The sequence below is a fragment of the Rhizobium sp. 05L429 genome, from assembly GCF_056397645.1.
Map to the genome: position 1 here is coordinate 1 of NZ_JBFTNV010000022.1, position 57,671 is coordinate 57,671.

Sequence of the window (57,671 nt, forward strand, 5' to 3'; positions counted from 1 at the left end):
ATCGAGGATCTGCTCGGCCGCGAGGCCGTCAATCGAGGATCTGCTCGGCCGCGAGGCCGTCACGCCGCGCCAGGAGCTTCTCGATAAGGCCTCCCTCGGCAAGGTGGTGATGGTGACGGGCGCCGGCGGCTCGATCGGCAGCGAGCTCTGCCGCCAGATCCTGCGCAGCGGGCCGACGCATCTCATCCTGGTCGAGCAGAACGAATACGCCCTTTATGCGATCCACGGCGAGTTGCAGAAGCTTTCGGAACTTTACGAACAGCAGAAGGTGCAGATCGTACCGATCCTCTGTTCGGTGCGTGACCGTGACCGCATGGAACATATCATCATGAGCTGGCGGCCGCAGGCGCTCTATCATGCCGCCGCCTACAAACATGTGCCGCTCGTCGAGCAGAATGCCGTCGAAGGCATCAAGAACAATGTCATGGGCACGCTGATTACCGCACAGGCGGCCGAAAAATACGGCGTCTCGAACTTCGTGTTGATCAGCACCGACAAGGCGGTCCGCCCGACCAATGTGATGGGCGCGAGCAAGCGGCTTGCCGAAATGCTGCTGCAGGCATTGTCAGCCGAGCAGCCGACCGGCCGCGCGCGCACCAATTTCTCCATGGTCCGCTTCGGCAATGTGCTCGGATCCTCCGGTTCGGTCGTGCCGCTGTTTCGCCAGCAGATCAGGGATGGCGGCCCGGTGACGCTGACGCATCCGGACATCACCCGCTACTTCATGACGATCTCGGAGGCGTCTCAGCTCGTCATCCAGGCKGGCGCCATGGCTGATGGCGGCGACGTCTTCCTGCTCGACATGGGCGAACCGGTGCGCATTGCCGATCTCGCCCGCCGGATGATCGATCTCTCGGGCCTGACGGTCCTCAGTGAAGACAATCCAGAAGGCGATATCGAGCTTTCGGTCACGGGTCTCAGGCCCGGCGAAAAGCTCTACGAGGAATTGCTGATCGGCTACAATCCCGAGACGACACAGCATCCGCGCATCATGAAAGCGCGCGAGGATTTCCTTTTCTGGCCGGAGCTTTCCAAACGCCTGAAGGTTCTCAATGCCGMGCTCGACCGCAACGACATACCGGCCGCCCGCCTGATGCTTGCCGAACTCGTCTCCGGCTATGCCTCGACCGGCGAGGTAACCGATCTCGCGCTGAGCGCTGCCGAGGCTAATACGGCAGCGTGATAAAACCCGGTTTTCGCCGGGCTTCTTCTCCTTATTCAGCCCCTTTAGGCATACGCCCCATTGTCGACCGTCCAGGCCGCACCGGTGACCGAGCGGGCGGCCGGCGAGGCGAGATACGCGACGATGTCGGCAATCTCGCCGGAATCGGCAAAGCCTGCCGGATTGGACATCAGCCCTTCCGCTCCTCGGCAGGCGGCCTCCCAGCGGGTTCATGCCTGACCCGGACGATGGGCTTGCGCCTCCGAGCCTCTATGCCGCCTTCGGCTCCAAGGAGGCGCTCTTTATCGAAGAGCTTGATCTCTCTATCAGGCGACTGTCAACACCGAGATCTGGAATGCGCTCGACGAGGGGGAAACGATTGCCGCGGCGATCGAAGGTTCCCTCGTCAATACCGCCCGCGACTATAGTCGCCCGGATGTGCCTGCCGGCTGCATGATCGTGCTTGGCGCAAACCCGGCTGCCAGCGAAGTCGAAGCAGTCGGCGAAGATATCAGGCCGCGCCGCGCCGAGAATATTAGCCAGCTCAGGAAAAAGTTCGAACGGGCCGTCAGCGAAGGCGAACTTGCCGGCACTTTCGGCTGCAAGGCTGCTGCGGTCTTTTTTTGCCACGCCGCAGAAAGGCATGTCGCTGCTTGCCCGTCACGGCGGCGGAGACGATGTGCTGATGGCGGTTGCCCGGAGCGGGGGCCCCGCGCTTGAGGCATGACCCGCGGCCATCGCCGCGGATGAACCGGCACTCAGCAATAAAAGGCATCCCTATGATCTGCAGGCTCAACCATTGAATGAACACTAGTATCCCAGGATTACCTATAACTGCTGATTGCAACTAGGATGGTTTAAGCTCATATCAGGGCATCCCGTTTTCGCGCCTCGCTATGCCTTCTCCCGGTCACAGTCATGACTTCGAGGAGCCTGCGATGACGGAGTTCATTTCATGGATCGCCGAAAACTTCAGGAGGACATGATGAGAGCCAGCGCAGTTGTAAACAGGGCATTGGTCGCAACCAACAAAGGAACGCGCTACGGGCTGGGTGCCGGGGGAATGAACCCCGGCAAGCCGTCACCGGCAGCGAACGGGAAATGTGACTGTTCCGGGTTCGTGGCCTGTGTCTCGGCATGTCGCGAAAGACGCGAGAGGCCTTCTATGTCGAGGAGAACGGCGGATGGATCGAGACGACAGCGGTTTCGAAAGACGTCCTTGCCTCGACAGGGATCTTCGCGCCGCTGGATAAACCCTTGCCGGGCTGCGTCGTCGTCTATGGCGATTACAAGGACAGCAACGGCCGCCATCATGAAGGCCATATGGCTGTCGTTACCGAGGTGAACAACCGCAGCGGCATCGCGGGTATCGACAAGATCGTCCATTGCTCGGTGAGCAACGACAATTCCGGAGACGCGATACAGGAGACCGATGCGCGGATCTTTGCCAACAACAGGAATAGCGTGATCGGCTGGTGCATCCTGGTACACGAAGGCTGATCAGCGCAGTCCACATCGTCGCAGGGCCGATGACCGGCAAATAGGAGGAGGATCATGCCAATAATAGGAATTATCGAAGGCTGCGAAATCCATCAAGATGCCGACGGCCGCGTCCATTTTACCGCCGATGCCGCCATCGATGCCGATGGCGCCAATGGCCAGCATGGCGCAGCGCCAGCCTACAAGGAAGACGACAGCGGGAGCGAAGCGTTGGCCAATGGCGGCATGAGGATCAACGCCCACGAAAAAGTCATCTGCGCTTACGACTGGGCGCGCAGTGTCGTTATTCTGAATACCGATAACGAGCCGAAGATCTTTCCGGGTGGCATCATCGCATCCCGGACCTGGTATCGCCACCGCGATCGGCCTGCCGGCGATCCCGCCGCTTACGTCGATGCGCAGACAGTGCCCTATATCGTCGTGCCGCCCCTCATCGTCCAACGCGTCACGCCTGTCGTCCGGGGCTCGAGGGCGAGGGTGACATGGCGCGACAGGTCGGTCGAATGCGTCGTGGCGGATCTCGGACCCGGCAACAAAATCGGCGAGCTCAGCATCGCAGCCGCCGATGCGCTCGGCATGCCTTCGAGCCCCCGCCACGGCGGGGTCAACCACAAGGAAGTTTTCTACGAGCTGTGGCCGGGGGTGGCAATGAACGGTTACGAACTGCAGCCCGCCTGAAGCGGTCCCACCTCTCGCGGGCGTGACCCGCGGCCATCGAAGTGGGGAGGCCTGTCCTTTCGCGGGTGAGCGAAAAGAGATGGAAATGCTCGCACGTCAATTCGTCCGTAAGCCCTCGGTTCGGTTTCCCGACCGAGGGCGTTCATGTCGGCCGGCAGCCGTTATCGGAGCGCCGGGCAGCCGCGGACGTTGGCAAAGCTGATCTCGTCGGGACCTCGCCGCGTCCAGCCCTGAACAATCACACGCCGCGGCGTGACGTCCACGACGCGAGCGCGACGGAAGCCAAAATCGCGCGCCTTGTCCGCTGCCCATCKGGGATCGCAGCCACCGCGCTGCGGACGACCCCAGCCAGGCGGCGGCGGCGGAGGCCGGCCCCAATCCCTGTCAGGTTCAAAACGGGGCGGCGGTCCCCTGTCGTAACCTTCGTAATACTGCGCAGACGCGATGCTCGACGTGGAGACTACAGTGCCAAGGGCAAGCAGAATGCCGATGGCAGATTTCGTGAAGTTGATCATCAATCCAATTCTCGTTGGGGGCATACGCCTGCGAGGGTAGGGCACATCGTGGCAAACTGATGGCCAAGTGTATTGTCGCCGTCCGGCGAGACAATTCGCTATCAAGCCCAATGGGTTAATGTCGCAGCCAGCTTCAGCACAACGGCGCGCACTGCTGTCGGGCACCCGCAAATGGCCGGCACGATCGCGCCATTGCGTCAGCGCCGTCCGGATAGCCTAGAGCAGGTCGCAGTGATCGCAGACCCCGCCCGAGGCCAGACGGGATCGCATTTTCTGATCTCAGCCAAGCGTTTCTGCAAAAAGTTCGAGCAAGCGCTTCCAGTGCCGCTCAGAACCCTTTTCGCTGTAGATCTCGCCGCGGTCGGGAACCGTCCAGCCATGCGACATGCCGATATAATTCTCGATGATGTGGTCGACGCCACCGGTGCGGAGCGCCTCGGCAAGGCGAGCGGACTGCTCGGGCGGGAAACTGCCATCGACGCCAGCGACGCCGACATAGATGCGCGCCTTGATGTCGCCGGCGAGGCGATGCGGACTGTCGGGCGCCTCGCTCGCCAGATTGCCGCCATGGAAGCTTGCGGCCGCCGCGATCCTGTCGGCATAAACGGCCGCTGCCGTCAGGGCGCGACCGCCGCCCATGCAATAACCGACGGCGCCGACCGGACCGGAAACGCCCTCGGCTTCGAGCGCGTCGAGGAAGGCTGCGCTGTCGCGCTTCGTCATCTCCTGCGTCGTCTCGCGGATCATCTTCATGATCTCGGCACGCGAGGTCTCGTTGCCGAAGGAGGAGCCGTCGAAGGGGCCGTACGAGCCGAAACGGTAGAAGAGATCGGGTATCAGCACGACGTAACTGGCATTGGCGAGACGCTCGCCCATGATATCGGTTGCCTCGCGCGGCCCGAGCGCATCCATATAGTAGAGAATACCGGGAAGGACCTTGCCCTCACTGCCTTCGGGGCGGAAAAGTGACGCCTTGGCAACGCCGTCGGCCGTCGTGATTTCAATATCGCGTTTCATGCGCCAATCCCTTTGATTTTATTGAAGCAGCCCCAAAGCCACTGCAGCAATCTGGCAAAGAACAGCAACAGTCTCAAGACACGAATATCTGGGGAGGGGTGCCGTTCAAGGACGACCAGCAGGTCGCCGCGCGACAAAAGCAGTGCCGTGTTGAATTTCACAGCGGCCGGCACCAAGCCGGTTACAGGGACTGTCGCGCCACTCGTCAAAATCACCGGCCCCCGCAATGCCCATGCAATCCTCCATCCACAAGTTGGCCCCATCGTTCCACCAGGTGATGGGCGCAAGCGATTGCCGATCGTCGTGATCGATGGCATGACTGACGGGAACACCGGGCCGAGGGCGATCMGGGCAAGATTGGGCGACGGGCTCGAAACGCGGCGAGCTCTTGAGGGAACATGACATTGATGCCGAAAGCAGCCGCAGCCGCAAGATACATGCTTGCCTACCTGGCCTGGCCACTGGTGTTTTTCTCCGGCCTGACGGGCGCCTATTTTGGCTTTGCGAGTGGGCATCCGATGGTCGCATTTGCAGCCACTTACGCAGGTGCGGTCCTGCTCCTCTTCCTGCTCGAACGTATCATTCCCTATGAAGAAGGCTGGCTGCAGCCTGATGGTGAAACGGCCAACGATATTGCCCACACGGTGTTGACCAAGGGGCTCGTCGAACTGGCGGCGCTCGCCGGAGTCATCTTTCCGATGCTTGCCGCGGCCCTGCTGCAACCACTTGCCGCCATGCAGTTCAGTCTCTGGCCGTCATCCTGGCCGATGTTCTTCCAGGCGGGCCTCGCCGTCGTCATCGCCGAGTTCGGCCTCTACTGGGCTCATCGCATCGCCCATGAGCGGCTGTTTTTCTGGCGCTTCCACGCCCTGCACCACAGCGTCACCCGTCTCTGGGTCGTCAATACCGGGCGCTTCCATGTCGTCGATTCGCTGTTCAAGATCGCGCTGAGCCAGATCCCGCTCTACCTTCTCGGCGCACCGCTGCAGGTCTTCTGGTGGCTCGGCGCCGTCACCGCCTTCATCGGCATCCTGACCCATTGCAACGTCGACATGCGAACAGGCCCTTTCGACCTCGTCTTCTCGACGCCCAGACTTCACCGCTGGCACCATTCGAAGGATCTTCGCGAGGGCAATACGAATTACGGCGAGAATGTCGTGCTGTTCGACCAGCTGTTCGGCACCTATTTCAATCCCGACCGGCCGTCCTCGACGGATATCGGCATCAAGGGTCAGATCGCTCCCGGCTTCGTCAGGCAATTGGCGCAGCCTTTCACCAAGGACGGCGTGCGCCAGATACTCGGCCGCCATCCCAAGCGCGGCTGAAGCTAGGGCCCGTCCCGGACCGTCATCTTTTTATGACATGCTGCCTGTAATAGCCGGCGAAGTTCGACGGAAACGCACGGGGGAAGCCGATGACGACGTTGAAACAGGTTGCGCTGAGGGCCGGGTGTTCCATGGCGACGGCGAGCCGGGTGCTGAACCTCAGTGGCCCGGTCAGCCGGGCGGCAGCACTTCGCGTGCGCCGCGCTGCGGCCGAAGTCGGCTATCGTGCGGCCGCACCGTCGGCCCGCAGCGGCCGCCGGCCTGTTATCGGCGTGCTGGTGCCGAGCGTCACCAATCCGGTTTTCGCCTCGTCGCTGTCCGGCATCCAGAACCGCATGCTGGTCGCCGGCCACAGCGTTCTCATCGCCCAGTCGAATTACGATCCCGATCAGGAGGCCGATGCCGTCGCCGGGCTTCTCGGCGAGCGGCCGACCGGGCTCATCCTCACCGTCTGCGATGCCGGCACCAGCCCGGCGCTCGCCCAGGACCTGCCGCCGACCGTGCTGCTCGGCAATCCGCCGACCGCCCGATATCCTGCCGCCGTCACCGTCAACAATTATGCGGCAGGCTGCAGGCTGACCGAACACCTGCTCTCCATGGGACATCGTCGCATTCTCTACGTCTCCGGCAGCTTCAAGGCTTCGGACCGCGCGCTGTTGCGTTATCAGGGCTATCTGAGGACCATGGCGGCGGCGGGCGTCGCGCCACTCGACGCCGTAGAGGTGTCCTTCGTCAGCGGCTACGACCAGATGGATCTCGGCCAGGCGTTGCGGACATTTGCACCGACCGCCATCATCGGCTCGAACGATCTCATCGCGCTCGGCGTCGTCGGAGCCATCCATCGCGAGGGCCTGCGTGTTCCCGACGATGTCTCCGTTGCCGGCTTCGACGGCATCGCCATCGGCAAGCTCATAAATCCGACGCTGACCTCGATCGAAATGCCCGATCTCAGCATGGGGGCGACGGCGGCATCGCTGCTGCTCGATATCGTCGAAAACGACGCGCCGCTGCGGCATCTGGAACTATCGCATGCCTTGCGTGCCGGCGGCACTGTTCGAAACCTCCAGAAAGACGAAACCGCCGCACCGATGGGATGCGGCGGTTCGGGATCGAAGCCAAGAGCGGCTTAATGCAATTCCGGCAAGTGTGAAGCGGATCTTGCGTCCGGAACTGCGTGATAACRAGAAGCTTAGCTGCGCGGCAGCATGCCTTCGACGTCGGAGGCTGCGTCGTCGAGCGCTTCCTTCGGCTCGGCCGAGCCGTCGACGATGCGCGACAGGTTGTCGACGATCGTCTGGGTAACCTTGACGCCATTGGTGCCTGGGAAAGCATACCACGGGATCATGCGCGGCATCTGGCTGAGGCCAGCCTGGAAGAGCGGGTTCTTCTTGTAGAAATCACCGAGATATTCGGCGGACTTGGCGGCAAGCTCGTTGTTCGGCACATAGCCGGTGCCGGGCACGACGACCGAGGCGCCATAGGGGCCGGCCGCGAACTTGGCAAACTTCCAGGCGGCGTCCTGCTTGGCGGCATCCTTGGCGAGGATGACGACGGCGTTGCCACCGGTCGGCAGATGGCCCTTTTCCGGGTCGAGAAGCGGGATCTGGGCGGTGCGCAGATCGAACTTGGCGCCGACGTTCTTGATCGTGTTGACGAGCGCGCCCGTCGTCTGGAATTCAAAGCCGACCTTGCCGGCGGCGAATGCCTGTTCGCCTGCTGCCTTGGTGAAAACAGGCATGCCGCCTTCCTTGACGAAGCGGCTGATGAGTTCGACGGCCTTCTGTCCCTCGGGACCGTTGAAGGCGACCTTCTGCTCGTCGTCGCTCAGCATCTTGCCGCCGGCACCGAAGAGCAGGGCGGAGAACATCCAGTCGTCGCCCTGCCAGCGGAAATCCATGCCGTCGACGCCGTTGCCGAGCGCCTTGATCTTGCTGGCAAGCGCGATGACCTCGTCCCAGGTCTTCGGCGGGGTGTCCGGATTGCCGCCGGCTGCCTTCACGAGATCGGCATTGTAATACATGATCGGGTTGGAGGTGGCGAAGGCAAGGCCCACCTGCTTGCCGTTGACCTGGGCGAGCTTCAGGATCGTGTCCGAGAAGCCCTTCTCGGCCATGTTGCCTTCCTTCTGGACGAGCGGCGTCATGTCGACGGCGACATTGCGCTCGTTCAGCATGCGCAGGCGGTTCAGGCCGATGAAGGTGATGTCGGGCATTTCAGACGTGCCGGCCTGGCGCAGGATCAGCTGGATACCGTCTTCATAGGTCGCCGAAGGAGCGGCGAACTGGATCTTGATGTCGGGGTTTTCTTCCATGAACTTCTTCGAGATCGTGTCCATCACGTCCTTGAAGAAACCCGGCATCGGGTAGTGGATCGTCAGCGTCGTTTCGGCGTGGGCCGGCAGTGCCGCCGCCACGGACAGAGCCGCTGCTGCGAGGAACTGGGTGAAATGCTTCATCGCTCGTTCTCCTGGGTTTAACCGGTCAGCCTTTGAGACCGGTCATGGTGATGCCCTCGACGAAGCGTTTCTGCGCCAGCAGAAAAGCCGCAACGAGGGGAATGGTGATGATGATGGTCGCCGCCATCAGCGCGCCGTAGTCGTCGCCGGCTTCCGCGGCGCGGAAACTCATCAGGCCGAGCGGCGGAGTGGCGTAGCCCGGCTTCGAGATGACGATCAGCGGCCAGTAGAGGTCGTTCCAATGGGCGACGACCGAAAAGATCGCGAAGGCCGTGACGGCCGGCCAGGCATTCGGCACGACGACGCGCGAGACGATGCCGAGTTCGGACATGCCGTCGAGACGGGCGGCATGGATCAGGTCGTCAGGCATGGCGCGGAAGAACTGCAGGAACAGGAAGATCGCAAAGACCGAGATGGTGAAGGGGGCGACCAGCGCCGTGTAGCTGCTGAGCAGCGACAGTCGGTCGAAGGCGACATAGAGCGGCAGGGCGGTGGCATGGATCGGCACCAGCAGTCCGAGCAGTACGAGCACCATCATCAGGCGGGCGGCGCGGAACTTCAGCTTCGCCATCGCATAGGCGCAGGGGATGGCGACCAGCACCTGGAAGAAAAAGATCAGCGCGCAGACCACCGCGCCGTTCCACAAGAGCGTGCCCATCGCCACCTTGTCGAGCGCCTTGGTAAAATTCTGCAGGTAAAAGAAATGCGTCGGGATCAGCGAAAGTGCTGCCGTGAAGATATCGTCCTGCGACTTGCCGGCCGCCGATATCATGAAGATGTAGGGCGCGAGGAAAATGACCGCGCCGAGAACAAGCAGCGCCAGGCGGATCAGCCGGCCGGGGGTGAAACGGGAGCGCGTCTTCATGAATAGTGCACCCGCCGGTCGAGGAAGCGGTACTGCAGGAACATCATGACGACGAGGATGGCGAGGAAGACCACGGTCATGGCCGAGGCATAGCCGACCTTCATGTAGACGAAGCCCTCCTGGTAAATGGTGAAGAGCAGGACTTCGGAAGCATGATTGGGTCCGCCATCGGTCAGCGTCTTCACCGTCTCGAAGGTCTTGACTGCATTGATGACGCTTATCGTGGTGACGAAAAGCGCCGTCGGCCCGAGCATCGGCCAGGTGACKAGGAAGAAGCGGTCCAGCGAGGATTTGGCGCCGTCGATCTCGGCTGCGGCATAAAGCTCGCGCGGGATCGCCGTCAGCCCGGCAAGGAACAGCACCATGTTGAAGCCGACCGTCTGCCACACACCGATGATGGAGAGGCTGTAGAGGGCGGTCGATGAGGCCCCGAGCCAGTTCGGCTTCGGCAGGCCGGCGGCACCGAGCAGCGCATTGAGCGGGCCAATGGTCGGATGGAAGAGATATTGCCAGACGGTCGCCATGGCGACGATCAGCGAAACCACCGGCAGGAAATAGGCGGTGCGAAAGACGCTCTTCCCCCAGCCCTCGCTTTCGATCAGCATGGCCACACCAAGGCCGAGCAGGATCGAGACGGGCGCGACGATTGCCGTATAGACCGTGGTGTTCCACAGCGACTTGCGGAAGGTGCGGTCGGTGAAAAGCTCGGCGTAATTCTCCAAGCCGACAAAACGGATCTTGCCGACGCCGAGCTCGAAATCGGTAAAGCCGAGAACGACGACAGCGACGATCGGCAGCAGCACGAAGAGGACAATGAGGATTATCGCCGGCAGCGCCAGCAGCCAGGCGGTCTGCGCCTCGCGGCGCTCGTGCCGGATAGCCGATGCGGCCGGCCGGCCAACCTCGCCTGTGGCAATGCTAACCATGCGCCTTCTCCCGTGCAGCGTCGGCCGGAAGCGCTGCCGCACGCAGCCGGCGGCCGTCGGGGTCAAAGACCATGGCCTTGTCGGGCTGAAAAGACAGCGCGACGGCCATGCCGGCGGCAAGTCCCGCAGCTTCGGCTGGTGCAAGCTTGGCAAGCACGGTCTCGCCGATTGCATTCAGCCGGCAGAACAGGATCACCTCGGAGCCAAGGAATTCCATGCGCTCGATACGGGCGGGCAGGGCCGTCTGGCCGTCCATGGCAAGCCGCACGAATTCCGGGCGGATGCCGATCGTCACGTCTGCGCCGGAAAGATCAGATTCTTCCAGCGCCAGCCTGATATCGCCGAAGGCGATCGTTCCGCCATCGGCGCGCGCGGTTAAGAGATTGATGCGCGGCTGACCGACGAAGCGGGCAACCTCGATATGGGCGGGGTCGTCATAGATGACCTGGGGTGCTGCCAGCTGCAGCAGTTGGCCGCCGATCATCACGGCGACGCGGTCTGCCATGGAGAGCGCCTCGGCCTGGTCGTGGGTGACATAGACGGTCGGCACACCGGCGCGCCGATGCAATTCGACGATTTCGCCGCGGGCATGAACACGCAGGTTGGCGTCGAGGTTCGACAGCGGTTCGTCCATCAGAAAGACGCTCGGATGGCGCACCATGGCGCGGGCAAGCGCCACGCGCTGCCGCTGGCCGCCCGACATCTGGCCGGGCTTGCGCTCCAGGAGATGGTCGATCTTCAAAGCTTTGGCCGTCTCCTGCACGTCGCGAGAAATACTCATGCTGATAGCGCGGTAGCCGGGCATGACCGGACCGAGGAAGGGAAGGCGCTGAACACGGCTCAGCCGGCGCATAGCCAACGGCACGGCAATATTCTGGCCGGCCGACAGATGCGGATAGAGCGCGTAGGACTGGAAGACCATCGCGATATTACGGTCGGCTGGCGCCACATCAGACATTTCCCGCCCGCCGATGACGATCTCGCCACTATCGGCATGATCGAGGCCAGCAAGAATACGCAGGAGCGTACTCTTGCCGCAGCCCGAAGGGCCGACCAGCGCGATGAATTCGCCCGGCTGAACGTCGAGGCTGATATTCTTGAGGATGGCGCTGTCGCCATAGGATTTGGAAATGGCCGAAAGCGTCAGCGCGCTCATTGCGCCGGCTCCTTCTGCACTTTGTGGGCCTCGTGCGGATAGACTTCGGCGACCACATCGTCGAGCACATGCGCCACCATGCCCGGTATGGCGACGATCTCGCTCGAGACGTCATCACCGAGATCGTGAAGCACGGCTCCAACAAGCTTCTCGCCTGGCATCTCTCGCTCCATCGTGCCGATGATGAAGGCGGCGGATGGTCCCCAGACGAGCGAAGTATCCTTGAAGGCGCCCTTCCAGGCCCAGTGGAGGTGACCGCTGGCATAAAGCGCGACATCATGGGCCGACATCAGGTCGTAAAGTCGGCGGCGCTGGGCCGGGCGGATGCTCCAATAGCCGGTGTCGCCTTCATCTGACGCATCGACGAAAAGCGGCTTATGGGCAAACATCGCGATCCGCCGGCCGGCGCGCTCGGCAAGCGCCTTTTCCAGCCATGCAAACTGCGCTTCCTGCTCCTCATCCTCCATGCCCATCAGCAGACTGTCGAGGCCGATCAGCCGCCAGTTGCCGGCATCCTCGAGCCAGTAATCGGGGCCAACGAGGCTGCGCCAGCGGTTGAGCCTTGTCTCATCGACCGGTTGGAGCGAGCCTGGCAGATGGCCGACATCGTGATTGCCGGGAACGATCAGCATCGGGATGTTCACCTGCCGCATCAGCTCCATGCAGAAGGTGAGATCTTCGTCCTTGTCGGCGCCATCGACGGCGAGATCGCCGGTATGGACGACGAGATCGGCACCGCTGCGATTGATCCAGTCCGCAAGCGGCTGCCAGTTGCCGTTGAAATGCGGTATCGACGGGCTGAAATGCGTGTCGGTGATCTGGACGATTTTCATGCCGGCGGTCTCCAATAAGGCCCGCGGCAGGTTTGCGGCGGCAGGCAATGCTGATGCCGCCTCTTTAGAGCGCCCCAATGTCAGGCGGGTTACAAGCGTTTCCACCCTTGTTCCAATTGTGTCGTGCAATTGTCATGGAGCCGATCGAAACGGAGTTGGCCGCGGCCAATTCTTCTCTTCTGCCTTATCGGCAGGTGGACCTCCGCCCTTTCGGTAGGCGGCCGCCACATCGGAAGTCACCGCCCTGCAGCCGATTGACCTGTCGTTGATATGGCAGCACGACCGAGCCGCATTTTGTCGATTGGCGTCTCGCGTCCTTAAGCGCCGTCTGGCAAGTTCCTCCGGACGATGGAGAGACCATGACCCGCAAAAGCTTCGCGATATATAGCAGCGTGTTCACCGCCCTGTGGATTGCCATCATCGTCGGTTTTCCACTTCTCCTCCTTGCTGCCATGAAGACGATCGCCTGCGCGGCCGACACTTGCGGCGCCGTCGCTCTGGTGTTCGCCCTATTTGGCCGCATCATCCTGGTATTGGTCTACGCCATGGCGATGCTGACGTTCATTGCGAGGCGATGCGCGCGTGCGGGCCTGGGCGTCTTGTGGACGCTTGCCGGTGTGCTGTGGCTGCTCGCAGCGCGTGATGTTCTTCTTGCCGGGTTCAATTTCTGGGCTGTCGGTTTTTCGCTCGGCATATTTTCCTTTGGATTTCCCGTAACGCTGCTCTTCTTCTTCGCCTTCGTCATCTTCCTTTCCTTCTGGAAAGGAGAGGATGAAAACCGCGCCGGCGCGCTCACGATCTCCTGGCAATTTGCCGGCATCAGCGCATTTGTCTCGGCGATGATCTCCGCGGTTGTCTGCATCCCGATGGTCGCACCGTTAGCCGGGATCGTGGGCTTGCCGGCGGTGTCCTCCATGGACCTGATGTTTCTGATGGACCGCGTTCTGAGCCTCAGGCTCGGGGAATATTGGATCACATATGTCACGGAGCTATGGGTGCTCCTGTTCATCTTCGTCTGTGCGCTGGGGTATCTCGTCATTAGCCAAAGACGGGTTGATGGACGATCAGTGCCGTCGGATCCGAAGCCTCTATGACCGTATTCCAACGATCAGTTGGCAAGAGACAGGAGCTGCCCACGATGGCGGGCGATAAAGGCTTTGACTGCCGGAGCGCCTTCTCCCTTGCGGTAGGCGATCGCCACGTCCGACGTCACCGTGACACTCGGAAGCGGCCGGTAGTGGATATCGGGGAGTTCCACGCGGCTCATGGATTGCGGCACGAGCGCGATGCCGGTGCCTATGCCGACGAGAGCGGCGATTTCCGTGAAGTCGTGTGCGATGGCTTTGACGGACGGTTCGAAGCCCGCMTCCCGGCAGGCCTGCAGTGTGTTGCGGTAAAAGCCGACTTCCGGCGGTTGGCGTGGCGTGATGAAGGTATTGTCGGCCAGCCGTGAGAGCGTATCGATGGCGCGCTCTGAGAATTCGTGATCTGCGGGGACCATGGCAACCAGCGGCTCGCGCAGCACGACCTGCACAAAAACGCCTGATGGGATCGGCGCCGGCGCGCGGATATAGCCGAAATCGAGCAGGCCGTCGGCAATGCGCTGCAGCTGCTGGCGCAGCTCCATTTCCTGCAGCTCGACCTCGACATAGGGATAATCGCGTTTGAACTCCCTGATGGAGCCGACGACGGCGCCGGAATAGGCGGCCGATGCCACATAGCCGATCGAGATGCGTCCGCTTTCGCCGCGGCCTGCGCGGTGGACGGCCGCCACGGTTGCCTCGGTCTGCACCAGTACCTTGCGCGCCTCCTGGAACAGGATCTCGCCGGAATGAGTGAGTTGCACGCCCCGGCGGGTCCGGTCGAGCAGCGGCGTTCCGACGATCTTTTCAAGGCTCCTGATCTRCTGGCTGAGGCCTGGCTGGGCGATGCCGAGACGGGCCGCAGCGCGCTCGAAGTTCCGCTCCTCGACGAGGGTGACAAGATACCTCAAATGCCGGAGTTCAAAGCCGGGGTTGGACAGGGCCAATTCTCTCTCCTGGAAGAATTCAAATCTATGGCATTGGGCGCGTTTCATAAATCAGACTTATGAAAAATTCGAGCCTCGTTTATTGGACCTTGGAAAAATAACATGATTAGAAAAATCCAGTTTTCCAATATAACGGGCTTTCGATGACTGGTTCTCCTCACCTGCTCAAATTCGTTTCGACGACGGCGCTGGCAAGCGCGCTTCTGGCGCCGCTGTTTCCGGCTACTGCGCAGGAAGTCAATCCGACGACACTCGCCCCGATCGTCATCAGCGGCTCCAAGGATGAGGACCCGACGGCGCCGGTTAGGGGTTTTGTCGCAAGGACGAGTGCGACTGCCACCAAGACCGGTACGCCGCTCCTCGAAACCCAGCAATCCATCTCGGTGCTGACGGCTGACCAGCTGAAGTCGCAGGGTGCCGAAACCGTCGGCCAGGCGCTCGATTATGTGCCCGGGGTCGTCGGCGAGCCCTATGGCGCCGATCCGCGCTTTGATTCCCCGCGTATCCGCGGCTTCGACAGCCGTCAGGCGCAATTCCTGAACGGACTGCGAATGATGCGCACCGCAGGTGCCCCAGCGGTCGATCCCTATCAGCTCGAGCGTATCGAAGTGCTGCGTGGCCCGGCGTCGGTCATATACGGCCAGGGCAATCCGGGCGGCATGATCAATCTCATCAGCAAGCGGCCGGTCTTCGAACGTTTCGGCGAGGTCGGCGTACAGGCTGGCAGCTATGACACCTATGGCACCTATTTCGATTTCGGCGACATCATGCCCGGCAATTCCGATTTCGCCTATCGTCTGACGGGTCTGGCAAGGACGGCCTCGGCGCAGGTCGGCGAACTCGACAATGACCGCTACTTCATCGCTCCGGCGCTCACCTGGCAGCCGGACGACGATACCAAGCTGACGATCCTCACCAGCATCCAGCACGATAATCCGAGCACGCCATCCGGCCTGCCGCCGCAGCTCACGCTCAATGCGACGGGCGCAAACCGCCTGTCGCGGGATTTCTTCGTTGGCGACAAGAGCTTCGACACGTCCGACCGGACGCTCACCAATCTTGGCTATGAGCTGGAACACCGCTTCAACGATACCTGGACTTTCCGCCAGAACCTCCGCTACCAGAATTTCGACTGGAACTATAAGGCGCTCGGAATGGCGACATCAGGCCTTACGGGCGGGCGGACCATCAACCGCAACGCCACCATCCAGGATGAGCTGCTCAACACCTTCAACGTCGACAATAACCTGCTTGCGGAATTCGATACCGGCGAGATCCAGCACAAGATGCTGTTCGGACTGGATTACCGCTACTACGACAACAATGTCGGCACCCAGTTCTGGCGCGCCACGCCGCTCGATGCCTTCAATCCGGTCTATGGCTCGGTCAAGCTGATTGCGCCGACGGTCAGCACCAAAGTCGACTCGCAGATGACCCAGGTCGGCCTCTACGTGCAGGACGAGCTTGCCTATGAAAACTGGCGCGCGACGGCCGCCCTTCGCCAGGACTGGGCAAGCACTGAGGGCACCTCGACGAACCGGCTGACCGGCGTATCGCGCCCCCTTAATAAGGACGACCAGAAGCTGACCGGACGCGCCGGCCTCAGCTATGTCTTCGACAATGGAATTGCGCCCTATATCAGCTATGCCACCTCCTTCGAGCCAGTGCCTGTGCCGGCGACCGGCGGGCCGCTGCAGCCGACGACGGGCGAACAGGTGGAAGTCGGCGTCAAATATCAGCCGGAGGGCTGGAACGGTTTCTTCACTGTCGCCGCCTATGACCTGAAGCAGAAGAATGTTCTGACGACAATCGCGCTGCCGTCCGGTGGCACGACGACGGGGCAGATCGGCGAGGTCGACGTCAAGGGTATCGAGCTCGAAGGAGTCACCAGCCTGACCGACGGCCTCGATCTGCGCGCTGCCTACACTTACATGCAGGCTGAAATCGTCGGCGGCATCGACGACGGAAATCGTCCGGACAATGTGCCTGAACATGCCGCCAGCCTCTGGCTCGACTACACCTTCCCCGAGGATACGGCGCTTGAAGGCTTCGGTCTCGGCGGTGGCGTGCGCTATGTCGGCCAGCGCTACGGCGATACCAAGAACTCGCTCGATCTTGACGCCATCACCCTCTTCGATGCAGCAGTGCATTACAAGAAGGACAATGTGACCGCCTCGCTGAACGTGAAGAACCTTGCCGACAAGGATTATGTTGCAAGCTGCAGCTCTTTCGGCTGCACCTATGGCGATGGCAGAACGGTGATGGGCAAGCTGACCTTTCAATGGTGAGTGAATTTCAAGACGCATATGGACGGAGCATCAGCCGTCGGCAGGCGCTTGCACTGCTGGCGGCATTCGCTGTTCCGGGAAAAACCTTCGCGGAAACGCCCCAATCCCTTCCAAAGCGCATCGCGGCGATCGACTGGGCCATGCTGGAAACGCTGGTGGCTCTCGGCGTCATGCCGATCGCTGCGACCGAGCTCGTGCAGTTCCGCAAGGATGCGGTCGAGCCGATGCTGGACGAGAGCGTTGCCGATCTCGGCCTGCGCGGATCGCCGAACCTCGAACTTCTGCGACTGCTGCGCCCGGACCTCATCCTGATTTCGCCCTTCTATGTCAGGTTCGAGGCGAGCTTTCGGGCGATCGCGCCTGTCCTGTCGCTGCCCTTCTACAACAGGGGCGAGCCGCCCTATCAGAAGGCGATCGATGCCATCTCGGCGTTGGCACGGCAACTTGGCCTCGAAGAGCGCGGCCGTCAGGTCGTAGCCGAACAGGCAGCTCTCGTCGAAGAAACGCGCGCAAGCCTGCAGTTCTTTGCCTCGCGCCCGACCTATCTCGTCAATATCGGGGATGCGAGGCACGTCCGCGTCTTCGGCGCCGATAGCATGTTCGGCGATATCCTGTCCCGCCTCGACCTGCCGAATGCCTGGACGGACCGCTCCCGCTATACGTTCGCAGCACCCGTGCCGATCGAAAACCTCGCCGTAGAGCYGGACGCGCGCATCGTCATCATCTCCGATATCCCGGTCGAAGCCCGTAACGGCCTGACGGACAGCATGATCTGGCGATCGCTGCAGCCGGTGCGCTCTGGCCGCGTGCTGATGCTCGGCAATATCAATCCCTATGGCGGCATCTCGGCGGCCGCCCGCTTCACGCGGCTTTTCAAGGCGGCGATGCTGTCGTCAGGGGAAAGGCCGTGATGAGACCCGCCGCACTCGCCGCCGCGCTTCTCGCCCTTGTCGCCTCCGCCGGCCTCTTCCTGTGGGCGGCACTCAGCCATCTGCCCTTCGCCGACTGGCCGTCCTTACCCTTCGATGCCGGCCAGATGACGACGCAGCAGATCATTTTCGCCTACGCTGTCCTGCCGCGCGGCGCGGTCGCGATTCTGGCTGGTGCGGCCCTCGGGCTTGCCGGCGCCCTCTTGCAGCGCCTGCTTCGCAACCCGATCGCCGATCCCTCGACGCTCGGCGTCTCCTCCGGCGCACAGCTTGCGATCGTCGCTGCGACGCTGTTCTTTCCCGAAGTGCTCGATGGATACCGCGCGCTTGTTGCGCTTGCCGGTGCGACCGCGGCAACGGCCATCGTCTTCCTGCTCGGCTGGCGGCGCAGCTTCGAGCCTATCACCATGGTGGTCTCCGGCCTTCTCGTCGGCATTACCTGCAGCGCGCTGTCGGCGGCGATGACGCTTTCGCAGGGCGAATATCTGATGTCGTTAGTCACCTGGAACGGCGGCTCGCTCAGCCAGCAGGACTGGTCGGCGACGGTGACCCTCGGCCTGGAACTGCTGCTCGGCCTCGCCATCACCCTCCTGTTGCTGCGCCCGCTCACCCTGCTCGGTCTTGGCGATAGCAGTGCGCGCTCGCTAGGTGTGGCACTCGCCGGCACACGCATTGCCGTTGCAAGCCTTGCCGTGGCGCTCAGCGCCGGCGTTGCTGCCGCCGTCGGTCTCGTCAGCTTCGTCGGCCTGGCCGCCCCGGCGCTCGTGCGCCTTCTCGGTGTGCGCACGACACGCAGCATCCTGCTTCTCTCGCCTGTCGCCGGTGGCTTGCTGTTGTGGTTCTGCGATGGTGTCGTGCAACTGCTCGCTTCCTCGGCGGGCGAGACTTTCCCGACGGGATCGGTGACCGCACTGATCGGCGGGCCGTTGCTGCTCTGGCTGCTACCGCAGGTGCGTGCCGTCGAGCCGCCGCAGCCGCCCGATAGCGTCGTCGTTTCCCGGGCGCCGCTGTCGCGCCTCATCCTGATCCTCTGCCTGCTGCCGCCGCTCGTCTGGGCGGCCCTCTTCATCGCCCGCCTGCCGGATGGGTGGACGTTGCTCCGCGGTGAGCTCTTCTGGGAACTGTTTCCCGCCCGCTGGCCGCGTCTGGTCGCATCTGCCGCCGCCGGCGGCCTGCTTGCCATGGCGGGCGCCATGCTGCAGCGCCTCACCGGTAATCCGATGGCAAGCCCCGAGGTCCTGGGGGTCAGCGGTGGGGCCGGCGTCGGTTATGCCATTGCCTTGAGCTTCTCCGCCAATGCCGACGCGGCTGGTCTTTTCGTCGGCGCCGGCGGCGGTGCGATCGTCGTGCTCGTCATTGTGGCCCTCTTTGCCGCCCGCCGGCATCTGCCGCCCGAACGCCTGCTGCTTGCCGGCATTTCCGTCAGCGCCTTCTCCTCGGCGATCCTGAGTGCGCTTCTTGCTGTCGGCGACCAGCGTGCCTGGCAGATCCTTGCCTGGCTCGGCGGTTCGGCTGCKGCCGCCACGCCGCAAACGGCTACGTTTCTCGCCGGCCTCGCCGTCKTCATCCTAGCCGTCGGCCTGATCTTCACGCGATGGATGACCATTCTGCCGCTCGGGGCACCCGTCGCGCTTGCGCTCGGCTTGCCGCTCGTTGGTGCCCGCACGATGATGGTGCTGACGGCAGGCATTGCGACCGCTGCCGCCTCGCTGCTTGTCGGCCCCTTGAGCTTCATCGGCCTGATGGCCCCGCATATCGCCCACCGGGCCGGTTTCGAAAAGGCAGGCAGCAGGCTTTTCGCCGCCGCGGTCATAGGGGCTGTGCTGATGGTGATCGCCGATCTCGGTGCCCGCACAGTGACCTTCCCCTACGATCTGCCGCTCGGCCTGTTTGCCGCTTTCGCAGGCGCCCCCTATCTCGTCTGGATGATGGGAAAACGGCCGTGAGGGAGCTGTCGCGGAAGCGATCAGCCGCGCGAATAGGATGCGGCAACCGACTGGGGCCTCATTGCTTCGATCGAAGGGAATGATTTCAGGAATTCGGCCAGAGGCATGGGGCGGGAGAGAAGGAAGCCCTGCAGGTCGTTGCAGCCGGCTGCGACGAGAAAGTCTCTCTGCCCCTCCGTCTCCACGCCTTCCGCCGTCGTCGCCTTTCCGAGCGTACGGCTCAAACCCAGGATCGCGGAAACGATGGCGGCGCCCTCTGCCTGAGCGCCAAGCAAGCCAACGAATGAGCGATCGATCTTGATCCGGTCGATGTTGAATTGAACGAGATGGCTTAGCGACGAAAAACCGGTGCCGAAATCGTCGAGGGCAATTCGGATCCCCTGGGATCGGAGTCGGCCAAGCGTTGCCTGCGCATTTTCATCGATATTGAAGAGTGCAGCTTCCGTCAGTTCCAATTCCAGCCGCGATGGCGGCAGGCCGGTTTCCGCCAGGATCGAAAGCACATGGCGGTCGAAGTCCCGATGCCGGATTTGCGAGGGCGAAACATTGACGGCGACCGACATGCCGGCTGGCCAGCAAGCAGCTGCCTGCGTGGCATTCCTGAGGACCCACTCGCCCAGCTGGTCGATCATGCCAGCCTCCTCGGCAACGGGGATGAACTTGTCGGGCGACAGAAGCCCTTGGGTGGGATGGCGCCATCGCACGAGGGCCTCAGCACCCGATAGCTGCCCAGGCGCGTCGGCACGATGCACGCCTTGAAAGAAGACCTCCAGATGGCCCGGATTACCCGAACGCGAATTGTCCGGAATGCCGGAAAGCTGCGCTTGATCTTCCAGCACGACGCGAAGATCGTTCTTGAGATTTTCCCGCGCCTCGACCCTGTGATCGAGAGAGGGTTCATACTCGATCAAGCAACCGCGCCCGTTGGTCTTGGCTTCATAGAGCGCAACATCCGCACGTCGCAAAAATTCGCTGGTTGCTTGGGTCGTATCACGAAAGGTGGCGATGCCGATCGAGCAGCCAATGCGGACGACGACGTCGCCTCCGCGAAGCTGAAACGGCTTGCTCAGGGCCTCGATGATGGCGCTGCAGAGGACAATATGGGTTTCGTCGGCTTCCCTGGCATCGGGAAGAAGCAGGGCGAACTCATCGCCGCCGAGCCGGGCAAGTGTATCGCCCGATTTGATCAGGGCGTTCATCCTGTCGACGGCGCTGCGCAGAAGCTCGTCGCCGGCGGCATGTCCATGGATGTCGTTCACCTCCTTGAACTTGTCGAGATCGACGAGGGCAAGGACGGCGCGTCGGCCGGGGGATTTCATGGCCGCAAGGCATTGCTCGAAGCGAGCCGCAAACAGCGCCCGGTTCGGCAGGCCCGTCAAAACGTCATGAAGCGATAGATGCCGCGCATGATGTTCGCTGGCGCTGAGTTCTCTAAGGCTGCGGCGCAAACGACCCATCAAGGCGAAGAAGAGCCCGGCAATGACCAAGCCGGCAATGGAGAGGACCGGAACAAGCCGGCCGATGACGCGTGAGCCCGGCAGGTCCGGCGTCCAGATAACAAAGCCGATAGGCTCTCCGGTAGCCGTCGCCTCTATTTGGAACGCAACCTCATTTTGCTCCTGATCGGCGGTGCGGGCATAGCGGGYGCCGGCCAATCCCTGTTCGCGGCTCAGTGTATCGAGCGCGATACCGTCGAGAAAGCGGAACGTCACGAGGTAGAGCCTGTTGCCGTCATTCCCCTCCTGTGTATCCACTTTCGAAGAACCCGTGACCGAAACAACGCCGGCGACCGAAGGGCGGCCCTCAAGTCGCATCAGCTCCACCTGGCTCGGTTCTGGATCGGAGCTCGGCCCCTGCGGCGCACCGTGCTGCTTTGCTTCGAGATCCCGGATCATTGGCTGAAGCAGCGGCCGCACCCATTTGAAGCGACTTTTCGTTTCGGGATCGGATTGCAGGGCTAGCTCGCCTGCCGGGGTCACGAGGAATGCCGCGTTGTAGCCGAAGACCGTTGTTGCGATCTTCCCGAATGTCGCTGCGGATGTCGCGCCAGCGCGGTCGCTCTTGCCGCTCGCGGTTGCTGAATCCGACACCAGCAGCGAGGCATAACCTGCGCCCATCAGCTGGATGTCCTGCGACACGCGCTGGACTTGATCCTGAAGGCGGCTGTTGACGAGTTGTCGCTGACGATCAAGGGCTGCCGCATCACTTTCCTCCCCCGCCCAAATGGCAGCGAGGAATACAAGCCCAAGAATTGCCAGCCCGCTAATCGCAAGCAGGAGCAATATCGACCCGGACGACGCCCGGGCCGCCCTGTGAGCAAATAGTCGTGACGGTTGACGAGCAGACACGGAACCTTCTCCCAAGAATTTCCGATACTGGCCTTGATTGATTACGAAAAGCTTTTCAAGCAGCCGTAAATTAACGGCGCAAAAGTGATCAGCTTTTTAATCGTTGTGTGGTTGGCTGCTTGCTGCGTGACGCTTGCCCGATGCAACGTTGGCAAGATAACTCCAAGATAAGGTGATGTTATGTTGCGATTTATATCTGGTTTCCGCCTGAAGTTCCTCACATTGTCTTTTGCCGCCTTTATATCTGCAAGTATTCTTGAGCCTGCTATTGTCTCAGCTGCGGAAAACGACAGCATCCGTATAGCGGTCGAGGGCGCATTTCCGCCGTTCAACTATCTCGATTCCAACAATCAGCTTCAAGGCTTCGACGTGGATTTCGCCAAGGCCCTTTGCGAGACGGCAAAGTTGAAATGCGAATTCGTCATCCAGGAATGGACGGCGATGATCCCGAACCTGCTGGATAACAAGTACGACGCGATCATCTCGTCGATGTCGATGAGCGCAGAGCGGCGCGAAAAGGTTGCCTTCACCCAGAAATATTATGATAGCCCGTCGGTCTTCATCGCGCCCAAAAAGTCCGGCATTGCCGGCACTTCACCCGACGATCTGAAGAACATACGGCTCGGTGTGACAGCGGCGACCTCCCAGGAAGCCTATGCCAAGAAGTTCTATAGTGGCGTCGCGACGACCGTGTTCCAGGCATCTCCGGATCTCTACAAGGGCCTTGCCGACGGCAAGGTCGACATCATCCTGGAAGACAAGCTGGCGGTCTACGACTGGCTCGCAAACACCAAAGCGGGCAGCTGCTGCGCCTTCAAGGGCGAAGATATCAAGAATACCGAATATTTCGGCGACGGCGCCGGTATCGCCGTGCGCCCTTCCGACAAGGCGTTGCTGAACAAGCTCAATGCTGCGTTGGAGACGATCCAGGCCGGCGACACCTACGATACGATCAACGCGAAATATTTCCCGTTCAGCATCCGCTGAGGACGCGACGCCTCGCTCGTTCTTGATGAGCTAGCTCTCGGTCATGCGCCGATCCTCGTCGGGGCCGACCGAGAGCTGTTTCCAGTCCAGGTCCTCCTGCAATTCCAGATACTGGGTCGGGCCGATCTGGTCCGTGTCACGCAGTTCCTCGAGGCGTTGGCGCTGGGCGATCACTGCTGCGATCGTCAGATCGCGGCGTCGGATAAGCTGCAAGGCCTGACCCGTATTGGCCGGCGCGTTCCAATGATCCTTGCTGACCGCGCGGAGCGCCGCGGCTTCGGCACCATCTTCCTTCTCCAGTCGCTGAAATGCCGCTTCGGCAAGCGACCGTCGGGCGGCCTCGAACTCATCGCGGACTTCCGCCTGCCGCCCGAGTTTTAGAAAGTGGATCATCGGGGCGAGTGTCGCTCCCTGGATGACGAGCGTTGCGAGCACGACTGCAAAGGCCGTCAGCACGACGAGGTCCCGCTCCGGAAAATCGGCAGGCAGGGCAAAGGCGGTCGCGAGCGTGACAAGGCCACGCATGCCGGACCAGCCGACCAGAAAGGTCTCGCCGTTGGTAAACGGCGCCAGCACATTGCCGCGCCGGTGGCGTGAAGCGACGATCGCATGCAGCAGGAAGGCCATCGCCAGGCGCGCCAGGATGACGCCGACGACGACGATGGCGGCAAAACCGAGCGCCCGTTCCAGCGCGTCGGCGGACATGGATTCAAGAATACGGCGGGCCTGCAGGCCCATGAGCAGGAAAGCGACCACGTTCAGCAGGAAGACGACGGTTGTCCAGACGGCGAAGGAATGTACCCGCATGCGCGGGGAATCATCGACCGTCGAAAGCGTGGCGATCGTCATGGCGCTCGCAACCGTCGCCAGCACCGCCGAAAGGTGCAGATGCTCGGCTATCAGCCAGGTCGAAAAGGCATAGACGAACTGGAGCAGCGTGCCGCCGACCGTATTCTCGGTGATCGGCCGCAGCCGTGAGACGAAGAAGCCGAAGACGATGCCGAAGAGAATGCCGCCGGGTGCGGCAAAGCCGATCTGCAGCGCGGTTGCGCCATCGAGCCCGCCTCGTGCCTGGACTGTCAGTGCCGCTCCAAACAGCAACAGCGCCGTTGCGTCATTGAACAGGCTTTCGCCCTTGAGCAACGCATCCACACGCCGATCCACCGGCAGATTGGAAAGCACGGCGGTCGCCGCAGCAGCATCGGGCGGGGCAACAATGGCGCCGAGCGTGACGGCCACCGCAATCGGCAGGCCAACAGTCAGCATGCTGATCGAGACCACCAAGCCGGTCGTGACCAGAACGGCAATCACGGCATAAAAGATCAGCGGCAGCACCATGCGCCGCGCAGCACCCATCGGGAAGTCATAGGCGGAGTCGACGAGCACCGGCGCGATGAACAGGGCAAGCGCCGTCGGCGGATCGATCGGGATAACAGGCGCGCCGGGCAACATCGCCACACAGACCCCGGCAGCAGCCAGAATGCCGGGATAGGGCAGATGCATGCGACGGGTGATCTGCAGGAGCAGGATGGCGACAGCCAGCAAGGCAACAAGGGTTTCAAAGAAGGTCATGTCGGCATAGTAGCAGGCTTTCGGGCGCATTGAAGCGGGGGCAGCTCCGATGTAAAGCTGAAGCCTATCAAGGTGATGACGAAGCACGCGGCGGAGCGGTGACGATGGACTACGACGTGGCTGTTATCGGCGCAGGCGCAGCGGGCATTGCTGCCGCACGAAAGCTTACCGATGCCGGGCGCTCGGTCGTCATTCTCGAAGCCAGCAACCGCGTCGGCGGCCGGGCCTGGACGATCGAACTGTCAGGCATGCCGCTCGACATGGGTTGCGGCTGGCTGCATTCGGCCGAACGCAATCCGCTCGTCGCCATCGGCCGTGCGGCCGGCTTCACGATCGAGCGCGGGCCGACGGCCTGGCAGACCCAGTGGCGCGATCTCGGTTTTGCGCCGGAGGAACGTCAGGCTGCCGCCGCTGCCTGGGATGCGCTCGAAGAGCGCCTGCGCGCCAATCCGCCCGAAAGCGACCGGGCGTCGGACGCGCTGGAGCCGGATGGCGAGTGGAATGCCTATTGCCAGTCGCTCAGCGGCTATCTGAACGGCGCTCCGCTGGAGCGGCTGTCGGTCGCTGATTTCCTTGCCTATGACAATGCCGCGACCGACGCCAACTGGCGGGTGCACGAAGGCTATGGAAGTCTGATCGGTGCTGCCGTTCCTGATGTGGTCCTGCGCCTGTCGACACCGGTTCGCCGTATTGCCCTGACCGGTCAAGGCGTGCGGCTGGAAACCGACCGCGGCCCGGTCACGGCGGGTGCGGCGATTATCACGGTCTCGACCAATGTTCTCGCCCGCGGCACCATCGCCTTCGACCCAGAGGCCGATGATCATCTGCATGCTGCAGCGCAATTGCCGCTCGGCCTTGCCGACAAGCTGTTCATGGAGCTTCACGGCAATCATGGCCTCGAGCCGGAAACCCATCTGCTCGGCGACGCCAGGAGTGACGAGACCGGCAGCTATTATATCCGGCCGCTCGGCCGCCCGCTCGTCGAAGGCTTCTTCGGCGGAAAGGGCGCCGTCGTCATCGAACAGTCCGGCCTGCTCGACGCCTTCGCCTTCGCCCTCGACCAGCTGTCATCGCTCATCGGAAACAATATTCGCCGCCACCTGCGGCCTCTGGCCGCCTCGTCATGGTGCCACACGGATTGGGTTCGCGGCTCCTACAGCCATGCGCTACCCGGCCATGCAGGCGCCCGCACCATCCTCGCACGACCGGTCGCCGACCGGCTGTTCTTCGCTGGTGAGGCGACACATCAATCGGACTTCTCGACCGCGCATGGCGCTTGGGAAAGTGGCTTGCGTGCCGCCGACGAGGTGATCGGGGTGACTGGCTAGAGACCGGTGCGACCAGTCCAGGCTTTGCGCGCTTCGCCGCCCGGACCAAGGGCGCGGTTAATTCTCCCGTCTCTCGAATTGCAATCCGAGGACGCGCAGGATCACGACCTGCGTCGGTCCAAGCACGAATGCCGGGCTTACACGGCGCTCAAAACCGACGATTGCGCAAACCTAGCCGGACATGATCACGAACGTTGCCACTAACTCAGAGGTGGGGCGACCTCATAGGCCTTCAGCATCTTACCGCCGAGAGAGTCGAGACGCGCCGTGGCTGCAGTCGTCTCATCTCTCTCAGATGCTCTTTTTCGTTGTCGCTAAAAGAAACCGCCTGATCGTCAAGCGATCCTGTCAGGCTATTGCAGCATGCGGCCCTGGAGCTGCTCGGCAGTGAAGCCCGGCGCGGCAGCAGTCGCACCAGCGCCGTCAAGGCCGGTCGCAACGACAGCAACGCGGAACCTGCCGTCCAGGCCGCGATCGAAGATCGCGCCGACGACGATTTCGGCGTCGTCCTGCACCTCGTCGCGAATGCGGCTTGCGGCTTCGTCGACCTCAAACAGCGTCATGTCAGAGCCGCCGGAGATCGAGATCAGCACGCCCTTGGCGCCCTTCATCGAGATATCGTCGAGCAACGGGTTGGCGATAGCCGCTTCCGCTGCCTTCATCGCCCGGCCCTCGCCGCTGGCTTCGCCGGTACCCATCATCGCCCGGCCCATGCCGCGCATGACGGATTTCACATCGGCGAAGTCCAGGTTGATCAAGCCTTCCTTGACGATGAGGTCGGTGATGCAGCCAACCCCGGAATAGAGCACCCGGTCCGCCGTCATGAAGGCATCGGCGAAGGTGGTCTTGGCGTCGGCAATGCGGAAGAGGTTCTGGTTGGGAATGACGATGACGGTATCGGCTGCCTGGCGCAGCGCTTCGATGCCGGCTTCCGCCATTTTCATTCGGCGATTGCCTTCGAAGGTGAAGGGCTTGGTGACGACGCCGACGGTCAGGATGCCGGCCGAACGGGCCGCATGCGCAATGACGGGTGCCGCACCCGTGCCCGTGCCGCCGCCCATGCCGGCGGTAACGAAGCACATGTGCGAACCGCTCAGGTGATCCATGATCTCGTCGAGCGATTCCTCTGCGGCGGCGCGGCCGACTTCCGGCAAGGAGCCGGCGCCGAGGCCTTCGGTGACATGGGCGCCAAGCTGGATGCGGCGGGATGCCTTGGAGGTCGCCAGCACCTGCGCGTCCGTATTTGCAGCGATGAAATCGACACCGGCCAGTTTCTCGGCGATCATGTTGTTGATCGCGTTACCGCCGCCACCGCCGACGCCAATCACCGTAATCTGCGGCCGTAGTCCCGTAATGCCGCTCTTGGCGTCTGTCATCGAACTCTCCTTTTGTCCCTCGTGCATGCTCCGCCCCGTCGCGGACAGCGAATCGCATAATACGCTAAGCGCGCAACAAGGCAGAGGCGGGGCGAGCTTTGCAATATCCAAAGGGATTTCAGCACTCGATCATATTCAAACAAAACGCCCGGTGAGATTGCCCTCAAGCGAAGTTTCGCTAAAGATGAAAGCGAAACGAAGGGAGGGCGCATGTTTCTGTCAGATCGTCAGGAGAAGATCATCGCGCTTGCAAGATCGTCGGGCCGGGTGCTGGTCGATGATCTGGCAACGCAGTTTGCCGTGACACCGCAGACGATCCGCAAGGATCTGAACGATCTTTGCGATGCACAGCTCCTGACGCGCATACATGGCGGCGCAACCTTCCCGCGCGGAACGGAAAATGTCCGCTACGACGCAAGACGCCAGATCGCCGCGACGGAGAAACAGGCGATCGGCATTGCCGCAGCCGATCTCATTCCCAACAACAGTTCGCTTTTCATCAATATCGGCACGACGACAGAAGCCGTGGGCGAAGCCCTCTCCGATCATCACGAGTTGATGGTGATCACCAATAATATCAATGTTGCCAATAGATTACGACTGATCGACCATATCGAGGTGGTGATTGCCGGCGGCGTCGTGCGCCAGTCCGACGGCGGCATTGTCGGCGAAGCGGCCGTTGATTTCATCAGGCAGTTCAAGGTCGATTATGCCGTGATTGGCGCCTCGGCGATCGATCCTGACGGTGCCCTGCTTGATTACGATTTCCGCGAGGTCAAGGTGGCGCAGGCGATCATCGCCAATGCCAGACACGTCATCCTGGTTGCGGATTCGACCAAATTCGAACGAACCGCACCTGTTCGTATCGGCCAGATTTCGCAGGTCCATACCTTCATTACCGACCAATGCGATTCGCCTTCCATCCGCAATATCTGTCAACAGAGCGGCGTCGTTTTGGTCGAAACGGCGAAAGCCAATCGCTGATTTTAACGGCGAGTAACATTCGTTTGACATTCGAAAAATTTTCGGTTTAATCGTCCTCACTTTCGCAATGGTTGGGGAAACTATTGCGCTTTCTGGCTCAAAGAGGGGGAGCATGAGCCGAATCCACGATATTTTCGTCATTGGAGGTGGGATCAACGGCTGCGGCATTGCGCGCGATGCGGTTGGCCGTGGTTATACGGTGGCCCTTGCCGAGATGAACGATTTTGCCTCAGGCACCTCGTCGGGCGCCACAAAGCTCATCCATGGGGGCTTGCGCTATCTCGAACATTACGAGTTCCGCCTGGTACGGGAATCGTTGATGGAGCGCGAGATCCTGTGGGCCATGGCCCCCCACATCATCTGGCCGCTGCGCTTCGTGCTGCCCTATCACAAGGGCGGCATCCGGCCGGCCTGGATGATCCGCCTCGGCCTCTTCCTCTACGACCATCTCGGCGGCCGCAAGCTGTTGCCGCCGACATCGGTGCTCGACATGCGTTCCGATCCGGCCGGCAAGCCGCTGAAGGGGCTCTTCACCAAGGCCTTCGAATATTCCGACGGCTGGGTCGACGATGCCCGCATGGTGGTGCTGAATGCGCGCGATGCCGCCGACAAGGGCGCGCTGATCATGCCACGCACCAAGGTCGTGTCGGCGAGACAGGAGAAGGGTGCCGACGAGAAGAGCGTCTGGACGATCGAGACGGTCAACACGGTGAGCGGCAAGAGCGAGCGCCATCAGGCCCGCATGCTCATCAATGCCGCCGGCCCCTGGGTCGATCATGTCATCCGCGCAGCCTTCGGTCAGAACGAGGCCCGCCATGTGCGCCTCGTCCAGGGCAGCCACATCATCGTCAGGAAGAAGTTCGATGGGCCACGCGCCTATTTCTTCCAGAACCCCGACAACCGCATCATCTTTGCCATCCCCTACGAAACCGATTTCACGCTGATCGGGACCACCGACCGCGATTACACCGCCGATCCGAAGGATGTAAAGATTTCCGAGGAGGAGACGCTCTATCTCTGCAATGCGGCGTCGGAATATTTCAAGGAGCCGGTGAGGCCGGAGGATATCGTCTGGACCTATTCGGCGGTGCGGCCGCTCTTCGACGACGGCGCCTCGAAGGCACAGGAAGCGACGCGCGACTATGTGCTGAAGATCGAGGGAAAGGCCGGCGAGGCGCCGCTTCTCAATGTCTTCGGCGGCAAGCTCACCACCTACCGGCGGCTGTCGGAACATGCGCTGGAAAAGATCGGCGAAGCGATCGGTCTCAAGGGGAGGCCGTGGACGGCGGGCAGCCATCTGCCGGGCGGCGACTTTCCGGTGCAGGGTTATGAGGGCGAAGTCAGCAAGCTGAAGAGCCGCTATCCGTTCCTGACCGATGCCCATGCCCGCCGGCTCGTACGCCGCTATGGCACCAGGGCAACCACGCTTCTCGGCGGCGCCCAGAAGATCGAGGATCTCGGCAGGCGGTTCGGATCCGACCTCTATGAGGCCGAGGTCGAATATCTCGTCCAACATGAATGGGCCAGGCACGCCGAAGACGTGCTCTGGCGAAGAACAAAGGATGGCCTGCGTCTTTCCAAGGAGCAGGTCAGATCACTGGAGGAGTACATGGCCACCAAGCCGGCACAGATGGCCGGATAAGGTGGCGTGTGGTCCCCGTTGCGAGGAGGCACGGGAATCGGAATGCTGGAGCTGCGAAACGCCGCCAAGATGGTGGGCGCGGACTATCATATCTATCCGACCGATCTGGTTCTMGAGCGGGGCACGCTGAATGTCCTGCTGGGGCCAACCTTGTCGGGCAAGACATCGCTGATGCGTCTGATGGCGGGGCTTGATCGGCCGACCGAAGGATCGGTGCATTTCGATGGCGCCGATGTCACCGGCATGCCGGTGCAGAAGCGCAAAGTCGCCATGGTCTACCAGCAGTTCATCAACTATCCGGCATTGACCGTCTACGAGAACATCGCCTCCCCGATGCGCATTTCCGGCAAGGATGCGGCTGCGATCGATCGCGACGTGCGCAAGGCAGCCGAACTCCTGAAGCTCACGCCCTATCTCGATCGCACGCCGCTCAATCTCTCCGGCGGCCAGCAGCAGCGCACTGCGCTCGCGCGCGCCCTCGTCAAGAATGCCAGCCTTGTGCTGATGGATGAGCCGCTCGCCAATCTCGATTACAAACTGCGCGAGGAATTGCGCGAGGAATTGCCGAAGATCTTCGCCCAGTCGGGTGCGATCTTCGTCTACGCCACCACCGAGCCATCGGAGGCATTGCTGCTCGGTGGCAATACAGCGACGCTGAACGCCGGCCGCATCACCCAGTTCGGACCGACGATCGAGGTCTATCGCCGCCCGGTCGATCTCGCCACCGCCGGCATCTTCGCCGATCCGCCGCTGAACGCCATTGAGGTCACCAAATCGGGCCATCTCTTCGTGCGCCCAGGCGGGGGCACGCTTCCGGTTCCGGCCCATCTTTCCACCGTGCCGGACGGGCCTGTCACCATAGCCTTTCATCCGCACCACCTCGGCCTTGCGCCGCAGACCGGCGATGCAGCTCGCCTGCAGGCGCGCACGCTGGTGTCCGAAATCACCGGTTCGGAGAGCTTTGTTCACCTGGACTATGACGGCGTGCGCTGGGTGATGCTGGCACACGGCATTCACGACATCGATCCGGACATGGAAATCGAGGCATTTCTCGACACGCGCCACATGATGGCCTTCGGCGCCGACGGACAGGCCATCGCCACGGTTGGAAAGGTTTAGGAGAGCACAATGGCACGCATCACGCTCGACCATATCCGCCACGCTTACGGCGCCAATCCGAAGAGCGACAAGGATTATTCGCTGAAGGAAGTCGACCACGAGTGGAACGATGGCGGCGCCTATGCGCTTCTCGGCCCCTCCGGCTGCGGCAAGACCACGCTGCTCAATATCATCTCCGGCCTCCTGCAGCCATCGCACGGGCGCATCCTGTTCGACGGTAAGGATGTCACGGACCTTTCGACCCAGAGCCGCAATATCGCGCAGGTCTTCCAGTTTCCGGTCATCTACGACACGATGACGGTCTACGACAATCTTGCCTTTCCGCTGCGCAACCGCGGCGTCGCTGAAGCGGATGTCGACCGGCGCGTGCGCGACATTCTCGAGATGATCGACCTTGCCGGCTGGGCGAAGCGCAAGGCRCAGGGCCTGACCGCCGACCAGAAACAGAAGATCTCGCTCGGGCGAGGGCTGGTGYGCAACGACGTCAACGCCATCCTCTTCGACGAGCCGCTCACCGTCATCGACCCGCATATGAAATGGGTGCTGCGTTCGCAGCTGAAGCGGCTGCACAAGCAGTTCGGCTTCACCATGGTCTATGTCACCCATGATCAGACCGAGGCGCTGACCTTCGCTGAGAAGGTGGTGGTCATGTATGACGGTCAGATCGTCCAGATCGGCACGCCAGCCGAACTCTTCGAGCGGCCGAGCCACACCTTCGTCGGTTATTTCATCGGCTCGCCCGGCATGAACGTCATGCCGGCGCGGATCAATGGCAGCTCCGTCACGGTCGGAGACGAGACGCTGACGCTCGACTATGCGCCGAAGACCGAGGGAGCGACCAAGACCGAGCTCGGCATTCGCCCGGAATTCATCCGGCTCGGCCGGGAGGGTATGCCGGTATCGGTGAGCAAGGTCGAGGATATCGGCCGCCAGAAGATCGTTCGCGCCCGCTTCGCCGGGCAGCCGATCGCAATCGTCGTATCCGAGGATGCCGAAATCCCGGCGGAAGCCCGCGTCAGCTTCGATCCGTCAGCCATCAGCATTTACGCCGACAGCTGGCGTGTCGGCAGGGAGGCCTGAACCATGCAGAAGACGTGGAACAACAAAGCTTGGTTTCTGGTCCTGCCGGTGCTGCTGCTCGTGGCGTTTTCGGCCGTCATCCCGCTGATGACTGTCGTCAACTATTCGGTGCAGGATACGTTCGGCAATAACGAGTTCTTCTGGGCCGGTACCGACTGGTTCGTCCAGACCCTGCATTCCGCCCGTTTCTGGGACGCACTGCAACGCAACCTGCTCTTCTCCTTCATCATCCTGGCGCTGCAGATTCCGCTCGGTATCTTCATTGCGCTCAACATGCCGAAATCGGGACCGGGCGTTCCCGTCTGCCTCGTCTTGATGGCGCTGCCGCTGCTCATTCCGTGGAACGTCGTCGGCACGATCTGGCAGGTTTTCGGCCGTGTCGATATCGGCCTGCTCGGCCATACGCTGGAAGCGATCGGCCTCGACTACAATTATGTACGCGATCCGGTCGATGCCTGGGTGACCGTCATCATCATGGACGTCTGGCACTGGACGAGCCTCGTCGTGCTGCTGTGCTATGCCGGCCTCGTTTCGATCCCGGATGCCTATTATCAGGCGGCCAAGATAGACGGCGCCTCGCGCTGGTCCGTCTTCCGCTACATCCAGCTGCCGAAGATGAAGCGCGTGCTTTTGATCGCCGTGCTGTTGCGCTTCATGGACAGTTTCATGATCTATACCGAACCCTTCGTCGTCACCGGCGGCGGCCCCGGCAACTCGACGACCTTCCTCTCCATCGATCTGGTGAAGATGGCGGTCGGCCAGTTCGATCTCGGCCCGGCGGCGGCAATGTCCATCATCTACTTCCTCATCATCCTGCTGCTCTCCTGGGTGTTCTACACCGTGATGACCAGCGGCGACGCGAACGGCTAAGGGGGAGGTAAGACATGACCAGCAACTACAAACCTGCAGGCAGCCTTTCCTGGCTCGTCCCGACAATCTACATCGTCTTCCTGATCCTGCCGATCTACTGGCTCGTCAATATGAGCTTCAAGGAGAATGCCGAGATCACCGGCACCTTCTCGCTGTGGCCGACGAACCCGACGCTGCGCAACTATGCGGTCATCTTCACCGATCCGTCCTGGTACAATGGCTATATCAACTCGATCATCTATGTGGTGATGAACACGGTGATCTCGGTGGCCGCAGCACTTCCGGCCGCCTACGCCTTCTCGCGCTACCGCTTCCTCGGCGACAAGCACCTGTTCTTCTGGCTGTTGACCAACCGCATGGCGCCGCCGGCAGTCTTCGCGTTGCCCTTCTTCCAGCTCTATTCGGCCTTCGGCCTGATCGACACGCATATTGCCGTCGCACTCGCCCACTGCCTGTTCAACGTGCCGCTGGCGGTCTGGATCCTGGAAGGTTTCATGTCCGGCGTGCCGAAGGAGATCGATGAGACGGCCTATATCGACGGTTATTCCTTCCCGCGCTTCTTCGTGAAGATCTTCATTCCGCTGATTGCGAGCGGTGTCGGCGTGGCAGGCTTCTTCTGCTTCATGTTTTCGTGGGTCGAACTCTTGCTTGCCCGCACGCTGACGACGACGGCGGCAAAGCCGATCTCGGCGATCATGACACGCACGGTCTCGGCCTCCGGCATGGACTGGGGTGTACTGGCGGCAGCCGGCGTACTGACCATCATTCCCGGCGCGCTCGTCATCTATTTCGTTCGAAATTACATCGCCAAGGGCTTTGCCCTGGGCCGCGTCTGAGGAGGACCGGACATGAGCTTTTCTTGGATGGCCTGGACGCTGCCGACGGCGCTCTTCTTCCTGACGATCCTTCTGCTGCTGATCGGCATGAGCGTCTGGGAATATTTCTCGCCGGGCGGTTCGCCCCGCGTCGGCCTGCTGCGCTTCGAGACGACGCGCGGCGACCGGCTGTTCATTTCGCTGCTTGGCGMAGCATTCATTCATCTTGCATGGCTGGGTCTGGGAGGACCCAACCTGTGGTGGGCTCTTGGCATCTCCGTGATCTACGCGATCGGCGTGTTCCGTTACGTGTGATGCCAGGGTGATACAGATGGCCGGGGGTACTGGCCGCCTGAGACGTGAGACCTGCAATCGCAAACCCCGGGAGGATATTATGCGAAAGCACTTACTGACGACGACAGCAGGCTTGCTGCTGGCAATGACCGCGTCGGCTTATGCCGGCATGGACGAGGCCAAGACATTCCTCGACAAGGAAGTCGGCGATCTATCGACGCTTTCGCGCGCCGACCAGGAAAAGGAAATGCAGTGGTTCGTCGATGCCGGCAAACCCTTCGCCGGCCTGGACATCAAGGTTGTTTCCGAAACGCTGACGACGCATGAATATGAATCGAAGGTGCTGGCGCCTGCCTTCACCGCGATCACCGGCATCAAGATCACCCATGACCTCATCGGTGAAGGCGACGTCGTCGAAAAGCTGCAGACGCAGATGCAGTCCGGCGAAAATATCTATGATGCCTATGTCAACGACTCGGACCTGATCGGCACCCATTGGCGCTACCAGCAGGCCCGCAGCCTGACCGACTGGATGGCCAATGAAGGCAAGGATGTCACCAATCCGGGCCTCGACATCGACGACTTCATCGGCACCAAGTTCACGACCGCGCCGGACAAGAAGCTCTATCAGCTTCCCGACCAGCAGTTCGCGAACCTMTACTGGTTCCGCTACGACTGGTTCAACGACGAGAAGAACAAGGCCGATTTCAAGGCGAAATACGGCTACGACCTCGGCGTGCCCGTCAACTGGTCGGCCTATGAGGACATTGCTGAATTCTTTACCGGCCGTGACGTAAACGGCAAGAAGGTCTTCGGCCATATGGACTATGGCAAGAAGGACCCGTCGCTCGGCTGGCGCTTCACCGATGCCTGGCTATCCATGGCCGGCAATGGCGATAAGGGTCTGCCGAACGGGCTTCCGGTCGATGAATGGGGCATCAAGGTCGACGAGAATTCGCGTCCGGTCGGCTCGTGCGTCGCACGCGGCGGCGACACCAACGGCCCGGCCTCTGTCTATTCGATCCAGAAGTATCTCGATTGGATCAAGGCCTACGCTCCGCCGGAAGCCGGCGGCATGACCTTCTCCGAATCCGGTCCGGTGCCGGCGCAGGGTGCGGTTGCCCAGCAGATCTTTTGGTACACGGCCTTTACCGCTGACATGGTCAAGCCCGGCCTGCCGGTCATGAATGAGGACGGCACACCGAAATGGCGCATGGCTCCGAGCCCGCACGGCGTCTACTGGAAGGACGGCATGAAGCTCGGCTATCAGGACGTCGGTTCCTGGACGCTGATGAAATCGACGCCTGACGACCGCGCCAAGGCCGCATGGCTCTATGCGCAGTTCGTCACCTCGAAGACCATCGACGTGAAAAAGAGCCACGTCGGCCTGACCTTCATCCGCGAATCCACCATCCGCGACAAGAGCTTCACGGAGCGCGCTCCAAAGCTCGGCGGCCTGATCGAGTTCTACCGTTCGCCCGCCCGCGTGCAATGGTCKCCGACCGGTACCAACGTTCCTGACTATCCGAAGCTCGCGCAGCTGTGGTGGCAGGCAATTGGTGATGCCGCTTCCGGCGCAAAGACGGCGCAGGAAGCCATGGACTCGCTGTGCGGCGAACAGGAAAAGGTGCTGCAGCGCCTGGAACGCGCCAAGGTACAGGGTGATATCGGCCCGAAACTCGCCGAGGAGCATGATCTCGCCTATTGGAACGCAGACGCGGTGAAGAAGGGTAACCTTGCGCCGCAGCTGAAGATCGAGAACGAGAAGGAAAAGCCTGTCACCATCAACTATGACGACCTCGTCAAGAGCTGGGCCGACGCCAAGAAGTAGGCGTCGGATTGGCCGGGCGCTCTGGGCGTCCGGCAACCGTCAGGCCTTCCCGGCGACAGTGCCGGGAAGGTCGACAGCGCTTCCAAAACATAAAACGAGCACAGGGCCGTCGTTTCGACGGAGCGATGGTTGCTGCGCAGGAAAGACATGTCATGAACGGCCATATCCTTGCCATCGACCAGGGCACGACATCGTCGCGGGCAATCCTTTTTGACCCGCAGATGCGGATCGCATCATCGGCCCAGACGGAGATTACCCAGCATTTCCCGCAGACCGGCTGGGTGGAGCACGATGCGGGCGAAATCTGGGACACGGTGCTTGCGACGGCGCGCGATGCGGTAGCAAAGAGCGGCATAGCACCGGGCGCGATTGCCGCCATCGGCATCACCAACCAGCGGGAAACGACTGTCGTCTGGGAAAAAGCCACCGGCCGGCCGCTCCACAGGGCGATCGTCTGGCAGGACCGGCGCACGACGGAAATGTGCGACCGGCTGAAGGTCGATGGCTATGAAAAGCTCTTTACTGCCAAGACCGGCCTGCTTCTCGACCCCTATTTTTCCGGCACGAAGCTGCGCTGGCTGCTCGACAACGTTGAGGGACTGCGTGTCCGCGCCGAAGCCGGAGAGGTCTGTTTCGGTACCATCGACAGCTGGATCATCTATAAGCTGACCGGCGGGCGGACGCATGCCACCGATGCGACCAATGCCTCGCGCACCCTGCTCTACAACATTGCCGAGAACCGCTGGGACGACGAGCTTCTCGAGATCCTGCGCATCCCGCGCGCGCTGCTGCCCGAGGTCAAGGACAGTGCCGACGATTTCGGCGTGGTCGATCCTGACATCTTCGGCACGGGGATCCCGATCCTCGGGGTCGCGGGCGACCAGCAGGCGGCGACGATCGGCAATGCCTGTTTCGAACCGGGCATGGTGAAATCGACCTACGGCACCGGCTGTTTTGCACTCCTGAATACCGGTGACGACCGCGTGCACTCGAAGAACCGGCTGCTCACTACCATCGCCTACCGTCTGAACGGCAAGACGACCTACGCGCTGGAGGGATCGATCTTCATTGCGGGTGCTGCCGTGCAGTGGCTGCGTGACGGTCTCGGCATTATCGGGAAGGCATCGGAAACCGGTGCTCTGGCTGACAGGGCCGATCCGCAGCAAAGGGTCTATGTTGTGCCGGCCTTCACCGGGCTTGGCGCTCCCTATTGGGATCCGGAAGCGCGGGGAGCGATCTTCGGCCTGACGCGCAATAGCGGCCCGGCCGAGCTCGCGCGCGCTGTCTTGGAGTCGGTCGCCTACCAGACGCTCGATCTTCTGGTGGCGATGCGCAGCGATTGGGGCGACCACCCGATCGAAACCGTCCTGCGCGTCGATGGCGGCATGTCGGCCTCCGAATGGACCATGCAGCATCTCGCCAATATTCTCTCAAGTCCTGTCGACAGGGCCGCGACGCTGGAGACGACGGCGCTTGGCGCTGCCTGGCTTGCCGGATCCAGGGCTGCAGTCTGGCCGGATCGGGATGACTTCGCCCAGGCCTGGGCGAGCGACCGCACCTTTGAGCCGGATATGACTGACATGGACAGACAGGCCCGGATCGTCGGCTGGCGCAATGCAATTGCACGAACACTCAGCACGGTGACCTGACCTGGGGCGGACCACCACCGTGGAAAGAGCCGGGCGGTGTCAGGCCGCCCGGCTCATTTGTATCTGAGGGTGCTGATCTCAGCGCCATTCCAGCAAAGGAGCGCAGCTGTTCAGTGTCCGGAATGGCGGGAACACAACGAGCTTTAAGCGTCGAGCCTGTTCTGCGTCTGCCGGTCGAAGAAGTGCACCTTGGGGGTCGCAAACGACAGCTTGACGCGCTGCTCCGGAGCGAGGTTTACACGTTCGCGCACGACCCAGGTCAGCTCCTTGCCCTCGACCTCGACGGCGACATGGGTTTCCGAACCGGTCGGCTCGATAACCTTCACCACCGCATCGACGCCGTCGTCGCCACCGAGCGAAATGTCCTCGGGACGGATGCCAAGCGTCAGCGGCTTGCCCGCGGAATTGGCCGGCGCCTGCGAGAGTTTGACCCGCGCGCCGCCGGGAAGAGCGAGACCGGGCCCGCCGGAATCCTCAAGCGTGCCCTCGAGGAAATTCATCGCCGGCGAACCGAGGAAACCGGCGACGAAGATGTTGCGCGGCCGGTCATAGAGTTCGAGCGGGCTGCCGATCTGTTCGACGTGGCCGCCCTGCAGCACGACGATCTTGTCGGCCATGGTCATGGCTTCGATCTGGTCATGCGTGACATAAACGATCGTCGTCTTCAGGCGTTGATGCAGTGCCTTGATCTCGGCCCGCATCTTGACGCGGAGCTTCGCGTCGAGGTTCGACAGCGGCTCGTCGAAAAGAAACACCTTCGGATCGCGAACGATGGCGCGGCCCATGGCGACGCGCTGGCGCTGGCCGCCCGAAAGCTGCGCCGGCTTGCGCTCCAGAAGCGGCTGCAGGCCGAGGATTGCTGCGGCTTCCGCCACCTTCCTGTCGATCTCCGGCCGCTTGGCGCCGGCAAGCTCCAAAGCAAATCCCATGTTCTGGGCGACCGTCATCTGCGGATAGAGCGCGTAATTCTGAAAGACCATGGCGATATCGCGGTCCTTCGGCTGCAGATTGTTCACGACGCGCCCGTCGATGCTGATCTTGCCGGCGCTGATCTCCTCGAGTCCGGCAATCATGCGTAAGAGCGTTGACTTGCCGCAGCCGGACGGGCCGACGAGGATGACGAACTCGCCGTCGGCAATCTCCACGTCGATGCCGTGGATGATGTCGACCGAACCGAAGGATTTCTTGACTTTGTTGATGCTCAACCCAGACATGGAGCTTCTCCCTGATCCCTAGCGCTTCCTGCGCACGCGCAGTGCCAGATGCGGCTTGCGCGGCAGCTTGACGCCGAAAGCTGCGTCCGGCTTGCCGCCGCGCACGATCGCGCCATGACGGGTGGGATGCGGCACGGGGGCCTCGACCTTTTCGGCTGGCGTGATCGTCATCTCCCAGGTGTCGATGATATCGACGTCGTAATCGGTGCCGTCGAGCGGCAGGCCCGATGACCAGATGACGGGCTGATGCTCGCCGAGATAGATCAGCCGGAAGTCGCCGTCGCCGTCGCGCGCGCCCGAGACCCGTGACCAGGGCCATTCGCCGATAATGCCGAGCGGCTCCAGCCCGTGCTTGACGTCGGCCTCGAGCAGGTCCCGCAGGAAGCCGATGCGCTTCCAGGCCTCGCCGTGCAGCTCGCCGCCCTTGGCCCACCAGATCAGGTCCTCGGGATGCGAATAGGTCTCGCCATGGCCGGCATAACCGCCGCGCGCCATGGTGATCCAGTAGCGGTGGACCAGCTCCTGGGCGGAGAGATTGCCCCAGGACTGCAAGATATCGCCTTCATATTCCGGCTCGTCGTTGACGACGGGCTTGCCATAGGCATTGCGCCATTCCTGCGTGCGCTTGACGTCGGGGTTCTGGATGCAGGTATGGGTGACCCATGGCTTGCGATGGTCGAAATTGGCCGTCACGTCGCCATTATGGATGGAGCGCAGGTGCTGGTATGGGTCGTTTTCCTCCAGGATATGGAAATAGCGATCCCATTGCTCCATCGGCTTGGTATCGATCAGGAAATCATATTCATTGGCAAGCGACCACCAGACGTTCCGGTAGGCTGAAAGCCGTGCCGCCAGATAGGTGACATAGCGGAAATCCTCCTCGGCCGACATGTCGGCATAACCCCAGCGGTCATAGGGATGGAAGATGATGATGTCGGCCTCGATGCCGAGCGCACACAGGGCTGCCACCTGCCGGTCGAAATGCTGAAAGAAGGCCGGGTTCGGCCGGTCGAAGTCCTCCTTGCCGTCAGCGCCTTTTTCGAACCCGGCATGCAGCGGTTCGTTGACGTTGTAAGGATAATCCTTGGGGAACACGCCCATGCGGATCTTGTTGAAGCGCGTCTTCTTCAGCGTCTCGAGCGTCTGCTGCTGCATCTCCAGCGGCTGGTGCGTCCAGGCATAGCAGGTCGTGCCGAAGGAGAAGAACGGCGTGCCGTCTGCATAGCCGAAATGAAACTTGTTGCGCACCCGGACGGGGCCGTGATTGGCTGCTGATGGTGCGCTTGCGACAAACGAACCCGTCTTGCCGTCGAGTGCAGCCGTCTTCGACCGTGTCTTGAAGGACCATTCGCCCTCGGTATCAGGCATGAAGCGGATGCGGTAGGTGCCGTTGCCGTCATAAAAGCCCGGCACGCGGACCTGGCGGCTCTTGTGCATGAACACGGCATCGAATGCCACGTCGAGATAGGGATTGCCCTCGGACGGGCCGGCGAAGGCCGCTTCGAACACGCCCCATTTTTCGACTGCTGCATCGGACATATGTCTCTCCTCGTAGAACAAGATTTCGGTGTCAGCCCTTGACGGCCCCGGAGGTCAGCCCGGACACGAAGTAGCGCTGGAACATGAGATAGACGATCGTCGCCGGTAGCACGGTCATGACGATCGCGGCGTTGAGCTGGCCGTAATTGCTGGAAAACTGACCCTGAAACGACATGAGGCCGAGCGGCAGGGTCCACATGTGCTGGTCCTGTAAAAGGACGAGCGCCATGGCGAATTCGTTCCAGGTGGACACGAAGTCGAGTATCAGCAAGGCGGCGAGAACCGGCAGGCAGACCGGCAGGAAGATCCGCCGGAAGATGGTGAAATGCGTGGCGCCATCGATGAGAGCTGCCTCCGACAGCTCCTTCGGAATGCTTTTGAAGAAGCCGTGCAGGATGAAGACCTGATAGGGAACGCCGAAGGCGATGTAAGGCAGGATGACGCCCGGATAAGTGTCTATCAAGCCGAAGGAATTCACCAGCGTGAAGAGCGGAGCCAGCATCACCTGGAAGGGGATCATCGTGCCGAAGACGACGAGCAGCAAGAGGGCCTTKCTGATCCTGAGCTTGATCTTGGCAAGCGCGTAGGCAGCCATTGCCGACAGCGCGAGGCCGAGAGGCACCTTGATGACGGTGATGATGACGCTGTTGAAGAAGGAGCTGGCGAAATTGCCGCGGCTCCAGGCGTCGGCGTAGTTTTGGAAGGCGAGTTCGGTGGGCGGCATGAAGGCGCCGGTGCTGGTGACGGCCGCCGGTGTCTTCAACGAGGTGAAGACGATGAAGATGAAGGGTGCAACCCAGACCAGCGCGACAAGGACAAGCGCGATCCACAACCCGATCAGCACCGGATCGCGCTTCAGCCGGATCGGCTTCATATCGATGTCGATATCGTCAACTTCGGCTCCGAGAACTGTCACGCGTCGACCTCCTCGTGCTTTTGTGTCCAGCGCAGATAGGGGATGACGATCGCCATGGTGATCAAAAGCAGCACCACCGAGATCGCCGCACCGCGGCCGAAATCGAAGATCTGCATCGCCTGGGTGAAGGCCCAGAGCGCCAGCATCTGCGTCGACTGGGCAGGACCGCCGCCGGTCAGGCCGTAGACGATGTCGAAGGCCTTCAGCGACGAGATGATGGAGAGGACGAGCACGATCGTGATGGTAGGTCGCAGCGCCGGCAGGGTGACATGCTTGAACACGGCCCAGCGGCCGGCGCCATCGATGCGGGCGGCTTCGACCAGCGTCTGCGAGACGTTCTGAAGCCCTGCGAGGAACAGCACCATCGAGAAACCGACGGTCTGCCACAGATAGGCGATGAAGACGGAATAGAGCGCAATATCCTTGTTGCCGAGCCAGTCCTTGATCGAGGTCTGCATCCCCCATKAGGTCAGCATCTGGCTGAACAGACCGAAGAAGGGATCGTACATCCACTTCCACATGGTGGCGACGGCGATCGGCGCGATGATGACGGGCAGGTAGAAAATGGCGCGCAGGCTGTTGCGGCCAAAAATCTTCTGGTTGAGGCTGAGCGCCAGGAGCAGCCCGACCAGCGGCGGGAAAACCAGGCTCATCAGCGTCCAGATCACGGTATTCTTGAAGGCGACCCAGAAAACCGGATCGCGCGTGAAGATCGCCGCGTAATTCGCGATGCCGACGAAGGGCCGTTGCGGATCGAGCCCGTTCCACTTCTGGAAGCTGATGATAACCACGTTCAGCATCGGGTAGAGCGCGAAGATCGCGTAGATCGCCAGAGCCGGCACGAGCAGGATGAAGGCCTGCACGCGTGGATCATGCGTTGTTTGGCGCAAGGACATTGTCACCTCCGGGGCAGGGCATCGCCCTGCCGGTCTTGCGTATACGGCGCCAGCCGACCGACATTGTGTCGGCCAGCCGGCGTCTCGGGAGGGGTCAGGTTCTGCCGGCGATGAATGCCTGCATCTGCTTTGCAGCCGCGGCCGGCTCGATGCTGCCGGAGGCAACATCGTTGATGACGCGGAAATATTCCGTCGTCACGTCAAGCGGAAAGGCCTGGTCGCCGTTCATGTAGATCTTGCTGTAGGTCTTGAAGATATCCAGCCACTCGGCTTCCAGAGGCTTCTGGTTGGTGTACTGGACATTCTTGTTGACCGAGATCGAGCTGATCTGGCCGACGAGATCCTGCTGCACCTTCGTCGACAGGAAATAGTCGATGAATTTTGCAGCCATGTCCGGGTTCTTGGTCTTGGTGCTGATGTAATTATACTCGGCAAAACCGTAGAGGCGGTTGGTGTTGGTCGGGAAGGGGAAGATCCCGTAATCATCGAGGTTGACGCCGCTGCCGGAGAGCTGACCGACCAGCCAGTCGCCTTCCAGCATCATCGCCGCACGGCCTGCGGTAAACAGGCTATAGGACTGCTTGTTGTCGATGCCCATGAAAGGCTGGAGCGTATAATCCTTCGTCCACTTGGCGAATTCGGCGAATGCGTCGGTGGCGCAGGGCTCCGTCGACCAGTCGAGCTTCATCAGCTTCAACTGGTCGTGCTTTTCGGCGCCGCATTTGGTTTCGAGGATCACATCCATCAGGCGCATGACGTGCCAGTTGACGGTGCCGCCGAAGGTGAAGCCCGGAATGCCGGCTGCCTTCAGCTTGTCGGCTGCTGCCAGAAGCTCGTCATAGGTCTTCGGCTCTTCAGTGATGCCGGCCTGCTGGAAAAGCTTCTTGTTATAATAGACGGCCTCACCCTTGAAGGTGAAAGGTGTGCCGTGCTTGCCGCCCGGATAGAGGTCGGCAAAGGCGGCTGCCGAGGGAAGCAGCTCGTCGTTCCACTTGTATTCGGTGTAATACTTGTCGAGCGGCAGCGACAGGCCGGCCTTCACATATTCGCCGCCAAGGCCAAGGCCTGCCCAGCTGAAATAGATGTCCGGGCCGCGGTTGGAACCGGCAGCGACGCGCAGCGCCGTCTTGTGCTCGTCGACAGCGCGCTGGACGATCTCGATATGGGTTCCCGGATTTGCCGCTTCGAAGTCGCTCGCAACCTTCTTCAGTGCCACGTTGGCGGCATTGTTGTCGAAGTTCAGCGTCCAGAGCGTGATGTCCTCAGCCTTGACGGGCGTCACGGCAACAGCCGCGACAGCGATAGCGGCCATGCATGAAGACTTCAATTTTGCAGAAAGCGTCAGCATTACGTCCTCCTCTTGTAAAGCTGGAGCCTTTCTTGCAGGATGCTCATTGACATGTCAACTGGTATGATGAGGTAACCATGACGAGGGCGTTCACATTTCCTTTAATGGTGCTTTGCAGCTGAACGAGCACCTAAGTTTGACAGCGMCACCGGCGCTCGCTGGCGTTTCGGTCGGCGAGAGGGCGGATAAGCAACCGGTCAATCGGTGAGGCGAACGGCTATCGCGCCGAAGGCATCGAGCGTCATGCTTCCACCGCGCGAAGCGGACCCGAAGGCCGCGATATCGACGCTTCGCTCTTCCGCCGTCAGGTTGACGATGTGCAGTGTCGCATTGAATGATTGCCGCGAAATGAAAGCCAACAGCTCTGATGGGCGTGAGGAAACACAGCTTTTCCACGACGAGCCGGCAAGGCCGGAGAGAAGCTTCACCACGTTGAAAAGCGGGCGATTGCCGCCTTCTTCCGTTGGCTCTGCCTTACCGGCAACCAAGCCGAAGGGGCCAGTGAGTGCCGAAAGCGTCATGCATTCGATGTCGGCATCAAGTACCCGTATGGCATAACCGAGCGCGAAGGCCTCCGCGAAGCGGCCATTATGGCGCGGATCCCGGTTGGCCATCGGAATGCGTCCGTTGGCGGGATTGTCCATCGTGCGGCTGCCATAGGGGTTTTGCCGCATGGGAATGGTCGAGGGACCGATCCGGTAGGACTTGTCGCCATAGATGGCGCGCACCGAGCCCGTGATGAAGGGCAGCGCTTCCAGGGTCTGCATGACGCTCAGATCATCGGCGGCATGGACGATCGGATTGGTGCAATGGCTTATGAACGCGAGGCGATCGGCCGGCACGCGCTTGCGGTTGAGTTCGGTGAAGTAACTCAACATGCCGCCGCCGATGCGGATACCGGCAAAGGCCGCGTGGGCTGCGGCATAGACCTCTTCTGGCGGTGGGCATTCCGGCCATTTGCTACCGGGAGGCGTCGACTGCCGATCGACGGAGGGCGAAATCAGGATGGCGTCCGGACGAAAGCTTGCATCCTGCATCTGCCCGGCAATTTCTGCCGTTTCAGTTGCCGGCGTCTGCCTGCAGGGAAGGGCGATTTCCAGCGTCGAGCGGCCGCGATGAACGGCGGCGACGGCGGCGAAATCCCTGAATGCTTGCGCGCCGTGACCCGCATTCGGGTCGAAGTGGAAGAGCAGTTCCTGTGGCGCGATCTCGTTAAGCAGATCACGGGCCGCAAGTGTTGCCTTGGCTTCCTCAGGGGTGACGATCAGGCCGATGGCCGGCATGGTGCCGCTCCGCCCAGCCGGTTCGAGCCGAATGGCGCCGGCAGTTGAGCCGGGGGCCGTCGTCTGATCACTCCTGGTATCGCGGATCGAAAGGACGATCCTCTGCTTCACCGGTTCGTTGGCGGCGATCTGATAGGGCCAGGGCAGGGCGAGGGGGCGCACATAGGTCTTGTAGGATGCGTCCGACCAGTTGCGCTGGTCTTCCATCTCGAACGTATCGCCTTCCATACGGCATTCGGCCGAAACCCCTGGCAGCACCTGATGGGTGATTGCCCGCATATCCTTGAAGGGTTGCCAGGGATCGATCTGATCGGGAAAACGCGTCTCGTCGATGCTGCCATCGACATGCTCGACCATTGCCGGACTTCCGGCAATGCCGACGATCGGATGCAGGATACAGAAGCCGCAGCGATTGGTTTCGAAACCATCAGGCGAGAGCGCTTCGGCCGCGAAAACCAGTTCACTTTCAGTCGCCGCGATCCGTACCGAAATTGCGAGCGTGCTGTCATCGGGTCCGTTGCAGCGCGCGACATAGCGGACGGAAAAGCTTCCTTTGTCCTGCTCGACCGACAGGCCCTCGATACCAGGGCTGTAGGTACCCCAGTCGCGGTCGCGCACCAGATAGGAGACGGCGCGCAGCACCTCGATGCCGTCATAGCGGATTGTCCGCAGATTGCCGTTGGCAAGATCGGCCGAGAGGCGCCCGGCGGTCAGGCGGACCGGATGTTCTTCGGCCTCATGCGTGCCGTAGAGGGCGAAGGCGTCCGTGGTCATTTCAGCATCGCCTCTACATCGATCGTCTTGCCGGACGCGGCACTGTCATAGGCCGCTTCGACAAGGGCAAAGGTCTTGAGATTGTCGGCACCCGAGGTTGCGGGCTCGCCGCCATTTTTCAACCGATCGACCCAGTGCTTCTGGATCGCATAGACGCTTTCCTGAATATTATGCCAGGGCCGCGATGCCCAGGCGAGCAACTCCGGCGAGGCATCGGAAACGACAGTCCCTGCCGCATTGGTCACTTCGAGCCGGTAGCCGACAGAAAGACGGATCGTGCCATCGGTGCCGTCGAGCTCGATCAGCGTTTCCGGGAAAGGCTCTGTGCCAAGCTTGGTCGCGTAGCTGACGTCGACGACGGATGTCGCGCCGCTCTCGTGGTCGAGCAGGATCGTCGCGACATCCTCGCCCTTGATCTTTGGATTGACGCGTTTGGTGCGGGCTGTCAGCGTTTTCACGTCGCCGAGGATGAAGCGGGCGATATCGAGCGTATGGATGCCAAGGTCCTCGATGATGAAGCGTTCGCCTTCGGCGAGATAGGGCTGGCCCGAAAACACGTCGTAGCCGGAGCGGAAGGAGAAGCGGCCCCAGAAGGGCGTGCCGATCGCCTTGTTGTCCAAGAGCCGGCGAACGGCTTGGATCGGTGTCTGCCAGCGGAAATTCTCATGCACCATCAGCGGAATGCCGGCACTCCGGCAGGCCTCGACCATCGCATTGGCATCGGCAAGCGTCTTTGCAAAAGGCTTCTGGCAGATGGCCGGGATCTTGTGGCTGGCGGCGATCTCCACCAGCGCCCGGTGGCTCTGGACCGTGGTGGCGATATCGACGAAATCGAAGCCGCCATCGGCAAACATGGCCGCGGCATCCGTGTAGCGCCTGTTAATGCCGAACTGGTCGCCGACAATCTTCAGCCGCTCCGGGTCCCGGTCGCAGATGGCCACGATCGAAGCACCGTCAACGTCCTTCCACGCATGCATCTGATTGATCGCAAAGAAGCCGCAACCGATCAAAGCACCTTTCAAGTCAGCCATTTCAACCTGCCTTTGCCATCTGCATAAGGGTGACGCGCTGCTGCAGCCGACGTTGCGCCTGGTCGACGACGACGGCGATGATAATCACCAGCCCCTTGATCACCATCTGCCAGAAGGAGGAAACCCCCATCATGACGAGACCGTCGGAGAGGATGCCGATGACGAAGGCGCCGATGATCGTGCCGCCGATCGTGCCGCGCCCGCCCGACATCGAGGTGCCGCCGAGCACGGCTGCAGCAATCGCGTTGAGTTCGAAGCTTTCGCCCGTTGCCGGATGCGCGGCCATCAGCTCCGAGGAGATGACGATGCCGACGATCGCGGCACAAAGGCCGGAGAACATGTAGACGAAGATCTTGACCAGATCCACGCGGATACCCGACATGCGCGCGGCGCGCTCGTTGCCGCCGACGGCGAAGATGTGGCGGCCGATCGGCGTCGAGCGCGCCACATAGGCAGCGACGAGCGCCAGGAAGATCAGGATCCAGATCGACACCGGCAGGCCGAGAATGCGGCCTGCGCCGAAGAAATCGAAGCCGGTCGTCGCATATTCCGGCCGGCCGACGAGGTTCGGAAAGGTCTGGCCGTCGGACGACAGCAGCGCAAGGCCGCGCGCGACATAGAGCGTGCCGAGTGTGGCGATGAAGGGCGCGACATTTAGCTTGGTGATCAGCAACCCGTTGATCAGCCCGATGATGAGGCCGATTGCGAGCGTGATCAACACGATCTCCGCGAGGTTGAAATAAACAGTATAGCCGATCGGCAGTTCGATTCCGTAGAGGATGAGGCCGCCGGCGACCATGCCGCAGAGGCCGACGATCGAGCCGACCGACAGGTCGATGCCGCCGGTGATGATGACGAAGGTCATGCCCATCGCCAGGAAGGCGTTCAGCGCCACATGCTTCGACATCAGGATCATGTTCGCGGTCGAAGTGAAGTTCGGCGCGAATATCGAGAAGAAGATGATGACGGCAAAGAGCGCGATGAAGGTTCGAAGCTTCATCAGCGTCAGCAGGAAGGAGCCGTTCGCGCTCTTCGGCGCGGAAGTAGATGTGGTAGCCGCCGTCATGACGCGAGTTTCCCTTGGTGTTCGTGGCCCTTGGCGGAGGCAGCGATGATCGCCTCTTCCGTCGCCTGATTGCGGTCGAAAACGGCGATGAGATGGCCGTTGCTGAGCACCGCGATGCGATCGGAAAGCGCCATGACCTCCTCGAGGTCGGAGGTTGAAAACAGGATGGCGAGGCCATTGGCGGCAAGCCGGCGCATGGTGCGGAAAACATCCGCCTTGGCGCCGACATCGATGCCGCGGCTCGGCTCGTCCATCAAAAGAACCTTCGGATTGGTCATCAATGCCTTGCCGATGACCACCTTCTGTTGGTTGCCGCCGGACATGGAGGTGACCTCGAAATCCGGGTTCGGCGCCTTGATGGAGAGATCGCGGATCGCCTCGACGATGGCGTTTTTCTCGGCCTTGGCGTCGATATGGAAGAGGCGTGTGAAGCGACCGAGGCTGGCAAGCGTCAGGTTGGAGGCGATGGAGAGAACCTGCACCAGCCCCTCGCGCTGCCGGTCCTCGGGAATGAGGGCGAGACCGCGGCGGATACGCCGCGTCGTGTCCCTCGCGCGCACTTCCTTGCCGTCGATGAAGATCTTGCCGGTCGAGTGCGCATGGCGGCCGATGACGCATTCGAAGAATTCGCTGCGCCCGGCGCCCATCAGGCCGTAAATGCCGAGAATTTCGCCCGCCTTGACGGACAGAGAAACATCGTCGACCGCAAGCCCGCCGGTCGGGCGCGGCAGGCTGATATTTTCGGCGCGAAACATCTCGGCACCGAGCGCATGATCCTCGGATTTGGCAAAATCCTTAGCGTCCGATCCGATCATCGAACGCACGATCCAGCGCGTGTCGATATCCCTGACCATGGCGTGGCCGGTGATCTGCCCGTCGCGCAGCACGGTGATGTAGTCGCCGATCCGCATCAACTCTTCCAGCCGATGCGAGATATAGACGATTGCCACGCCCTGCGCCTTCAACTCGCCGATCACCTTGAAGAGGATCTCGACTTCCGCCGCAGACAGTGCCGATGTCGGTTCGTCCATGATGAGGATGCGGGCGTTCAGCGACATCGCCTTGGCGATCTCGACAAGCTGCTGCTGGCCGATCGGCAGATCCTCGACCATGGTTTCGGCATCGATGCCGGCATCCAGGCGCCCAAGAAATTCGTTCGCCTTGCGGACCTGTTCCTTATGGTCGATGCCGAGCACGCCGCGAGTCAGCTCGCGCGTCGCAAAGATGTTTTCGGCGACCGACATATTGGCGAAGAGATTGAGCTCCTGGAAGATCATGCCGATGCCATGCGCCTGCGCATCGGCCGGGCTGTCGAAGGAAACGGTTTCGCCGTCCAGAATGATGCGCCCGAGCGTCGGCCGCTCGACGCCGGCGATGATCTTCATCAACGTCGATTTGCCGGCGCCGTTTTCGCCGACCAGCACGTTGACGGCGCCGCGGCGCAGTTCGAGATTGGCACGCTTGACGGCGACGATGCCGGAATAGACCTTCGACACGTCGTCGAGGCGCAAGATGATATCGTCGGTTGGAGCCTCGGCCATGGTCATGGTGCCACCGTCAGCGCTGAAGGGGTGACGAGCGGCAGATCGCTGCCCGACGGCAGCGGGAAGGCGCCCGTGACTGTAACCGTCTTGCCGACCAGTCCGTCGCGCGGGACCGCCGAGAGAAATGCGGCGTTCGCCTTCTCATTGAAGGACTTGCCGAACTGCGCCCATTCGATCTGGTTCTTGAACTCGTTGAAATTGACGAAATCCAGCGTGTCGCGCAGCGCCGTGCCGCGGATGGCCGGTCCGATCTGCACCTTGGCATCCGCCTTGCCGTCGCCATCGGCATCGACATCGAGCGCTGCTGCTCGTGACGTCGTGTCGGCGGCAACGACCTTGCCTGTGAATTTCACCGCATAGGTCCAAGGCGAGCTCGCCTGCTTGCGCGGATTGCCGTATTTCTCACCGGCTTGATCTGGGTTCGAAGCGGCCAGTGCCGCCACATCTTTCAGCTCGCCGGCGCGCTTTTCATAATAGGGAACGACCTGTGGCTGCCAAATCGCCTCGACCTTGGCATTCGGATCGAAAGCGCTTTTTGCCGCCGCTGCGGCTTTTTCTTCCGCAGTCGGTGTCTTGATGATCTTGCAGCCGGGCAAAGCCGCCGCCACGAAAGCGGCGATCAGGGCGCCCCTGATCCTCAACATGCGATAAACCTCGAAATCAATGGAAATAGGCTGCAGGGAGCGCAGTCTCCCGCGCTCCCTGCAGTAATCGGTCCGCCTTACTTTGCGATGGCGAAGGTCTCGAGCTTGCCGGCATTGTCGGCATTGATGAGGACGCAGTCCATCAGCTGCTTTTCTTCCTTCGGCGCCGTCTTGTTCTTGATGAAGGCGTCGGCCTGTTCGACAGCCAGCTGCGCCTGCGCATAGGCCGGCTGCAGCACGGTCGCCTTGATGCCGCCCGACTTGATGGAGTCGCGAACGTCGTTGGAGCCGTCGAAGCCGACGACGATGACATCCTTGCGGCCGGCAGCCTGGAGGGCGGCAATCGCACCCATGGCCATCGTGTCGTTGCCGGAGATCACGCCCTTGATATCAGGGTTGGCCTGCAGGATGGTTTCCATCTTCGAATAGGCTTCCGTCTGGCTCCAGTTGGCCGACTGCTTGGCGACCGACTTCAGGTCCGGATAGTCGTCGATGACGTCATGATAGCCCTGTGAGCGGATGCCGGCATTGGTGTCCGATTCCTTGCCGACGAGCTCGACATAATTGCCCTTCTCGCCCATGAGCTTGACGAATTCCTGCGCGCCGAGCTGGGCGCCCTGATAGTTGTTGGAAACGATCTGGGCGACGGCAACGMCGGTCGCATTGATTTCGCGGTCGATCAGGAAGGAGGGGATGCCGGCATCCTTGGCCTTCTTGACGGCGGCAACCGAAGCGTCAGCGCCGGCATTGTCGAGGATGATTGCCTTGGCACCGCGGCCGATGGCGGTGTCGATCATTTCCGACTGCTTGTTGGCATCGTCGTCATGGGTCATGACGAGCGCTTCATAGCCGAGTTCCTTGGCCTTGGCCTCGGCGCCGACAGCTTCGGCCTTGAAGAAGGGGTTGTCGTGGGCCGGCGTGATGATGGCAATCAGGTCAGCCGAAAAGGCCGGCATCGCAACGCCGAGCGATAGGGCGCCGGCGAAGGCGGCAAGGGTCAGTCTACGTGTAAGCTTCATGGTTTCTCCTCCCAGGTTTGACGCATGGCCGAACCAACCCCGGCTCGGCTGAAATTCATGCGAAATCGAAAACCGGCCCGTCTTCAAAGTCCCCCCGGGCCGGCAAGGCGGCAAGGCCCGAGCCCTGCCGCGGTAGTGTCAGGTGATGCGCCGGATGCTGTCGGCGATCTCCTGAGGTTCGAAGACCTTCTTCCAGTCGTCGCGCATGAGCGCCGGAATGCCGAACTCGATCGCCTTATTGCAGGCATCCGAGAACACGCCGTCGACTTCCTTGAAGATGACGGCACCGAGCACATTCATGTGGCCGAGCAGGAAGTCGCGGGCAGCTTCCGCCGGAACGCCGCGCGAGACGCATTCGTCCATGGCCTGACGCATGATGACGAGCAGCGAGGCGCAAACGGTTTCCGAAAGGCCGGGCTCCAACATCGCCATCTGCTCGACGGTGACGCGGTGCGAGCGCATGACCGGCGCCCAGATCACCTTGGCGATCTCTTCGCCGAGGCCGTAAGCGCTGTCTGGACCCTGCATCAGTGCCGAGACGATGTGCTGCTTGGCAAAAAGGCCGCCGAAATGGTCCTTCTTGGCCTGCATGTCCGTCTCGTCGTTGAAGATCGGCGGATGGCAGGGATGGGTGACGAAATAGGTAAGATCGTCGCGCTGCGGCAGGTGGCCGGCAAAGGGGGCGGCCGCATCGAGCGCGACAACCATTGTGCCTGGCTTCAGCTTGTCGACGATGCCGGCGGCTACCTTGCCGATTGCGGTATCCGGCACGGCCAGGATCACGACGTCCGCACCGTCGAGCGCGGCATCGGCCGGCGTGCAATCGATGCCGAGATCGCTCTTCAGACGTGCCTTGCCGACATCGCTGACCTCGACATGGCGAACGTCAAAACGGGAACCTTTGAGATTCTTGGCCAGCCGGTATCCCATTTTTCCACCGGCGCCGAAGAGGGCAATTGCAGTCATGTTTCCTCACCTTTGTATGCGAGATTGGTATCGTAACTGGTATGATGAGTCAATCACCATTCCATCGTTGTCCAGCAGGCGGACAACGCCTGATTGGCCCTCAGAACGGTCTTCCGTCCCGGATCTGAGCGAAATAACCGTCCGCGCCGACCTGCCCGCCCTTCAGCGCAATCTGCAGCCCGTCCGTCGGCGCATGGCCGCCATGGGCGGTGCAGAGCGGCGAACCGGGCGTCTGCGGCAACGGCAGCAGGGTCGTTAGTGCATCGACACGCAATTCTTTCAGCGCATGGCTCGAGGTGTCGCCACCGGCGATGACGGCGCGCGAAAGACTTTCGGTTTCGACGAGGCGGCGCAGGATCGTGCCGAGCGCGCGGCCGAGGCGATGACGGGCGCCGGGCAGCTGATCGATATCGGCGCCACGATCGGCCGAAGGCCCAAGCGCGGTATGCAGGATGACGCTGCGGCCTGTTTTCAGGGCGACAAGCCCCGCGGCCACTGCCGCATCCAGCGCGGCCCCGGCGTCGGCGCCGACGAGTGCCAGCGGATCAAGCGGGATATCCTCGAAGCCATCGGCGACGGCCGTGCGGATCTGCCGCTCGGTCGTCGGCGATACGCTGCCGGAGACCACGGCAAGCCGGTMGACCTTGCCGGGAGACTGGAACGCGACGCCGGGGCCGATCATTCCGGCCGTGCGCCAGGCATTGATGAGCGCATATTCGACACCGGAGGAGCCGGCGACGAAGCCGCCCTTGGCATTCGTGATCCGCTGCAACTGCCGGCCGGCGAAACCCTGGCTCTCGGCAGAATCGACATCGAGAAGCAGGATACCGGATAGGTTGGCAACCAACTCGTCGATCCTGGTATCGGCATCCGGTGCTGAAAGCAGCGTCAGATCGGCCAAAGACACGGGAAGGTCGGTCTGCCTGCCGAGATGCAGGGCAAGATCCGCCTCATGCATCGGGGTGACGGGATGGCGGCTCATGACCGGATGGCGGTCGATTCGGAAAACACGCCCCTGATAGGCAGCAAAGAGATTGCCGAAAGCCGTGTAGCGCTTCAGCTGTGGCGCGCCGACGATGACGGGAACGAGCGACTGGCCGAAGGCTGCCTTGCCGATCTCGATTGCCGTGCCGATGTTGCCGACATCAGGCGCGGAATCGAATGTCGAGCAGACCTTGTAATGGCAGATCTTTGCCTGCAGGCCGTTCAGCCATTGGAAGGTCGGGGCAAGATGCTCCTTCATCCAGGCCGGGCTTTCGCTGCGGCTCGTTCCGGCAATGCCGACCGCACGGCAATCCTGGAAGCGATCGAGCATCGCCTGATCGGGGATGCCGAGGAACAGCACGGTCGGAATACCGTTGCTGGCGAGCGCCTCCATTACATCTGTGGAGCCAGTGAAATCGTCGCCGTAATAGCTGACGAGCAGGTCACGCATCTTATTCACCCCGCCTTGCCGTCGCCGAATTTGACAATCGAGGCGGCAAGCTCCGGATGATCTTTGGCATAATCATTAAGCGGAATGTCGGCGACGGCCGCCTGCCATGCCTGTTGAACGGCACGCACACCGGCTGCGGGTCCCTGCGGATGGCTGACGATGCCGCCGCCGCAAAGGTAGAGCAGATCGGTGGTGCGGCCGGTGCGCTGATAGGTTTCGGGCGCCTGGCCGCCCCACTGACCGGAACCGGCCACCGGCAGCGGGCAGTCGGAAGGATCAAAGAGCGGCGTGCTGATCGCCTTGAAAGAGGCAACGAAGCTTTCGTCCGGCTCCCAGTATTTGACGCGGATGCCGTTGATCTGGAATTGGTCGACGCCGAGCAACCGCCAGAGCTGCTGATACACCTTGAAATCGATGCCGATGCCGGGATGGCGTGTCAGCACGTCCCAGCCGTTGCGATGCGCATGTAACACGAGACCGGAGCGCTTGCGCAGGAAGCTGATGCCGCCGAAGCCGATCGAATTGATGTTGACGACGGCACAATTGCCGCCCGCTTCGAGAACAAGGTCGTGGTTGCGCATCATCTCGTCGGGATCGGCATGCGAGATGCCGAAGGCATACATCACCTTCTTGCCGGTCTTTTGCTCGCGATCGAGAATGCGGGGCATGATCGCCGCCACACGCTCTTTCAGCGGCGAATAGACCGGGCTCATCAGTTTCTCGTCGTCCTTGATGAAGTCGACGCCGGATTCGATCAGCTCGCCGACGAGCTCGGCGGTTTCATGCGGCCGCAGGCCGAGCGCCGGCTTGACGATCGTGCCGATGATCGGCCGGCCCTCGACGCCGGTCAGGCGCCGGCTGCCCGCAATGCCGAATTGCGGGCCGGGATGGGCACCCCTGAAGGCCTCCGGCAGTTTCATGTCGATGACACGCAGGCCGGTCATGCCCTTGATGGAGAAGGTCCCGCCGATTGCGATCGTCATCAGCGCCGAAAGATCCGTGCCGATGGCATCGAGCGGGAAGGCGATATCGACATCGGCGCGCTGTAGCCTGGAACCTTCAGGCGCTTCGGGCCACGACGGATGATTTGCCTCTTCAAGCGGGCGGATCGCGAGGACGCGTGCGGCCACGCGCGACTTCAGCTCTTCCGTTTCGCCAGGAACCGGGACGAAGGTGCCGGTCGATTGATCGGAGGCGATCTTGTTCGCGATCGCTTCGATGCTGCCGGGTGTCTCGATGCGGTAGGTGAGGGTTATCATCATGAAATTGCCGGTTGCTCCTCTCGCCACGGCAAGAAGTCATGGCGTCAACTCGTGATCTGGTATAATGAGTATTCCATTTTCTGCAACGGAAATTTTCAGCAAGTGTGAATTTCGCCTAGTGCGCTTTGTCGTCGGTCGGTGAAAATGCTAAGGGGAGAGAAGATTTGAGCCAGCGAGACCCCATGACCTCAGCCATCGAGCCAATTGTCCGTCGAAAACTGTCTGACGAGGTTTTTGACAGGCTGGAACGGCTGATCACCTCAGGAGAGTTGCAACCGGGCGACGAAATGCCGTCCGAACGCGTTTTGATGGAGCGCTTCGGCGTCGGCCGCCCGGCGATCCGCGAGGCCATGCAGTCTCTTGCCAACAAGGGCCTCGTCAGCATTTCGCATGGAGAGCGGGMAAAAGTCCTGCAACTGACCGCCCAGTCGATCTTCCGACAGGTCGACCTGACGGCGAAGATCATGCTGTCGCAATCTGCCGATTCGCTCGAGCACCTGAAAAGCGCCCGTATCTTCTTCGAGCGTGGAATGGCGCGCGAGGCGGCCCAACGCGCCAAGCAATCCGATGTCAAGGCGCTTCGCGACATTATCGACCATCAGCGGGCCTCGCTCGGCCATGCCGAAGAGTTCATCTCCGCCGATATGCGCTTTCATACGCGTATCGCCCAGATTTCCGGCAACCCGATCTATGTGGCCGTCAGCGAAGCCATGCTGGCATGGCTGAAGGAGTATCACACGGAAATGCTGATCTGGACCGGCAAGGAAAAGTTTACGCTTGCCGAACACGAAGAGATCCTGGAGCAGCTTGCTGCCAACGATGCCGATGGTGCAGAGGCCGCAGTGCTCAAGCATCTGGAACGCTCGCGTGCGCTCTATATGAAGTAAAGGCAGCTGCTTGCGGCGAACGGTGCGCATGCCGTTCGCTCGCAAAACGGAATGTCAGTGGTGACAGCAGTCCTGAGCCACTTCAGCGGCGGTCGGAACGTAGGCGGCGAATTCCTGTTCGAGAGCCTTTATGACGCCGGTGCGCCAGCCATCRGCAATGCGTTCGGAGTAAGGGTCGGGGAAGATATCGTCCTCGCCTCTTTCGAAGCCGTCGAATATTCCCGCTGCCACCAGGCCGGGTGGTGACTTCGGCACCTCGAAGCCGCGCGTCATGTTGGTATCGACAGGTCCGGTGAAGCAGCTGTGTACGGCGACACCGCGAGCGGAGAGGAGCGCCCTGAAGGCCTGCATGAGGTTATGGGCCGCCGCCTTCGAAATCGAATAGGCCGGCGTGGAAGCGACCGGCACAAGTGCCGACAGGGAGAGGTTGTTGATGATGGCGCCTTTCGATCGCGTCAACGCCGGCACAAAAGCCTTGGTCACCCTCAGCGGCCCGAAAAAATTGACCGCCAGATGGCGATTGATGATGTCCGTATCATCGAGATCGTCGGGCATGAAGATTCCGGCATTGTTGATGAGTATATCGAGGTTTTCGACAGTGGCGGCCGCCTGCCGGACATCATGCTCGTCGGTGATATCGAGTTTGAGGAAAGTGACGCGCTCATCCCCATGCTGCTGCTCGCTGCGCGATCCCGCATAAACGCGCTTTGCACCGCGCCGCAGCGCTTCGTCTAGGAGAGCCCGGCCGATGCCACGATTGGCGCCGGTAATCAGCACCGTTTTGTTTTCGATGTTCAAGACATGCTCCTATGATTGACCATGCCATCAGGGGGTTCCCTGATGATCGCCAAGGAGCCTAGGCCCGGCCGCCAATGAGCGGGAGTAACAAGTCTGGCGGGATTTCTGGAGTTCTGAAAGGAGGAAGTGCTGGTTGCCCCGAAGCCCTGTTGTTGCAGGCGCTGCTGGTCGAAAGCGCCGTCGAGCAGTCTCGGAGCAATCCCGACCAGCTCCAGGCCATCGGCCGGGCAGCAGCCCGGGGCGCGATGGCGTTGATCTCGCCAGTATGACGCTCACTGATCGGGGCATGGTTTCGGCTCAGTAGCTAACCGCTACTCGATATCTCCAGCGCGCACGACCTGTGCCCGCAAGGCGGCATTCTCTGCTTCCAACTCCGCGAGGMGCTGGCGAAGCGGCTGGACGGCGACGGCGATCTCCGCCTCGGTATAGCGCGGCGTGATATGCTGCGGGCAATTCCAGTCGAAGGCTTCGAGTCGCAGGCGGAAAAGTCGTTCCGGCTTGGCACGATAGGATGGTGTGGCGAGCATTTCCGTCAGGTCAGGATCGGCATCGAGTGGCAGTTTTTCGGCATGGGCATAGATCTTCAGCCGTGCTCGGCGGGGATAGTCCATGAGAAAGAGGCAGACCCGGTCATTGGCAGCCAGGTTGCCCGTGCTGATGTACTGCCGGTTGCCGCGGTAGTCCGCAAATGCAAGCGTGCGATCGTCGAGTACCTTCAGGAAACCCTGCGGGCCGCCCCTGTGCTGAACATAAGGCCAGCCCGTTTCCGAAACGGTAGCCATGTAGAAACTGTCACGGGAGGCGATGAAGGCGCTCTCGTTCTCCGTGAAGCGGTCGAAGCTCCTGTCGGTCGGCAGGCTGGTCCAGAAGTCCTGCACGCCCATTTCGGCCTGGGCAGCGCGCACGCTGGGCGTCGAGGCTATGTCGAGAAATCCATAGGACATGATCCATCTCCTCAAGGTTGGCAGGAGCGGGGCACTGGCCCCGCTGCTCTCCGTCAGGCCGCATCGGCTGCTGGGACGGACGGAAAGTCGATGTCAGTCTTGGCAACCTCGTTCAGATAGTTGGTAAAGGTATTTTCAGCGACCAGAGCGACGATTTCGACGATCTGCGCATCCGAAAAGCCAGCAGAGCGCACGGCAGCGATATCGTCGTCGTCGACATGGCCACGCGCGTCGGCGATCTTTGCCGCAAAGCGGACGGCGGCATTCGCCTTGGCATCAGCGGACGCACCCTTGCGGTTCAGCGCGATTTCCTCCGGGCTCATTTTCGCGAGGTTGAGGCCGAGATAGGTGTGGGCAGAGAGGCAATAGTCACAGCCGTTGACCTCGGCGACGGCAAGCGCGATCCGCTCGCGCGTCTTGACATCGAGCGTCTTCGAGAGCCCGCCCTGAAGGCCGGTGAACGCCGTCAGGGCGGCCGGGCTGTTGGCGACCAGGCGGAAGACATTCGGAACGAAGCCCAGCGCCTTCTGGATGCCATCGAGTATCGGTCTGGCTGCTTCCGGGGCGTCGTCTTTCGTGGGGATGG

52 protein-coding genes (1 of these 52 running past the window's edge) are annotated in these 57,671 nt (G+C 61.6%); 21 read left to right on the forward strand and 31 right to left on the reverse strand.

The window, feature by feature from the left end; all coding sequences use genetic code 11:
- Positions 1–1,183: UDP-N-acetylglucosamine 4,6-dehydratase family protein (locus AC1DNW_RS21725; protein ID WP_477854305.1), on the forward strand; the 1,183-nt coding region annotated here is incomplete at its 5' end.
- A 44-nt stretch (positions 1,184–1,227) separates the two neighbouring features.
- Here the strand turns inward: AC1DNW_RS21725 and AC1DNW_RS21730 are convergent.
- Positions 1,228–1,353: a hypothetical protein gene (locus AC1DNW_RS21730; protein WP_477854306.1), complete on the reverse strand. Its 126-nt coding sequence runs from the start codon at positions 1,351–1,353 to the stop codon at positions 1,228–1,230.
- 79 nt (positions 1,354–1,432) lie between these two features.
- A complete protein-coding gene (locus AC1DNW_RS21735; protein WP_477854307.1) occupies positions 1,433–1,807 on the reverse strand; it encodes a hypothetical protein in 375 nt (124 codons plus the stop codon).
- A gap of 492 nt (positions 1,808–2,299) precedes the next feature.
- Between AC1DNW_RS21735 and AC1DNW_RS21740 the strand changes: the two genes are divergently transcribed.
- Both AC1DNW_RS21740 and AC1DNW_RS21745 read left to right on the forward strand, forming a co-directional pair.
- A complete protein-coding gene (locus AC1DNW_RS21740) occupies positions 2,300–2,662 on the forward strand; it encodes a hypothetical protein (RefSeq protein WP_477854308.1) in 363 nt (120 codons plus the stop codon).
- 54 nt (positions 2,663–2,716) lie between these two features.
- On the forward strand, positions 2,717–3,340 hold the full coding sequence (locus tag AC1DNW_RS21745) for an RlpA-like double-psi beta-barrel domain-containing protein (RefSeq protein ID WP_113334831.1): 624 nt from the start codon (positions 2,717–2,719) through the stop codon (positions 3,338–3,340).
- A 161-nt stretch (positions 3,341–3,501) separates the two neighbouring features.
- Here AC1DNW_RS21745 and AC1DNW_RS21750 read toward each other — a convergent pair whose 3' ends face one another.
- From AC1DNW_RS21750 to AC1DNW_RS21760, 3 genes are all read right to left on the reverse strand, one after another.
- Complete coding sequence (locus AC1DNW_RS21750) at positions 3,502–3,858, reverse strand: hypothetical protein (protein WP_477834028.1); 357 nt, start codon at positions 3,856–3,858, stop codon at positions 3,502–3,504.
- Positions 3,859–4,134: 276 nt separating this feature from the next.
- Positions 4,135–4,872, reverse strand: coding sequence for a dienelactone hydrolase family protein (locus AC1DNW_RS21755; protein WP_477854309.1), 738 nt, complete (start codon positions 4,870–4,872; stop codon positions 4,135–4,137).
- Complete coding sequence (locus AC1DNW_RS21760; RefSeq protein ID WP_477854310.1) at positions 4,869–5,189, reverse strand: hypothetical protein; 321 nt, start codon at positions 5,187–5,189, stop codon at positions 4,869–4,871. The genes AC1DNW_RS21755 and AC1DNW_RS21760 overlap by 4 nt, the downstream gene beginning before the upstream one ends.
- Before the next feature lie 90 nt (positions 5,190–5,279).
- On the opposite strand from AC1DNW_RS21760, the gene olsE reads away from it, so the two are divergent.
- Together olsE and AC1DNW_RS21770 are read left to right on the forward strand one after the other, a co-directional pair.
- Positions 5,280–6,197, forward strand: a complete 918-nt coding sequence (gene olsE, locus AC1DNW_RS21765) for an ornithine lipid hydroxylase OlsE (RefSeq protein ID WP_477854311.1) — start codon at positions 5,280–5,282, stop codon at positions 6,195–6,197.
- An 89-nt stretch (positions 6,198–6,286) separates the two neighbouring features.
- Positions 6,287–7,327: a substrate-binding domain-containing protein gene (locus tag AC1DNW_RS21770; protein ID WP_477854312.1), complete on the forward strand. Its 1,041-nt coding sequence runs from the start codon at positions 6,287–6,289 to the stop codon at positions 7,325–7,327.
- Positions 7,328–7,386: 59 nt separating this feature from the next.
- Here AC1DNW_RS21770 and AC1DNW_RS21775 read toward each other — a convergent pair whose 3' ends face one another.
- From AC1DNW_RS21775 to AC1DNW_RS21795, 5 genes are read right to left on the reverse strand one after another with little or no spacing between them, the layout of a single operon-like run.
- Positions 7,387–8,652 (reverse strand): ABC transporter substrate-binding protein, encoded by a 1,266-nt coding sequence (locus tag AC1DNW_RS21775; protein WP_113334836.1) that lies wholly within the window; start codon positions 8,650–8,652, stop codon positions 7,387–7,389.
- Between the two features lie 25 nt (positions 8,653–8,677).
- Entirely contained in the window at positions 8,678–9,517 is an 840-nt protein-coding gene (locus tag AC1DNW_RS21780) for a carbohydrate ABC transporter permease (RefSeq protein ID WP_477854313.1), read from the reverse strand.
- Complete coding sequence (locus AC1DNW_RS21785) at positions 9,514–10,443, reverse strand: carbohydrate ABC transporter permease (RefSeq protein WP_477854314.1); 930 nt, start codon at positions 10,441–10,443, stop codon at positions 9,514–9,516. Before AC1DNW_RS21785 ends, AC1DNW_RS21780 begins: the two co-directional genes overlap by 4 nt.
- A complete protein-coding gene (locus AC1DNW_RS21790) occupies positions 10,436–11,599 on the reverse strand; it encodes an ABC transporter ATP-binding protein (protein WP_477854315.1) in 1,164 nt (387 codons plus the stop codon). Before AC1DNW_RS21790 ends, AC1DNW_RS21785 begins: the two co-directional genes overlap by 8 nt.
- Entirely contained in the window at positions 11,596–12,432 is an 837-nt protein-coding gene (locus AC1DNW_RS21795; protein ID WP_477854316.1) for a metallophosphoesterase family protein, read from the reverse strand. Before AC1DNW_RS21795 ends, AC1DNW_RS21790 begins: the two co-directional genes overlap by 4 nt.
- 359 nt (positions 12,433–12,791) lie before the next feature.
- Between AC1DNW_RS21795 and AC1DNW_RS21800 the strand changes: the two genes are divergently transcribed.
- Entirely contained in the window at positions 12,792–13,526 is a 735-nt protein-coding gene (locus tag AC1DNW_RS21800; RefSeq protein WP_477854317.1) for a hypothetical protein, read from the forward strand.
- Positions 13,527–13,540: 14 nt separating this feature from the next.
- Here the strand turns inward: AC1DNW_RS21800 and AC1DNW_RS21805 are convergent, their stop codons facing one another.
- Entirely contained in the window at positions 13,541–14,461 is a 921-nt protein-coding gene (locus AC1DNW_RS21805) for a LysR substrate-binding domain-containing protein (RefSeq protein WP_477854318.1), read from the reverse strand.
- Positions 14,462–14,604: 143 nt separating this feature from the next.
- Here AC1DNW_RS21805 and AC1DNW_RS21810 point away from each other — a divergent pair, with 143 nt between their 5' ends.
- Genes AC1DNW_RS21810 through fhuB form a run of 3 tightly spaced genes read left to right on the forward strand, consistent with a single transcriptional unit; the run spans position 14,605 to position 19,624 of the window.
- Positions 14,605–16,749: a TonB-dependent siderophore receptor gene (locus AC1DNW_RS21810; protein ID WP_477854319.1), complete on the forward strand. Its 2,145-nt coding sequence runs from the start codon at positions 14,605–14,607 to the stop codon at positions 16,747–16,749.
- Positions 16,743–17,660 carry an iron-siderophore ABC transporter substrate-binding protein gene (locus AC1DNW_RS21815; RefSeq protein ID WP_477854320.1) on the forward strand — a complete coding sequence of 306 codons (918 nt, stop codon included), beginning with the start codon at positions 16,743–16,745 and terminating at the stop codon, positions 17,658–17,660. Before AC1DNW_RS21810 ends, AC1DNW_RS21815 begins: the two co-directional genes overlap by 7 nt.
- Complete coding sequence (fhuB, locus tag AC1DNW_RS21820) at positions 17,660–19,624, forward strand: Fe(3+)-hydroxamate ABC transporter permease FhuB (RefSeq protein ID WP_477854395.1); 1,965 nt, start codon at positions 17,660–17,662, stop codon at positions 19,622–19,624. Before AC1DNW_RS21815 ends, fhuB begins: the two co-directional genes overlap by 1 nt.
- Before the next feature lie 20 nt (positions 19,625–19,644).
- Here fhuB and AC1DNW_RS21825 read toward each other — a convergent pair whose 3' ends face one another.
- Entirely contained in the window at positions 19,645–21,762 is a 2,118-nt protein-coding gene (locus AC1DNW_RS21825) for a bifunctional diguanylate cyclase/phosphodiesterase (protein WP_477854321.1), read from the reverse strand.
- Between the two features lie 390 nt (positions 21,763–22,152).
- On the opposite strand from AC1DNW_RS21825, the gene AC1DNW_RS21830 reads away from it, so the two are divergent.
- On the forward strand, positions 22,153–22,959 hold the full coding sequence (locus tag AC1DNW_RS21830; RefSeq protein WP_477854322.1) for a transporter substrate-binding domain-containing protein: 807 nt from the start codon (positions 22,153–22,155) through the stop codon (positions 22,957–22,959).
- Between the two features lie 30 nt (positions 22,960–22,989).
- On the opposite strand, the gene AC1DNW_RS21835 is transcribed toward AC1DNW_RS21830, so the two are convergent.
- On the reverse strand, positions 22,990–24,531 hold the full coding sequence (locus tag AC1DNW_RS21835; protein WP_477854396.1) for a cation:proton antiporter: 1,542 nt from the start codon (positions 24,529–24,531) through the stop codon (positions 22,990–22,992).
- 104 nt (positions 24,532–24,635) lie between these two features.
- On the opposite strand from AC1DNW_RS21835, the gene AC1DNW_RS21840 reads away from it, so the two are divergent.
- Positions 24,636–25,859, forward strand: coding sequence for a flavin monoamine oxidase family protein (locus tag AC1DNW_RS21840; protein WP_477854323.1), 1,224 nt, complete (start codon positions 24,636–24,638; stop codon positions 25,857–25,859).
- A 353-nt stretch (positions 25,860–26,212) separates the two neighbouring features.
- On the opposite strand, the gene ftsZ is transcribed toward AC1DNW_RS21840, so the two are convergent.
- Positions 26,213–27,235, reverse strand: coding sequence for a cell division protein FtsZ (gene ftsZ / locus AC1DNW_RS21845; RefSeq protein ID WP_477854324.1), 1,023 nt, complete (start codon positions 27,233–27,235; stop codon positions 26,213–26,215).
- A 210-nt stretch (positions 27,236–27,445) separates the two neighbouring features.
- Between ftsZ and AC1DNW_RS21850 the strand changes: the two genes are divergently transcribed.
- The 9 genes from AC1DNW_RS21850 (at position 27,446) to glpK (ending at position 37,519) form a co-directional block, all read left to right on the forward strand.
- The gene (locus tag AC1DNW_RS21850; RefSeq protein WP_477854325.1) at positions 27,446–28,219 is read left to right on the forward strand and encodes a DeoR/GlpR family DNA-binding transcription regulator; all 774 of its coding nucleotides are present in this window, start codon (positions 27,446–27,448) and stop codon (positions 28,217–28,219) included.
- A gap of 112 nt (positions 28,220–28,331) precedes the next feature.
- The gene (gene glpD, locus AC1DNW_RS21855; RefSeq protein WP_477854326.1) at positions 28,332–29,861 is read left to right on the forward strand and encodes a glycerol-3-phosphate dehydrogenase; all 1,530 of its coding nucleotides are present in this window, start codon (positions 28,332–28,334) and stop codon (positions 29,859–29,861) included.
- 42 nt (positions 29,862–29,903) lie between these two features.
- The gene (locus AC1DNW_RS21860) at positions 29,904–30,980 is read left to right on the forward strand and encodes an ABC transporter ATP-binding protein (protein WP_477854327.1); all 1,077 of its coding nucleotides are present in this window, start codon (positions 29,904–29,906) and stop codon (positions 30,978–30,980) included.
- 9 nt (positions 30,981–30,989) lie between these two features.
- Positions 30,990–32,060 carry an ABC transporter ATP-binding protein gene (locus AC1DNW_RS21865; RefSeq protein WP_477854328.1) on the forward strand — a complete coding sequence of 357 codons (1,071 nt, stop codon included), beginning with the start codon at positions 30,990–30,992 and terminating at the stop codon, positions 32,058–32,060.
- 3 nt (positions 32,061–32,063) lie between these two features.
- Positions 32,064–32,930 (forward strand): carbohydrate ABC transporter permease, encoded by an 867-nt coding sequence (locus tag AC1DNW_RS21870; protein ID WP_113298013.1) that lies wholly within the window; start codon positions 32,064–32,066, stop codon positions 32,928–32,930.
- Positions 32,931–32,944: 14 nt separating this feature from the next.
- The gene (locus tag AC1DNW_RS21875; RefSeq protein WP_477854329.1) at positions 32,945–33,766 is read left to right on the forward strand and encodes a carbohydrate ABC transporter permease; all 822 of its coding nucleotides are present in this window, start codon (positions 32,945–32,947) and stop codon (positions 33,764–33,766) included.
- Positions 33,767–33,778: 12 nt separating this feature from the next.
- The gene (locus AC1DNW_RS21880) at positions 33,779–34,060 is read left to right on the forward strand and encodes a DUF2160 domain-containing protein (protein ID WP_477854330.1); all 282 of its coding nucleotides are present in this window, start codon (positions 33,779–33,781) and stop codon (positions 34,058–34,060) included.
- Positions 34,061–34,139: 79 nt separating this feature from the next.
- Positions 34,140–35,870, forward strand: coding sequence for an ABC transporter substrate-binding protein (locus tag AC1DNW_RS21885; RefSeq protein WP_477854331.1), 1,731 nt, complete (start codon positions 34,140–34,142; stop codon positions 35,868–35,870).
- A gap of 152 nt (positions 35,871–36,022) precedes the next feature.
- Positions 36,023–37,519 (forward strand): glycerol kinase GlpK, encoded by a 1,497-nt coding sequence (gene glpK, locus AC1DNW_RS21890; protein WP_477854332.1) that lies wholly within the window; start codon positions 36,023–36,025, stop codon positions 37,517–37,519.
- A 143-nt stretch (positions 37,520–37,662) separates the two neighbouring features.
- Here the strand turns inward: glpK and AC1DNW_RS21895 are convergent, their stop codons facing one another.
- The 14 genes from AC1DNW_RS21895 to oiaX all read right to left on the reverse strand — a co-directional run bounded on the left by AC1DNW_RS21895 (position 37,663) and on the right by oiaX (position 54,456).
- A complete protein-coding gene (locus AC1DNW_RS21895; protein ID WP_477854333.1) occupies positions 37,663–38,733 on the reverse strand; it encodes an ABC transporter ATP-binding protein in 1,071 nt (356 codons plus the stop codon).
- An 18-nt stretch (positions 38,734–38,751) separates the two neighbouring features.
- Positions 38,752–40,272: a DUF5060 domain-containing protein gene (locus AC1DNW_RS21900; RefSeq protein ID WP_477854334.1), complete on the reverse strand. Its 1,521-nt coding sequence runs from the start codon at positions 40,270–40,272 to the stop codon at positions 38,752–38,754.
- 31 nt (positions 40,273–40,303) lie between these two features.
- Positions 40,304–41,146, reverse strand: a complete 843-nt coding sequence (locus AC1DNW_RS21905) for a carbohydrate ABC transporter permease (RefSeq protein WP_477854397.1) — start codon at positions 41,144–41,146, stop codon at positions 40,304–40,306.
- 38 nt (positions 41,147–41,184) lie between these two features.
- Positions 41,185–42,084, reverse strand: a complete 900-nt coding sequence (locus AC1DNW_RS21910; RefSeq protein ID WP_477854335.1) for a carbohydrate ABC transporter permease — start codon at positions 42,082–42,084, stop codon at positions 41,185–41,187.
- Positions 42,085–42,178: 94 nt separating this feature from the next.
- Complete coding sequence (locus tag AC1DNW_RS21915; RefSeq protein ID WP_477854336.1) at positions 42,179–43,432, reverse strand: extracellular solute-binding protein; 1,254 nt, start codon at positions 43,430–43,432, stop codon at positions 42,179–42,181.
- A 197-nt stretch (positions 43,433–43,629) separates the two neighbouring features.
- Complete coding sequence (gene apnL / locus AC1DNW_RS21920; protein ID WP_477854337.1) at positions 43,630–45,489, reverse strand: D-apionate lactonase; 1,860 nt, start codon at positions 45,487–45,489, stop codon at positions 43,630–43,632.
- Positions 45,486–46,520 (reverse strand): Gfo/Idh/MocA family protein, encoded by a 1,035-nt coding sequence (locus AC1DNW_RS21925; RefSeq protein WP_477854338.1) that lies wholly within the window; start codon positions 46,518–46,520, stop codon positions 45,486–45,488. The genes apnL and AC1DNW_RS21925 overlap by 4 nt, the downstream gene beginning before the upstream one ends.
- A gap of 1 nt (position 46,521) precedes the next feature.
- Complete coding sequence (locus AC1DNW_RS21930) at positions 46,522–47,586, reverse strand: ABC transporter permease (protein ID WP_113297334.1); 1,065 nt, start codon at positions 47,584–47,586, stop codon at positions 46,522–46,524.
- Positions 47,583–49,133 (reverse strand): sugar ABC transporter ATP-binding protein, encoded by a 1,551-nt coding sequence (locus AC1DNW_RS21935; protein ID WP_477854339.1) that lies wholly within the window; start codon positions 49,131–49,133, stop codon positions 47,583–47,585. The genes AC1DNW_RS21930 and AC1DNW_RS21935 overlap by 4 nt, the downstream gene beginning before the upstream one ends.
- The gene (locus AC1DNW_RS21940; RefSeq protein ID WP_477854340.1) at positions 49,130–49,774 is read right to left on the reverse strand and encodes a DUF2291 family protein; all 645 of its coding nucleotides are present in this window, start codon (positions 49,772–49,774) and stop codon (positions 49,130–49,132) included. The genes AC1DNW_RS21935 and AC1DNW_RS21940 overlap by 4 nt, the downstream gene beginning before the upstream one ends.
- 77 nt (positions 49,775–49,851) lie before the next feature.
- A complete protein-coding gene (locus AC1DNW_RS21945; protein ID WP_477854341.1) occupies positions 49,852–50,793 on the reverse strand; it encodes a substrate-binding domain-containing protein in 942 nt (313 codons plus the stop codon).
- 138 nt (positions 50,794–50,931) lie between these two features.
- Entirely contained in the window at positions 50,932–51,759 is an 828-nt protein-coding gene (locus AC1DNW_RS21950; protein ID WP_113297338.1) for a phosphogluconate dehydrogenase C-terminal domain-containing protein, read from the reverse strand.
- A 100-nt stretch (positions 51,760–51,859) separates the two neighbouring features.
- Positions 51,860–53,194 carry a four-carbon acid sugar kinase family protein gene (locus AC1DNW_RS21955; RefSeq protein ID WP_477854342.1) on the reverse strand — a complete coding sequence of 445 codons (1,335 nt, stop codon included), beginning with the start codon at positions 53,192–53,194 and terminating at the stop codon, positions 51,860–51,862.
- Between the two features lie 5 nt (positions 53,195–53,199).
- Positions 53,200–54,456 (reverse strand): 3-oxo-isoapionate-4-phosphate decarboxylase OiaX, encoded by a 1,257-nt coding sequence (gene oiaX / locus AC1DNW_RS21960; protein ID WP_477854343.1) that lies wholly within the window; start codon positions 54,454–54,456, stop codon positions 53,200–53,202.
- Positions 54,457–54,638: 182 nt separating this feature from the next.
- Between oiaX and AC1DNW_RS21965 the strand changes: the two genes are divergently transcribed.
- Entirely contained in the window at positions 54,639–55,343 is a 705-nt protein-coding gene (locus tag AC1DNW_RS21965) for a transcriptional regulator NanR (protein ID WP_477854344.1), read from the forward strand.
- Between the two features lie 54 nt (positions 55,344–55,397).
- Here the strand turns inward: AC1DNW_RS21965 and AC1DNW_RS21970 are convergent, their stop codons facing one another.
- The 3 genes from AC1DNW_RS21970 to AC1DNW_RS21980 all read right to left on the reverse strand — a co-directional run.
- Positions 55,398–56,141, reverse strand: coding sequence for an SDR family NAD(P)-dependent oxidoreductase (locus AC1DNW_RS21970; RefSeq protein ID WP_477854345.1), 744 nt, complete (start codon positions 56,139–56,141; stop codon positions 55,398–55,400).
- 311 nt (positions 56,142–56,452) lie between these two features.
- Entirely contained in the window at positions 56,453–57,085 is a 633-nt protein-coding gene (locus AC1DNW_RS21975) for a pyridoxamine 5'-phosphate oxidase family protein (RefSeq protein ID WP_477854346.1), read from the reverse strand.
- Between the two features lie 53 nt (positions 57,086–57,138).
- Positions 57,139–57,671: the 3' portion of a carboxymuconolactone decarboxylase family protein gene (locus AC1DNW_RS21980; RefSeq protein WP_477854347.1), read on the reverse strand. Its footprint extends 13 nt past the window's final position; only the last 533 of its 546 coding nucleotides appear in the window; the start codon falls outside the window, past its right edge — the gene reads right to left on this strand; the stop codon is at positions 57,139–57,141.

Bases quoted from the DNA above. Each gene is read 5' to 3' on its own strand.
- ftsZ (WP_477854324.1), bottom strand. From the start codon at position 27,235: ATGACAGACGCCAAGAGCGGCATTACGGGACTACGGCCGCAGATTACG.
- oiaX (WP_477854343.1), bottom strand. From the start codon at position 54,456: ATGATGATAACCCTCACCTACCGCATCGAGACACCCGGCAGCATCGAA.
- AC1DNW_RS21840 (WP_477854323.1), top strand. From the start codon at position 24,636: ATGGACTACGACGTGGCTGTTATCGGCGCAGGCGCAGCGGGCATTGCT.
- AC1DNW_RS21935 (WP_477854339.1), bottom strand. From the start codon at position 49,133: ATGACCATGGCCGAGGCTCCAACCGACGATATCATCTTGCGCCTCGAC.
- AC1DNW_RS21730 (WP_477854306.1), bottom strand. From the start codon at position 1,353: ATGTCCAATCCGGCAGGCTTTGCCGATTCCGGCGAGATTGCCGACATC.
- AC1DNW_RS21940 (WP_477854340.1), bottom strand. From the start codon at position 49,774: ATGTTGAGGATCAGGGGCGCCCTGATCGCCGCTTTCGTGGCGGCGGCT.
- AC1DNW_RS21830 (WP_477854322.1), top strand. From the start codon at position 22,153: ATGTTGCGATTTATATCTGGTTTCCGCCTGAAGTTCCTCACATTGTCT.
- AC1DNW_RS21790 (WP_477854315.1), bottom strand. From the start codon at position 11,599: ATGAGCGCGCTGACGCTTTCGGCCATTTCCAAATCCTATGGCGACAGC.
- AC1DNW_RS21755 (WP_477854309.1), bottom strand. From the start codon at position 4,872: ATGAAACGCGATATTGAAATCACGACGGCCGACGGCGTTGCCAAGGCG.
- glpD (WP_477854326.1), top strand. From the start codon at position 28,332: ATGAGCCGAATCCACGATATTTTCGTCATTGGAGGTGGGATCAACGGC.
- AC1DNW_RS21760 (WP_477854310.1), bottom strand. From the start codon at position 5,189: ATGCCATCGATCACGACGATCGGCAATCGCTTGCGCCCATCACCTGGT.
- AC1DNW_RS21900 (WP_477854334.1), bottom strand. From the start codon at position 40,272: ATGTCCGATGCAGCAGTCGAAAAATGGGGCGTGTTCGAAGCGGCCTTC.
- AC1DNW_RS21735 (WP_477854307.1), bottom strand. From the start codon at position 1,807: ATGCCTTTCTGCGGCGTGGCAAAAAAAGACCGCAGCAGCCTTGCAGCC.
- AC1DNW_RS21915 (WP_477854336.1), bottom strand. From the start codon at position 43,432: ATGCTGACGCTTTCTGCAAAATTGAAGTCTTCATGCATGGCCGCTATC.
- AC1DNW_RS21870 (WP_113298013.1), top strand. From the start codon at position 32,064: ATGCAGAAGACGTGGAACAACAAAGCTTGGTTTCTGGTCCTGCCGGTG.
- glpK (WP_477854332.1), top strand. From the start codon at position 36,023: ATGAACGGCCATATCCTTGCCATCGACCAGGGCACGACATCGTCGCGG.
- apnL (WP_477854337.1), bottom strand. From the start codon at position 45,489: ATGACCACGGACGCCTTCGCCCTCTACGGCACGCATGAGGCCGAAGAA.
- AC1DNW_RS21775 (WP_113334836.1), bottom strand. From the start codon at position 8,652: ATGAAGCATTTCACCCAGTTCCTCGCAGCAGCGGCTCTGTCCGTGGCG.
- AC1DNW_RS21835 (WP_477854396.1), bottom strand. From the start codon at position 24,531: ATGACCTTCTTTGAAACCCTTGTTGCCTTGCTGGCTGTCGCCATCCTG.
- AC1DNW_RS21745 (WP_113334831.1), top strand. From the start codon at position 2,717: ATGCCAATAATAGGAATTATCGAAGGCTGCGAAATCCATCAAGATGCC.
- AC1DNW_RS21770 (WP_477854312.1), top strand. From the start codon at position 6,287: ATGACGACGTTGAAACAGGTTGCGCTGAGGGCCGGGTGTTCCATGGCG.
- AC1DNW_RS21930 (WP_113297334.1), bottom strand. From the start codon at position 47,586: ATGACGGCGGCTACCACATCTACTTCCGCGCCGAAGAGCGCGAACGGC.
- AC1DNW_RS21925 (WP_477854338.1), bottom strand. From the start codon at position 46,520: ATGGCTGACTTGAAAGGTGCTTTGATCGGTTGCGGCTTCTTTGCGATC.
- olsE (WP_477854311.1), top strand. From the start codon at position 5,280: ATGCCGAAAGCAGCCGCAGCCGCAAGATACATGCTTGCCTACCTGGCC.
- AC1DNW_RS21780 (WP_477854313.1), bottom strand. From the start codon at position 9,517: ATGAAGACGCGCTCCCGTTTCACCCCCGGCCGGCTGATCCGCCTGGCG.
- AC1DNW_RS21850 (WP_477854325.1), top strand. From the start codon at position 27,446: ATGTTTCTGTCAGATCGTCAGGAGAAGATCATCGCGCTTGCAAGATCG.
- AC1DNW_RS21800 (WP_477854317.1), top strand. From the start codon at position 12,792: ATGACCCGCAAAAGCTTCGCGATATATAGCAGCGTGTTCACCGCCCTG.
- AC1DNW_RS21875 (WP_477854329.1), top strand. From the start codon at position 32,945: ATGACCAGCAACTACAAACCTGCAGGCAGCCTTTCCTGGCTCGTCCCG.
- AC1DNW_RS21950 (WP_113297338.1), bottom strand. From the start codon at position 51,759: ATGACTGCAATTGCCCTCTTCGGCGCCGGTGGAAAAATGGGATACCGG.
- AC1DNW_RS21740 (WP_477854308.1), top strand. From the start codon at position 2,300: ATGTCGCGAAAGACGCGAGAGGCCTTCTATGTCGAGGAGAACGGCGGA.
- AC1DNW_RS21795 (WP_477854316.1), bottom strand. From the start codon at position 12,432: ATGAAAATCGTCCAGATCACCGACACGCATTTCAGCCCGTCGATACCG.
- AC1DNW_RS21810 (WP_477854319.1), top strand. From the start codon at position 14,605: ATGACTGGTTCTCCTCACCTGCTCAAATTCGTTTCGACGACGGCGCTG.
- AC1DNW_RS21895 (WP_477854333.1), bottom strand. From the start codon at position 38,733: ATGTCTGGGTTGAGCATCAACAAAGTCAAGAAATCCTTCGGTTCGGTC.